At 28.7% G+C, this 52581-nt stretch carries 53 protein-coding genes, 1 pseudogene and 1 riboswitch; of the genes and pseudogenes, 36 read left to right on the plus strand and 18 right to left on the minus strand.

Annotated features, from left to right (window positions below; translation table 11 throughout):
• A pseudogene (locus Q0V08_RS00840) lies at nucleotides 1-804 on the minus strand (hypothetical protein); the annotation flags it as partial.
• A 178-nt stretch (nucleotides 805-982) separates the two neighbouring features.
• Here Q0V08_RS00840 and Q0V08_RS00845 point away from each other — a divergent pair.
• Genes Q0V08_RS00845 through Q0V08_RS00860 form a run of 4 tightly spaced genes read left to right on the plus strand, consistent with a single transcriptional unit; the run spans nucleotide 983 to nucleotide 3881 of the window.
• A complete protein-coding gene (locus Q0V08_RS00845; protein WP_297431232.1) occupies nucleotides 983-1168 on the plus strand; it encodes a DUF896 domain-containing protein in 186 nt (61 codons plus the stop codon).
• Nucleotides 1169-1175: 7 nt separating this feature from the next.
• Nucleotides 1176-2567, plus strand: coding sequence for an asparagine--tRNA ligase (gene asnS / locus Q0V08_RS00850; RefSeq protein WP_297431234.1), 1392 nt, complete (start codon nucleotides 1176-1178; stop codon nucleotides 2565-2567).
• Between the two features lie 16 nt (nucleotides 2568-2583).
• Entirely contained in the window at nucleotides 2584-3612 is a 1029-nt protein-coding gene (locus Q0V08_RS00855; RefSeq protein ID WP_297431236.1) for an alpha/beta hydrolase-fold protein, read from the plus strand.
• 5 nt (nucleotides 3613-3617) lie between these two features.
• Nucleotides 3618-3881, plus strand: a complete 264-nt coding sequence (locus tag Q0V08_RS00860) for a hypothetical protein (protein WP_297431238.1) — start codon at nucleotides 3618-3620, stop codon at nucleotides 3879-3881.
• A 25-nt stretch (nucleotides 3882-3906) separates the two neighbouring features.
• Here Q0V08_RS00860 and Q0V08_RS00865 read toward each other — a convergent pair whose 3' ends face one another.
• From Q0V08_RS00865 to Q0V08_RS00885, 5 genes are all read right to left on the minus strand, one after another.
• On the minus strand, nucleotides 3907-5106 hold the full coding sequence (locus tag Q0V08_RS00865) for a bifunctional 3,4-dihydroxy-2-butanone-4-phosphate synthase/GTP cyclohydrolase II (RefSeq protein WP_297431240.1): 1200 nt from the start codon (nucleotides 5104-5106) through the stop codon (nucleotides 3907-3909).
• 17 nt (nucleotides 5107-5123) lie between these two features.
• The gene (locus tag Q0V08_RS00870) at nucleotides 5124-5780 is read right to left on the minus strand and encodes a riboflavin synthase (protein ID WP_297431242.1); all 657 of its coding nucleotides are present in this window, start codon (nucleotides 5778-5780) and stop codon (nucleotides 5124-5126) included.
• Nucleotides 5765-6862, minus strand: coding sequence for a bifunctional diaminohydroxyphosphoribosylaminopyrimidine deaminase/5-amino-6-(5-phosphoribosylamino)uracil reductase RibD (ribD, locus tag Q0V08_RS00875; protein WP_297431244.1), 1098 nt, complete (start codon nucleotides 6860-6862; stop codon nucleotides 5765-5767). The genes Q0V08_RS00870 and ribD overlap by 16 nt, the downstream gene beginning before the upstream one ends.
• Before the next feature lie 2 nt (nucleotides 6863-6864).
• Entirely contained in the window at nucleotides 6865-7338 is a 474-nt protein-coding gene (gene ribE, locus Q0V08_RS00880) for a 6,7-dimethyl-8-ribityllumazine synthase (protein WP_023049816.1), read from the minus strand.
• Nucleotides 7339-7426: 88 nt separating this feature from the next.
• Nucleotides 7427-7556: riboswitch (FMN riboswitch) on the minus strand.
• A gap of 61 nt (nucleotides 7557-7617) precedes the next feature.
• The gene (locus Q0V08_RS00885; protein WP_366099763.1) at nucleotides 7618-8427 is read right to left on the minus strand and encodes an N-acetylmuramoyl-L-alanine amidase; all 810 of its coding nucleotides are present in this window, start codon (nucleotides 8425-8427) and stop codon (nucleotides 7618-7620) included.
• A 177-nt stretch (nucleotides 8428-8604) separates the two neighbouring features.
• Between Q0V08_RS00885 and Q0V08_RS00890 the strand changes: the two genes are divergently transcribed.
• Nucleotides 8605-8880 (plus strand): HU family DNA-binding protein, encoded by a 276-nt coding sequence (locus tag Q0V08_RS00890; protein WP_023049818.1) that lies wholly within the window; start codon nucleotides 8605-8607, stop codon nucleotides 8878-8880.
• Nucleotides 8881-9011: 131 nt separating this feature from the next.
• Nucleotides 9012-11075 carry an elongation factor G gene (gene fusA / locus Q0V08_RS00895; RefSeq protein WP_297431248.1) on the plus strand — a complete coding sequence of 688 codons (2064 nt, stop codon included), beginning with the start codon at nucleotides 9012-9014 and terminating at the stop codon, nucleotides 11073-11075.
• A gap of 33 nt (nucleotides 11076-11108) precedes the next feature.
• Here fusA and Q0V08_RS00900 read toward each other — a convergent pair whose 3' ends face one another.
• The 3 genes from Q0V08_RS00900 to Q0V08_RS00910 all read right to left on the minus strand — a co-directional run bounded on the left by Q0V08_RS00900 (nucleotide 11109) and on the right by Q0V08_RS00910 (nucleotide 14327).
• Nucleotides 11109-12074, minus strand: coding sequence for a magnesium transporter CorA family protein (locus tag Q0V08_RS00900; RefSeq protein ID WP_023049820.1), 966 nt, complete (start codon nucleotides 12072-12074; stop codon nucleotides 11109-11111).
• Between the two features lie 23 nt (nucleotides 12075-12097).
• Nucleotides 12098-13192, minus strand: coding sequence for a DNA polymerase III subunit beta (locus tag Q0V08_RS00905; protein WP_297431251.1), 1095 nt, complete (start codon nucleotides 13190-13192; stop codon nucleotides 12098-12100).
• A gap of 106 nt (nucleotides 13193-13298) precedes the next feature.
• Nucleotides 13299-14327 carry an extracellular solute-binding protein gene (locus Q0V08_RS00910; protein ID WP_297431253.1) on the minus strand — a complete coding sequence of 343 codons (1029 nt, stop codon included), beginning with the start codon at nucleotides 14325-14327 and terminating at the stop codon, nucleotides 13299-13301.
• A 162-nt stretch (nucleotides 14328-14489) separates the two neighbouring features.
• On the opposite strand from Q0V08_RS00910, the gene Q0V08_RS00915 reads away from it, so the two are divergent.
• From Q0V08_RS00915 to Q0V08_RS00960, 10 genes are all read left to right on the plus strand, one after another.
• On the plus strand, nucleotides 14490-15254 hold the full coding sequence (locus tag Q0V08_RS00915; RefSeq protein ID WP_297431255.1) for an RNA methyltransferase: 765 nt from the start codon (nucleotides 14490-14492) through the stop codon (nucleotides 15252-15254).
• Nucleotides 15255-15272: 18 nt separating this feature from the next.
• Nucleotides 15273-16052, plus strand: coding sequence for a Cof-type HAD-IIB family hydrolase (locus Q0V08_RS00920; protein ID WP_297431257.1), 780 nt, complete (start codon nucleotides 15273-15275; stop codon nucleotides 16050-16052).
• A gap of 29 nt (nucleotides 16053-16081) precedes the next feature.
• Entirely contained in the window at nucleotides 16082-17362 is a 1281-nt protein-coding gene (locus tag Q0V08_RS00925; RefSeq protein WP_297431259.1) for a serine/threonine protein kinase, read from the plus strand.
• Nucleotides 17352-18236 carry a VacJ family lipoprotein gene (locus Q0V08_RS00930; protein ID WP_297431261.1) on the plus strand — a complete coding sequence of 295 codons (885 nt, stop codon included), beginning with the start codon at nucleotides 17352-17354 and terminating at the stop codon, nucleotides 18234-18236. Before Q0V08_RS00925 ends, Q0V08_RS00930 begins: the two co-directional genes overlap by 11 nt.
• 2 nt (nucleotides 18237-18238) lie before the next feature.
• Nucleotides 18239-19630, plus strand: coding sequence for a dipeptidase PepV (gene pepV, locus Q0V08_RS00935; RefSeq protein WP_297431263.1), 1392 nt, complete (start codon nucleotides 18239-18241; stop codon nucleotides 19628-19630).
• 233 nt (nucleotides 19631-19863) lie between these two features.
• Nucleotides 19864-21042 (plus strand): DUF3798 domain-containing protein, encoded by a 1179-nt coding sequence (locus Q0V08_RS00940; protein ID WP_297431265.1) that lies wholly within the window; start codon nucleotides 19864-19866, stop codon nucleotides 21040-21042.
• Between the two features lie 76 nt (nucleotides 21043-21118).
• A complete protein-coding gene (locus tag Q0V08_RS00945) occupies nucleotides 21119-22711 on the plus strand; it encodes a sugar ABC transporter ATP-binding protein (RefSeq protein ID WP_297431266.1) in 1593 nt (530 codons plus the stop codon).
• Nucleotides 22704-23738, plus strand: coding sequence for an ABC transporter permease (locus Q0V08_RS00950; protein ID WP_297431268.1), 1035 nt, complete (start codon nucleotides 22704-22706; stop codon nucleotides 23736-23738). Before Q0V08_RS00945 ends, Q0V08_RS00950 begins: the two co-directional genes overlap by 8 nt.
• Nucleotides 23738-24835, plus strand: coding sequence for an ABC transporter permease (locus Q0V08_RS00955; protein ID WP_297431270.1), 1098 nt, complete (start codon nucleotides 23738-23740; stop codon nucleotides 24833-24835). Before Q0V08_RS00950 ends, Q0V08_RS00955 begins: the two co-directional genes overlap by 1 nt.
• Nucleotides 24832-25182, plus strand: coding sequence for a DUF6672 family protein (locus Q0V08_RS00960; RefSeq protein ID WP_297431272.1), 351 nt, complete (start codon nucleotides 24832-24834; stop codon nucleotides 25180-25182). Before Q0V08_RS00955 ends, Q0V08_RS00960 begins: the two co-directional genes overlap by 4 nt.
• Nucleotides 25183-25209: 27 nt before the next feature.
• On the opposite strand, the gene Q0V08_RS00965 is transcribed toward Q0V08_RS00960, so the two are convergent.
• The 6 genes from Q0V08_RS00965 to Q0V08_RS00990 all read right to left on the minus strand — a co-directional run bounded on the left by Q0V08_RS00965 (nucleotide 25210) and on the right by Q0V08_RS00990 (nucleotide 30560).
• Entirely contained in the window at nucleotides 25210-25842 is a 633-nt protein-coding gene (locus tag Q0V08_RS00965) for a murein L,D-transpeptidase catalytic domain family protein (RefSeq protein ID WP_297431274.1), read from the minus strand.
• A 117-nt stretch (nucleotides 25843-25959) separates the two neighbouring features.
• The gene (locus Q0V08_RS00970; RefSeq protein WP_297431275.1) at nucleotides 25960-27588 is read right to left on the minus strand and encodes an NFACT family protein; all 1629 of its coding nucleotides are present in this window, start codon (nucleotides 27586-27588) and stop codon (nucleotides 25960-25962) included.
• The gene (locus Q0V08_RS00975; RefSeq protein WP_297431328.1) at nucleotides 27588-28265 is read right to left on the minus strand and encodes a MarR family transcriptional regulator; all 678 of its coding nucleotides are present in this window, start codon (nucleotides 28263-28265) and stop codon (nucleotides 27588-27590) included. Before Q0V08_RS00975 ends, Q0V08_RS00970 begins: the two co-directional genes overlap by 1 nt.
• Nucleotides 28265-28906, minus strand: coding sequence for a ribulose-phosphate 3-epimerase (rpe, locus tag Q0V08_RS00980; RefSeq protein ID WP_297431330.1), 642 nt, complete (start codon nucleotides 28904-28906; stop codon nucleotides 28265-28267). Before rpe ends, Q0V08_RS00975 begins: the two co-directional genes overlap by 1 nt.
• Nucleotides 28907-28956: 50 nt before the next feature.
• Nucleotides 28957-29823 (minus strand): ribosome small subunit-dependent GTPase A, encoded by an 867-nt coding sequence (gene rsgA, locus Q0V08_RS00985; protein ID WP_297431332.1) that lies wholly within the window; start codon nucleotides 29821-29823, stop codon nucleotides 28957-28959.
• A 35-nt stretch (nucleotides 29824-29858) separates the two neighbouring features.
• Nucleotides 29859-30560: a PASTA domain-containing protein gene (locus Q0V08_RS00990; RefSeq protein ID WP_297431277.1), complete on the minus strand. Its 702-nt coding sequence runs from the start codon at nucleotides 30558-30560 to the stop codon at nucleotides 29859-29861.
• A 161-nt stretch (nucleotides 30561-30721) separates the two neighbouring features.
• Between Q0V08_RS00990 and hpt the strand changes: the two genes are divergently transcribed.
• The 11 genes from hpt to ilvA all read left to right on the plus strand — a co-directional run bounded on the left by hpt (nucleotide 30722) and on the right by ilvA (nucleotide 41553).
• Nucleotides 30722-31246 (plus strand): hypoxanthine phosphoribosyltransferase, encoded by a 525-nt coding sequence (gene hpt, locus Q0V08_RS00995; protein ID WP_023049840.1) that lies wholly within the window; start codon nucleotides 30722-30724, stop codon nucleotides 31244-31246.
• Between the two features lie 21 nt (nucleotides 31247-31267).
• Complete coding sequence (rsmA, locus tag Q0V08_RS01000; protein ID WP_297431279.1) at nucleotides 31268-32059, plus strand: 16S rRNA (adenine(1518)-N(6)/adenine(1519)-N(6))-dimethyltransferase RsmA; 792 nt, start codon at nucleotides 31268-31270, stop codon at nucleotides 32057-32059.
• A gap of 83 nt (nucleotides 32060-32142) precedes the next feature.
• Nucleotides 32143-32382, plus strand: coding sequence for a DUF4911 domain-containing protein (locus Q0V08_RS01005; RefSeq protein ID WP_023049842.1), 240 nt, complete (start codon nucleotides 32143-32145; stop codon nucleotides 32380-32382).
• Between the two features lie 25 nt (nucleotides 32383-32407).
• Nucleotides 32408-32647 (plus strand): KH domain-containing protein, encoded by a 240-nt coding sequence (locus Q0V08_RS01010; protein ID WP_023049843.1) that lies wholly within the window; start codon nucleotides 32408-32410, stop codon nucleotides 32645-32647.
• A gap of 28 nt (nucleotides 32648-32675) precedes the next feature.
• Nucleotides 32676-33191 carry a ribosome maturation factor RimM gene (gene rimM, locus Q0V08_RS01015; RefSeq protein WP_297431282.1) on the plus strand — a complete coding sequence of 172 codons (516 nt, stop codon included), beginning with the start codon at nucleotides 32676-32678 and terminating at the stop codon, nucleotides 33189-33191.
• Between the two features lie 10 nt (nucleotides 33192-33201).
• Nucleotides 33202-33921, plus strand: a complete 720-nt coding sequence (trmD, locus tag Q0V08_RS01020) for a tRNA (guanosine(37)-N1)-methyltransferase TrmD (RefSeq protein ID WP_297431284.1) — start codon at nucleotides 33202-33204, stop codon at nucleotides 33919-33921.
• Nucleotides 33918-34436 carry a gamma carbonic anhydrase family protein gene (locus Q0V08_RS01025; RefSeq protein ID WP_297431286.1) on the plus strand — a complete coding sequence of 173 codons (519 nt, stop codon included), beginning with the start codon at nucleotides 33918-33920 and terminating at the stop codon, nucleotides 34434-34436. The genes trmD and Q0V08_RS01025 overlap by 4 nt, the downstream gene beginning before the upstream one ends.
• Before the next feature lie 9 nt (nucleotides 34437-34445).
• Nucleotides 34446-35009 carry an RNA methyltransferase gene (locus Q0V08_RS01030; protein WP_297431288.1) on the plus strand — a complete coding sequence of 188 codons (564 nt, stop codon included), beginning with the start codon at nucleotides 34446-34448 and terminating at the stop codon, nucleotides 35007-35009.
• A 48-nt stretch (nucleotides 35010-35057) separates the two neighbouring features.
• A complete protein-coding gene (locus tag Q0V08_RS01035) occupies nucleotides 35058-39338 on the plus strand; it encodes a PolC-type DNA polymerase III (RefSeq protein WP_297431334.1) in 4281 nt (1426 codons plus the stop codon).
• Nucleotides 39339-39346: 8 nt separating this feature from the next.
• A complete protein-coding gene (locus Q0V08_RS01040) occupies nucleotides 39347-40261 on the plus strand; it encodes a DMT family transporter (protein ID WP_297431290.1) in 915 nt (304 codons plus the stop codon).
• 83 nt (nucleotides 40262-40344) lie between these two features.
• On the plus strand, nucleotides 40345-41553 hold the full coding sequence (gene ilvA / locus Q0V08_RS01045) for a threonine ammonia-lyase (RefSeq protein WP_297431292.1): 1209 nt from the start codon (nucleotides 40345-40347) through the stop codon (nucleotides 41551-41553).
• Nucleotides 41554-41586: 33 nt separating this feature from the next.
• Here the strand turns inward: ilvA and Q0V08_RS01050 are convergent, their stop codons facing one another.
• On the minus strand, nucleotides 41587-42165 hold the full coding sequence (locus Q0V08_RS01050; RefSeq protein WP_297431293.1) for a DsbA family protein: 579 nt from the start codon (nucleotides 42163-42165) through the stop codon (nucleotides 41587-41589).
• A gap of 315 nt (nucleotides 42166-42480) precedes the next feature.
• On the opposite strand from Q0V08_RS01050, the gene Q0V08_RS01055 reads away from it, so the two are divergent.
• The gene (locus tag Q0V08_RS01055) at nucleotides 42481-43566 is read left to right on the plus strand and encodes a succinylglutamate desuccinylase/aspartoacylase family protein (protein WP_297431295.1); all 1086 of its coding nucleotides are present in this window, start codon (nucleotides 42481-42483) and stop codon (nucleotides 43564-43566) included.
• A gap of 27 nt (nucleotides 43567-43593) precedes the next feature.
• On the opposite strand, the gene Q0V08_RS01060 is transcribed toward Q0V08_RS01055, so the two are convergent.
• Nucleotides 43594-44967 carry a sugar porter family MFS transporter gene (locus tag Q0V08_RS01060; protein ID WP_297431297.1) on the minus strand — a complete coding sequence of 458 codons (1374 nt, stop codon included), beginning with the start codon at nucleotides 44965-44967 and terminating at the stop codon, nucleotides 43594-43596.
• Between the two features lie 95 nt (nucleotides 44968-45062).
• Nucleotides 45063-45791 (minus strand): GntR family transcriptional regulator, encoded by a 729-nt coding sequence (locus tag Q0V08_RS01065; protein WP_297431298.1) that lies wholly within the window; start codon nucleotides 45789-45791, stop codon nucleotides 45063-45065.
• Nucleotides 45792-46020: 229 nt separating this feature from the next.
• On the opposite strand from Q0V08_RS01065, the gene agaV reads away from it, so the two are divergent.
• The 8 genes from agaV (at nucleotide 46021) to Q0V08_RS01105 (ending at nucleotide 52509) form a co-directional block, all read left to right on the plus strand.
• Nucleotides 46021-46503 (plus strand): PTS N-acetylgalactosamine transporter subunit IIB, encoded by a 483-nt coding sequence (gene agaV, locus Q0V08_RS01070; protein ID WP_297431299.1) that lies wholly within the window; start codon nucleotides 46021-46023, stop codon nucleotides 46501-46503.
• An 11-nt stretch (nucleotides 46504-46514) separates the two neighbouring features.
• Complete coding sequence (agaW, locus tag Q0V08_RS01075) at nucleotides 46515-47300, plus strand: PTS N-acetylgalactosamine transporter subunit IIC (RefSeq protein ID WP_023049856.1); 786 nt, start codon at nucleotides 46515-46517, stop codon at nucleotides 47298-47300.
• On the plus strand, nucleotides 47290-48111 hold the full coding sequence (locus Q0V08_RS01080; RefSeq protein WP_185891276.1) for a PTS system mannose/fructose/sorbose family transporter subunit IID: 822 nt from the start codon (nucleotides 47290-47292) through the stop codon (nucleotides 48109-48111). Before agaW ends, Q0V08_RS01080 begins: the two co-directional genes overlap by 11 nt.
• 20 nt (nucleotides 48112-48131) lie before the next feature.
• Nucleotides 48132-48557, plus strand: a complete 426-nt coding sequence (locus tag Q0V08_RS01085; RefSeq protein ID WP_297431320.1) for a hypothetical protein — start codon at nucleotides 48132-48134, stop codon at nucleotides 48555-48557.
• Nucleotides 48558-48680: 123 nt separating this feature from the next.
• Nucleotides 48681-49616: a BadF/BadG/BcrA/BcrD ATPase family protein gene (locus tag Q0V08_RS01090; RefSeq protein ID WP_297431322.1), complete on the plus strand. Its 936-nt coding sequence runs from the start codon at nucleotides 48681-48683 to the stop codon at nucleotides 49614-49616.
• On the plus strand, nucleotides 49617-50744 hold the full coding sequence (locus tag Q0V08_RS01095; protein ID WP_297431324.1) for an SIS domain-containing protein: 1128 nt from the start codon (nucleotides 49617-49619) through the stop codon (nucleotides 50742-50744). It begins immediately after the preceding gene.
• On the plus strand, nucleotides 50738-51589 hold the full coding sequence (locus Q0V08_RS01100) for a tagatose bisphosphate family class II aldolase (RefSeq protein WP_240218668.1): 852 nt from the start codon (nucleotides 50738-50740) through the stop codon (nucleotides 51587-51589). The genes Q0V08_RS01095 and Q0V08_RS01100 overlap by 7 nt, the downstream gene beginning before the upstream one ends.
• Nucleotides 51590-51591: 2 nt before the next feature.
• The gene (locus Q0V08_RS01105; RefSeq protein ID WP_297431326.1) at nucleotides 51592-52509 is read left to right on the plus strand and encodes a 1-phosphofructokinase family hexose kinase; all 918 of its coding nucleotides are present in this window, start codon (nucleotides 51592-51594) and stop codon (nucleotides 52507-52509) included.
• Nucleotides 52510-52581: the final 72 nt, after the last annotated feature.

Raw genomic sequence — 52581 nt, forward strand, 5'->3', positions numbered from 1 at the left:
ACCTTGTATACTGTTTTTAAAAAAATTATTTAATGTAATAGTGGAATTACCAATTAAAGCCATTGCTAAAAAGTAAGAAGCTGAAGACATATCCCCCTCAATTAAATATTCATCTATATTATATTCCTGTGGAGATATACTTATTGAGTTATTATGGTAATTAAAGTTAACTCCAAAATCATTCATCATAGCTAAAGTCATATTTATATATGGTTTTGATACAACTTTTCCACTTAACTCAATTTCAATAGAATTCTTGAAGTTAGGGGCAGCCATAAGAATTGAAGATATATATTGACTACTTTTACTTCCATCAATTTTGACATAATTTGCAAAAACTCCTTTAGAAGTTATACGAATTGGGGGATAACCATGATTGTTTAAATATTCGACATTAATTCCCAATTGAATTAAAGAATCAACTAAATCTTTAATTGGCCTTTGGTTCATACGATCATTACCGTATAAAGTAGCAGTTCCTTCTCCTGTAGCTAAATAGGAACTTAAAAATCTCATAGCAGTTCCGGCATTTCCAATATATAAACTTAAATTCTCATATTTTGGATTTTTATTTCCTGTAATTTTAAGTGTTTTATTTATTTCATCGATTTCAATAGTATTATTTAAAGCTCTTAAAGCATCAATCATATATTTTGTATCGTCACTTAAGAGAATATTTTTCAAAATTATTGTCTTTCCTGAAAGAGCTGAAAGAATAAGAGCTCTATTTGTTATTGATTTCGAACCTGGGATATCAATTGTAGCTTTGAAATTTGTTATTGGGTTTGGTTGGAAATAATTCATTAAAAATTTCAACTCCTTTAATAAAATGTATTTAGATTATAACAATTTTTATATAAAATTAATACAAGAAAAATATTCTTTTTACCAATACAAGCAAATTGACAAAATATTAAATAAGCGGTATAATTACTCTAAAAGTTTAATAAGACTATATAGTTATGTAGTTTGGAGGAACAATATGGAAATGAAAGATATTATAGAGATGGTTAATTATTTTTCTAGTCAAGCGAAAAAAAGAGAGCTAACAGCTGAAGAGAAGCTTGAAAGAGAAAAATATAGAAAGTTATATTTAGAGCAATTTAAAGCGCAAGTAAAACAAAAATTAGATAGCATCGAAATTGTCGATGAATCAAAGATGATATAGGGGGCAAATGATGAAACAATTAGTTAAAACTCTTTATAGAGAAACAGAAAAATATTTAGACCAAGAAGTTGAGTTATCAGGTTGGGTAAGAAAGATAAGATCACAAAAAAACTTTGGATTTATAGAATTAAATGATGGAAGCTTTTTCAAAGGTGTACAAATAGTATTTGATACAAATTTACCAAATTTTGACGAAATTTCAAGACTTTCAATATCATCGTCAATAATTGTAAAAGGTATAGTAGTTAGATCTCAAGGTGCAGGACAAAATTTTGAAATTCAAGCTAAAGAGATTGAGATTTTTCAAAAAGCTGATTTAGATTATCCACTACAAAATAAAAGACACTCTTTTGAATTCTTAAGAACAATTGCACATTTAAGACCTAGAACAAATACATTCTCTGCAGTATTCAGAGTAAGATCAGTTTTAGCTTATGCAATTCATAAGTTTTTCCAAGAGAATGGATTTGTATATACACATACACCAATTATTACAGGATCAGATTGTGAGGGTGCAGGAGAGATGTTTAGAGTAACAACTCTTGATTTAAATGATGTACCTAAAACTGAAGAAGGTAAGGTTGATGTAACAAAAGACTTCTTTGGAAAAGAAACAAACTTAACAGTAAGTGGTCAATTAAACGGAGAGACTTATTGTTCTGCATTTAGAAATATATATACATTTGGACCAACATTTAGAGCAGAACAATCAAATACTTCAAGACATGCTGCTGAATTTTGGATGATAGAACCAGAAATAGCTTTTGCAGACTTAGAGGGTAACATGGAACTAGCAGAAGCAATGGTAAAATATATAATTAAGTATGTAATGGATGAATGTCCTGAAGAGATGGAATTTTTCAATCAGTTTATTGAAAAAGGATTATTTGATAAATTAAATAATGTATTAAATAATGATTTTGGAAGAGTAACATATACAGAAGCGATAGATATTTTAGTAAACTCAGGAAAGAAGTTTGATTACCCTGTTAAGTGGGGAATTGATTTACAAAGTGAGCACGAAAGATTTTTATCAGAAGAACATTTTAAAAGACCAGTGTTTGTAACAGATTATCCAAAAGAAATTAAGGCATTTTACATGAAATTAAATAAAGATGGAAAAACAGTTAGAGCAATGGATCTTTTAGCTCCAGGAATTGGAGAAATAATAGGTGGATCACAAAGAGAAGATAATATAGAAGTGTTAGAAGAGAGAATGGCAGAAGCTGGATTAAGTACCGATGATTATGGATTCTATTTAGACTTAAGAAGATTTGGAAGTTTCCCTCACTCAGGATATGGATTAGGATTTGAAAGAATGATTATGTATGTAACAGGAATAACGAATATAAGAGACGTAATACCATTCCCTAGAACTCCAAATAATGCTGAGTTTTAATTATTGAGGAAGAAGAATGATATTAGAAATACTAGTTTTTCTAGTTTTTATTTCACTACTTTTTTATACTGTAACATATCCATATAATTTTAAATTAAATAGAAAATTAAAAAGAGTTCTTAATTTTCCTCAAGTTGAAAAAATAATAGATACAAAGTCTAGATGTTTAGAATTTTCGCATAAAGAACTATCAGATGAGTTCACTATAGAAGAAAAATATTTAGAAACTAGGTACACAACTGAAAAGATGAGGGTATTAATAGTAAAACCAAAGGGAGTATCAGAGACTCCCTTGTGTCTAGTTCTTCTTCATGGAATAAGAGATAAAGCTGAAGATTGGATATACAAAGCAAAATTACGTGAAAATTATCTAAGTTTAAAGAAAAGAGGAAAAGTAAAGGATATTATTTTTATTCTTCCTGACTCAGGATATAATGGTGAAAGTTGGTATACTAATTTTTATAATGATAAATCTCATCAATATGAAGAGTTTTTTTCAAAAGATTTGACAAGTTTTATCGAAAAAGAATATCCTAATTCTAAAAAAGGTATTGGTGGATTTTCTATGGGTGGTTATGGTGCATTAAAAATTGGACTTAAAAATTTAGAATCATATGATGTTATAGCTAGTTTTTCAGGGGCTATAAGTTTGATTAGAATGAGTATAAATCGTAGAGTTATGAGAATTTTTAGATATTTATATGTGCCAAAATTTTTATTTAATGATGTAAATAAGGCTCATTTCATGAAAGTATTTAGTCCTTGGGGATATAAAATTTTAAAAAATGATCCATATAGTATAATAAAAAAAACTAATCCTGAGAGATATAAGGGAAAAAAGTTTTATTTAAGTGTTGGTTCAGAAGATAAAAAACCTTATTTAATGTTTCAACAATGGCTTGATGTTGTAGGTAGAGCTAAAAAATATGGATTAGATTTTAAAGGGAAAATTTATGAAAATGAATATCATACATGGGAATATATATCAAAAGATATATATAATTTTTTAGTGTTTTTTACAGAAGAAACAAAAAGAAGGAAGTAGATATAATGAAATACTTATTAATATTGAGTATGTTATTATTTACAGGATGTTTTTCATTGGGGATAAAAGGCGAGTATAAAAGTTATCAAAATGAATTTTATGATATGGTAGCAAAACCTTTTAAGGAAAAAGAGAGAGATGAGTTAGAAAGTCAATTTAAAGACTTAAAGACAAAAGTTTCAGCTAGTGATTACTCAAAAAAGGATAAAGAAAAACTAGAAAGTGGTATAGAATATTATTTGATGGTTTTAGAAGATTTAAAAGATTAAGGCTTGAGTTTACTCAAGCCTTTTTTTAATTTATTTTAAACAGATGATTCATTTTTTCTCTTTTTGTTTTTAAATATTTAGAGTTACAACTATTTGAAGGAAATTCAATATGTGTTCTGTGATTAATTTTAATACCATACTTTTCTAAATCATTTATTTTTTTAGGATTATTAGTCATTAGATTAATGCTTTTTATATTTAAAAGTTTTATCATTTGAGCAGCTACAGCAAAATCTCTTAAGTCAGGATCAAATCCTAATAGAGTATTAGCTTCAACAGTATCTTTACCTTGAGCTTGAAGATTGTAAGCTTTTATTTTATTAAGAAGACCAATACCTCTTCCTTCTTGTCTCATATATAAAAGAACTCCAGAACCATGATTAACAATATTTTCAAGAGACTTATCTAATTGGCTACCACAATCACATTTTAATGAACCAAAAGCATCACCTGTTAAGCATTCTGAATGTACACGTAAAAGTACATCCTCTTGATTATCAATATCGCCATAAACTAATGCAACATGCTCTTTATAATCAATAGTGTTTGAAAAACCGATTAGTCTGAATGTGCCGTGTTTTGTAGGTAAAGGTGCTTCGCAAACTAATTCAGTTTGGAATTCTGTTTTTTTTCTATACTCAATTAAATCTTCAATTGTAATCATCTTTAAATCATGAAATTTACAAAACTCAATTAAATCAGGAACACGTGCCATTTCGCCATCTTCCTTTATAATTTCACAAATAACACCACAACCGCTAAAACCTGCTAATTTAGCAAGATCAACAGAAGCTTCAGTATGTCCAGGACGTTCAATTACTCCTCCATTTTTAGCTATTAGAGGGAAAATATGACCTGGTTTTTTAAACTCAACGCCAGATTTAGAATTAAAAGCTAAATCTCTTATGGTATTATATCTATCTTCAACAGAGATTCCAGTAGTAGTTCCAGCTAAAGAGTCTACAGAAACCGTAAAAGCAGTTTGATGAGAATCACTATTGTTAAAAACCATGGGAGTTAAGTCAAGCTCTTTAGCTCTTTTTTCTTCAAGAGGAACACAAACTAGACCTCTTCCATATTTTATCATAAAATTAATATTTTCTTTAGAAATAATATCTCCGACACCAACAAGGTCTCCCTCATTTTCTCTATTTTCATTATCAACAACAACTATTAACTTTCCATTTTTTAAATCATTAATAGCATCTTCTATTTTATTAAACATATTAAACCTCCTTAATATTAGAAAAATCCATTTTCAGCTAAAAAACTTTTAGAAAGATTTGAACTAGATTTTTCATTTGTTTTTTCTCTACTTAGGAGTAGTTTTTCAAGATGTTTTGCAATTAAATCAGTTTCAATATTTATAATATCTCCAACATTTTTAAAACCTAAAGTTATAGATTTTTGTGTATGAGGGATTAATGAAACTGTTAAAGTTGAATCATTTAATGAAGCAACAGTCAAGCTAGCTCCATCAAGAGTAATACGTCCCTTATAAACAACATATTTCATAAACTCTAAAGGAATTTCAATTGTATATTTTTGTGCAAACCCATCATTGGAGATTGAGATTATTTTTCCGCAACAATCAACATCTCCTGTAACAAGATGTCCACCTAAATAAGATTGTAAAGTTAAAGATTTTTCTAAATTAACTAAATCTCCAATCTTTAAATTTTTTAAAGATGAAACTTTTAAAGATTCATTCATTATATTAGCTGTAAAAGTTGTATTAGATAGTTTAACAACAGTTAAACATACACCATTTGTAGCAATACTATCTCCAATAGCTGCCTTTTGTAAAACTTTATTACATGAGATAGTTATATTTGCACCTTGTGGAGTTTTATCAATAGAAATAACTTTTCCAAGCTCTTCAATTAAACCGGTAAACATCCGTCCTCCTTATAAAACTCAAATCCAACATTATCATCGTAAATATTTATTTTAATATTTTTTAAAGTAATTCCCTCATCAATCATAGTAGGAGAAAAGCCAGTTAGAAACGGTATGGCAAGATTATCTCCTAGTATTTTAGGAGCAATAATAAACTCGCCACCATCGTAAAGATTTTCTTTAAAAAAAGATGAAATCACTCCTGAACCGCCTTCGACTAATATAGAATCGATATTATAAGAACCTATTTTTTTTAAAATATCTTCTAAATTTTCATTTTCTGAAAAAGTTATAAATTTTATTGAAAATTTTTCTGAAAATAATTGAAATTTTTCTAAATTAATATTTTTTTCAGATGTAATAATAAAAGTTTTTTGATCATCATTATTATTTATTATACTATATTTTTCTGAGATTATTAAATCTTTATCTAAAATTAATCTAGAAGGATTACGATTACCTAGAACTTTACATCTAAGAGAAGGATTGTCTTGAATAACAGTATTTGCTCCAACTAAAATTCCAGAGAAAAAATTTCGATATTTTTCTACTTTATCTCGTGCTAAAGAGTTTGTAATCCATTGTGAAGAAAAAGCTTGAGTAGCTATTTTACCATCAAGTGTTATCCCTGTTTTTATAAAAATATATGGAATTTTATTTTTTATATACTTAAAGAAAACTTTATTTAAATTTTTAGCTTCATTTTCTAAGACGCCTACGATAACTTCAACACCAGCTTCTTCTAATTGTTTTACACCTCGACCGCTAACTAATGGATTAGGGTCTAAAGTTGCAATAACGCATTTTTTTATTTTAGACTTGATAATAAGATCAGTACATGGTGGTGTTTTTCCATAGTGAGAACAAGGCTCTAAAGTAACATAAAGAGTACATCCTTCAGTATCATTAGATTTATTTAAAGTATTAACTTCAGCATGTGGGCCACCATAAAATTCATGGTATCCCATTGCTAGAATTTTATTATCTTTAACTAGAACAGCTCCAACAAGCGGATTAGGATTAACAGCACCTATGCCTTTTTTAGCTTCGTTAATAGCTATTTCCATAAAGTAATTATGCATAATTATTCCTCTGAAATACTTCTAATAAGATTAACAGTTTCAATGGCAGAAAGTCCAGCTTCAAACCCTTTATTTCCAGCTTTTGTACCAGCTCTTTCAATAGCTTCTTCAATTGAATTAACAGTTAATACACCAAAGATTACTGGAATTCCAGAATCCAAAGATATCGATGCTACGCCTTTAGAAACTTCTGAACAAACATAATCAAAATGTGGAGTAGCTCCTCTAATTACAGCTCCAAGAGCAATAACAACATCAAACTTTTTAGTTTCAACCATTTTTTTTGCAATAAGAGGAATTTCAAAAGCTCCTGGAACCCAAGAAACATGTATATTCTCCTCATTAACTGAATGTCTTTTTAAAGCATCAATTGAACCAGATAAAAGCTTAGATACAATAAATTCATTGAATCTAGCACAAACGATACCTACCTTTAAATTTTCACCTATAAAATTTCCCTCATAAATTTTTACCATTTTTAGTCCTCCTCAAATTTTTTATAAAAAAAAACCGAAGATAGACTTCGGGCTTAAAAATAAATAAATTAGAAAATTGTGCATAAAAAAAACACTTCTTCCATCCAGACTATACTGTCGGTTTTGGAGTTTCACCAAATCAAACCCGAAGGTTTCGCGGACTATCACCGCCGGTCGGGAATTGCTAGTTAAAAGCTCACCCTGCCCTGAAGTTTATCTATCATATTTTATTATTGTTGACTTGATTATAAAACATCAATAGTTATTTTGTCAATAAAATTATTTGTATTTTTTATTTAATGCCTTTATAATAGCAAAAGTTTCAAGGTCAAAAACACCATCAACTTTTCTAGGTCTAAAGTGCATTTGGAATGCAGAAACCACTTTTTTACTTTGTAAATCCCAATTATCAGTTGAATTAATATCATATCCATATTTACGTAATTCATCTTTTAAATCTTTAATTGAATATGAATTAAAAAGATCTTGTGAATAAAAAGTATTAAAATCTTTTTTCTCAAACCAAGCACCAACACCATAATGATCATAAAGGTGTTTCCATGGGAATTTTGGACCAGGATCAAACTTTCTAGTAGGAGCAATATCAGAATGTCCTAAAATATATTTAGGATTAATCTTATATTTAGTAGTAAGTTCTCTTAATAACATTCCAATTTTAAAAACTTGGGCATCGTTATAGGGATAAAACATAGCTGTGTCAACAATTCCCTCTTTTAAATTTGCTGTTTTTTGTTTGCTAGCACTTGAATAACCTAAATTAGAGATTTCAATTCCAATTGAATTATCGTTTAGATTTTTGTAGCCATCAAAGGAACTAGTTCCAGCATGCCAAGCCCTTTGAGTATCGGGTACTAAAGAGTAAACAGAATCATACCTTTCTTGGGTAACTAAATAATGAGAACTAACATTATTTTTTGTTAAGGCAGTGATTGAACGTTCATCATTTAAAGCAGTGTAGTGTAAAATAACAAACCGAACTCTTTCGTTATAAGATTTTGATTTGTATTTAGACGAATTAACACTGTATTTTAGCGATGTGCACGAAGATAAAACAAGGGTTAAAAGCAAAAAAACTATTTTTTTAATCATATTAAGAACATCCTTTCCTTTGGTATGATTTGATTATATACCAAAATGTCAAAAAAATCCAAAAAAACCTAAAAAACATTTGAAATTAATTGGTTTATATGATATAAATGACTGTACTTAATTACAATAATAGAAGCATTTTAGGAGGAAAATATAATGACAAAAAAAGAATTCGCAAAAGTATTATTTGAAAAAGGTGTATTCTCTTCAAAAGCTGAAGCAGAAAGAAAGTTAGATTCAGTTCTAGTTACAATAGAGGAGACTTTACAAGCTGGAGAGGAAATCAACTTCATCGGATGGGGAAAATTTGAGGTAGTTGAAAGACCTGAAAGAACTGGAAGAAACCCTAAAACTGGAGAAGAAATTAAAATAGAAGCTAAGAAAACTGTAAAGTTTAAAGCTGGAAAGTCTTTAGTAGACAAAATGAACTAATATTTAATTATTTAAGCCGAGATTATTTCTCGGCTTTTTTTATATGTTTTAGAAATTGCTATTGACTTATTAAGAAATATTAGCTATATAAGTACTAACGTAAAAAATCTCTTAAAATAGGAGGAACAATTATGATTAGTTATGAAATGAGTGAGATAAGAAATATAACTCTTTTGGGGCATCGTGGAAGTGGAAAAAGTAGCTTAGTAGAGGCCATGCTATACATATCTAATACAACCCCTAAAATGGGGAGTGTTGACTCTCAAACAAGTATATCAGATTTTGATAAAGAGGAAATGAAACAGGGATTTTCAATTAATACGTCAGTTATACCTCTTGAATATTTAGGTCATAAATATAATATATTAGATACACCAGGATATTCAGATTTTTCAGGAGAAGTTTCGTCAGCTTTGGCAGTTTCAGGAGGAGCAGTTTTAGTTATTAATGGTGCAGCTGGAGTGGAAGTAGGAACAGAGAGAGCATGGAGATTACTTGAAGAAGCAGGTATTCCAAGAGTTATCTTCATCAATAAAATGAATAAAGGAGTTCATAACTATGAAAAACTTCTTTATGATATGAAAGAGAAATTTGGTAAGAAAGTAGCACCATTTTGTATACCAATAGGATTTGAAGAGGAGTTTAAAGGTTTTGTAAATGTTGTGGATTTAAAAGGAAGAATTTTTAATGGTGAATCATGTGAAGATGCCCCAATTCCAGAAGATATAGATGTAGCAGAAGTAAGAAATCTTTTGTTAGAGGCAATTGCTGAAACTGACGAAAATCTTTTAAATAAGTATTTTTCAGGAGAGGATTTTACTGAGGAAGAGATTAAACAAGGATTACATAATGGTGTTGTTAATGGTGAAATTGTTCCTGTTATTATTGGGTCTGCAAGTAATGGAATAGGTGTTCGAACTCTTTTTGAAATGCTATATAACTATTTACCTACACCTTTAGAGGTAAATGGAGGTATAAAAATAGGTTATACAACAAATAAAAGTGAGATGTTAACAAGAAAAGTTGCAGTAGATGAACCATTCTCCGCAGTTATATTTAAAACAATAGTAGATCCATATATGGGGAAAATATCTTTGTTTAAAGTTAATTCAGGAGTTATTAAAAAAGATGATGAAGTATTAATTTCAAATAAAGGGATAAAAGTTAAAATAGGAAATATTTCATTCTTTAGAGGTGGAAAACAATTACCAGCAGAAGAGGTTAGAGCAGGAGATATAGGTGCTATGACGAAGATTCAAGAGGCTCAGACGGGAGATACTCTATGTGATAAAGATAATGTTATTTTATATCAAGTAATAGAGTTTCCAAAGCCATGTTTATATATGTCCATCGTTCCAAAAGAAAAAAGTGATGATGATAAGTTAAGTGGAGCACTTCAAAGATTAATGGATGAAGATCCATCTTTTTCAATAGGAAGAAATTATGAAACAAAAGAGTTAATAATTGGTGGACAAGGAGAAAAGCACCTTAATATACTTCTTAATAAACTTGAAAATAAATTTGGTGTAAATGCTTTATTGAAAGAGCCAGAAGTTTCTTATAGAGAAACAATTAAAAATAGCGTTGAAGCTCAAGGTAGACATAAAAAGCAATCGGGAGGAGCAGGACAATTTGGAGAAGTATTTATAAAATTTGAACCAAATAGTGATGAGTTTGGATTTTATGATAATATTCATGGTGGAGTAGTTCCTAAAACTTATATTCCAGCAGTAGAAAAAGGATTGTTGGAAGCAAAAAATAAAGGTAAATTAGCGGGGTATCCAGTAATAAATATAAAGGCAACATTGTATGATGGATCGTATCATCCTGTAGATTCAAATGAAATATCATTTAAGCAAGCAGCCATATTAGCGTTTAGAAAAGGGATGGAGACAGCTAAGTGTGTTATATTAGAGCCAATTGTAAAAATGGAGATAGTAGCTCCTGATGAATATATAGGAGATATTATGGGAGATATGAATAAAAGAAGAGGAAGAATTTTAGGAATGGAACCAAAAGCTTACTCTGAGCAACTTTTAACTGTAGAAGTTCCTGAAAGCGAGATATTAAAATATGCAATAGATTTAAAATCTTTAACTCAGGGCAGAGGAAGATTTGAATATAGTTTCTTAAAATATGAGGAACTTCAAGAAAATTTAGCACAAAAAATAATAGAAATAAGAAAAAATAAGTAATAAAAGAGGCTCTGATAAACAGAGCCTTTTCAATTAAAATAGTTCTTTTTTAAATAAAATCCATGTTATTATAATTCCGCAAGCAAATGCTACAAGTAGAACCCAAAGAAAACCATAGGTATCTGAAGCAAAAGGAACACCACCTACGTTCATTCCCCAAAGTCCAGAAACAACAGTAGGAATGGCAAATACAATTGTAATAGAAGTAAGTTTTTTCATTACTATATTAAGGTTGTTTGACATAACTGTAGAAAAAGCATCTCGAGTACTACCTAAAATACTTGAATAAATATTTGCCATTTCAATAGCCTGTTTAGTTTCTATTATAACATCTTCAAGAAGCTCTAAATCATCTGGGTATCTTTTTACAATTTCAGTTCTCATCATTCTTTCAAGAACGGCTTCATTTGATTTTAAAGATGTAGTAAAATAAACCAAACTTTTTTCCAATTCAAGAAGAAGCATAAGTTCTTGGTTTCTAAGGTTATTTTTTAGCTGCCTTTCAATATTATCACTTATTCTTCCAATTTGTTTTAGATAAAGTAAGAAATATGTAGAGTTTCTAAAAAGCATTTGTAAAATAAACCTTGTTTTTTTAAATGTAAAAAAACTTTTAATCCTTCCTTGAACAAACTCCTCAATAAGAGAGAGTTTAACAGTAGATACAGTTAAAATATGATCTTTCAATAAAATTATTCCAAGTGGAACAGTAGTGAAAGAACAACGATTATTTTCATCATGAATGGGAACATCAATAATAACTAAGATTATATCATCATCAATTTCTAAACGAGCTTTCTCCTCTTCGTCAAGAGCAGCTCGAATATGTTCTTCAGGAATATCAAAGCTATTAGTAACAACTCTAATTTCCTCTTCTGTAGGATTTGAAAGATGAATCCATGTATTCTTTTCAGTTAATTTTTCAACTTCAAGTGTTTCAGAAATTGAGAAAAGTTTTTTTTCTAAAATATCATTATGACTTTTGTAAATTTTTATCATAAAAAACCGCCTAAAATTGAGTGTTAGTCTCTTAGTGCAAGAGGCATTAAAATATATTTATAAGAACTGTTATCTCCTTCAGTGATTTCAAACATAGCTGAAGAGGTATTTCCTTTAATAAAAACATTATTATTTAAATTTTCAACAAATTCAAAAAGGAATTTTATATTAAGAGAGCATTTAAAATCATCTCCATTTTTAATCATATCAACTTTTTGATTAATTTTTGCTTTACCAGAAGAAGCTGAAATAGAAAGTTTTTTACTTTTGAACTCTAAAATAGCACCATTTTTTGATTCATTACTAGTTCTTGCCACTGTTAAAACTTTTTTTAAAGCACTTTTGAAATCATTATAATTAAATTCCATCTCTTTACTAAAGCTATTTCCACAAAGAATAGCATCAAAGTTAGGAAACGGAAGAGTAGTTACTTTTGTAAGGAAGTAAGTATTTTTCCATAAGAAAATAAGGTTCTCACCATTTGAACCAATAGTTATATCTTCATTTAAATCTTTGATTAATTTACATAGAATATTAACAGATTCAAGAGGAATTGAAAAATCCTTTTCCAAAAGAGACTTGTTATCCGTTTTTAAATAAGTTAATCTATACGAATCTGTTGATACAAAAGAGATTCTATCTTCTCTAAAAAGAGTTCTAATACAGTTGATTGCTAAATTTTCTGTTGAAGGAGCAACTGAAAATTTTGTTCTTTCAAAACTTTTATAAAGTTCTTGAGGTGAAATTTTTGCAATTTCATCAACAAGTGGAAGTTTTAAATTTTCAGGGAAATTATCGTTATATAATAAAGTAAACTCAGCTAAGTGAATAGAAAGAATATCATTTTTAGATGATAAATTAATAGTTTCATCATCTAAAAGCTTAATATATTCTAAAGCTAAATTTGGTTTAAAAATAACTACGCCATCTTCAATTGTTTCGCAATAGACAGTTTTTATATAGTTAATGTCAAGGTTAGTACCTGTAAACGTTACTTTACCACTATTTGATTCTATTTTTAAACCAGAAATAATCGGTTTAATTGGATTATCTTTTAAAATATTAATAAATTCAGAGAAAATTTCAACTAGTTCATTTCTTCTAATATTAAAATTCATAGGGGGTCCTCCTAATTGTATTCTTTTCTAAAATTATACACTATAAATAAGAGTGTTACAAGAAATAAAAAAGTCTAACTTAAATTTTTAAGTTAGACTTTTAGGATTAATCAATAAGAATTTCTTGCCAATATTTACTTTGAAGATCTAGTGTATTTTTAATATCTCGTAAAATTTCAGTGTGTCTTAAATCATCTATTGAATATAGAGGCTCAACAGTGATAAGTTCTCTAGCAGGAACATTTATAGATGGAACTCTTAAATGTTCAGCAATTAATTTATAATTTTCAGGTCTTTGTACAAAATCTAAAAATTTATATGCAGCTTCTTTATTTGGTGCAGTTTTAGGTATAACAAATGAATCGATATAAGCTGTTCCACCTTTTTCAGGAATTACAAATTCAGTTGTTTCTAATTGCTCAGGAGTTAATTCATTTAAAACATTATCAGGATAGCAATGTACAACCCAGAAATCACCATTAGCAAAACCTTTACCAAAAGATTCTGAATCAAATTTGGCAATGTTTTTTTTCCATTCCTTTACAAGATTAGCCGCTTTAGATATAGCTGCTTCATCTTCAGTTGTCTGAGGATATCCTAAAGTTCCTAGAGCGGAAGTCATAACCTCTCTCATATCATCTAATAAAGTCATTTTTCCTTTATATTCAGCATTATTATAGATTGTAAAATCTCTTGGAAAATTTTTAACGTATTTAGTATTCACGGCTATAGTTGTAGCTCCCATTGCAAATGGAAAAGCATAATCGTTATTAGAATCAAAATATTGTAACTTTTCAAATACCATAGGATCTATATTATTTAATGATGGTAATTTAGATTTATCAAGTTTTTCAAGCATTCCATCATTCATTAAAATTTCAGCATAATCAGTTGAAGGTGTTAAGATATCATATCCAGATCCTCCAGCTTTAATTTTAGCAAACATCTCTTCATTTGATGAGTAAATATCTTCAATTACTTTAATACCTGTTTCTTTTTCAAAATCTTCATAAATTTTTGTGGGAATATAATCAGCCCATCCATAAAGATAAAGAACATTTTCATTTTTTTGTTTTTCGTTACCACATGAAAGCAGTAGAAAAACTAAAGATAATAAAGTTATTATTTTTTTCACTTAAACCTCCCTAAAATATAAATTATATAACCGTTAAAAATTGTATTATATTTTTTAAAGATAGTCAAGAATAATTACAGCTAAAGATTATTTAACTAGAAAATAGAACAAAATTAATGTATAATCTTATATAAAATATAATTAGTTTTAGGAGATATAATATTGGATATAATAACAAGTAAAGATAATGAACTTTTTAAGAGTTTAAAAAAATTAAAAGCAAAAAAATATAGAGAGTTAGATAAATTATTTTTGGCAGAAGGAAGAAAATTTTTAGAATTTCAAGAGATTCCTAAAGTAATAATATTTAAAGAGGGAGTTTCTGAAGAAAGTATAAAGTTATCTGAAAAATTTCAATGTAAAAAAATAATTTTAAGTGAAAAATTATTTAAAGAGTTAAGTTCTCAAGAAAATTCTCAAGGAGTTATCATTTGCTATAATTCTAAAGAACAAAATTTGGATTATTTAGATAAAAATATTATTATTTTAAATAGAGTAGCAGATCCAGGAAATTTAGGGACAATTATAAGAGTAGCGGATGCAGCTGGATTTAAGGATATAATTTTAACTAAGGGAAGCGTAGATTGCTATAATGAAAAAACTGTAAGGAGCAGTATGGGATCAATTTTAAGTATGAATATTTACTATTTAGAAGAGACAGATACTATACACTTATTGAAAGAAAAAGGTTATAAAATAATAGCTACAGCCTTAGAAAAAGATTCTATTCCATATACAAAAATGAAATTAGAAGAGAAGAATGCATTTATATTTGGAAATGAAGGCGATGGAATTTCTCAAAATATATTGCTAAAAAGTGATGAGAAAGTAATAATTCCAATTTATGGAAGTGCAGAATCATTAAATGTAGCTATGGCTACAGGAATTATTTTATATGATGTAAGAAATAGAATAGATAATAAATAAGTATTAGGGGAGATTTTGATGATAAAACTAGTTGTTACAGATATGGATGGAACATTTTTAAATGATAAAAAAGAGTTTTCAAATGAATTTTGGGAGATTCATTCAGAAATGGAAAAAAAGGGTATTAAATTTGTTGTAGCTAGTGGAAGGCAATATCAAAATTTAAGAAAAAATTTTGATAAGATAAAAAATAAAATAGTTTTCATTGCTGAAAATGGAAGTTATGTTGTAGAAAAAGAAAAAGAAATATATTCTAGAATATTATCAAAAGATATAATAAAAAAATATGTTGAAATAGGAAGAAAGATACCTACAACAAATGTGGTATTATGTGGTAAGAAATCTGCGTATATTGAATCGACTGAAATAGAATTTATTGCAGAAGTAGAAAAATATTATGAGGAAAGAAAAGTTGTTTCAAATCTTTTAGATTTTATAGATGATGAAATAATAAAAATTACTTATTGTGACTTAAGTGGAACAGAAAGAAATGTTTATCCCCATATAGAAAATGAGAAAGATTGTCAAATTGTTGTTTCAGGTGAAATTTGGTTAGATATAAGTCATTTAGAATCCAATAAAGGAATAGCGTTAGAAGCTCTTCAAAAAGAGCTGGGAGTAGATTATGAGGAAACTATGATTTTTGGAGATTATTTAAATGATTTAGAAATGTTAAAAAAAGGTAAATATAGTTTTGCAATGGAAAACGCACATGAGGAAATAAAGAAAATATCAAATTTTATAGCAAAAAGTAACAATGAAAATGGAGTTTTAGAGGAGCTGAAAAAAATTATTTAATCTTATTTTAAGGAGGGGAATTTTTTATAATGAGAAAATGTATGAGAGTAATATTTATGTTAATTCTGACGGTAAATATTTTTGCTGAGTATAAATTTCCAATGAAAAATCCATATGTGGCTACAATAGTTGGAAGTTCTAAAATTATGACAAAAGGGATACCTAATGAGGTGCCTACTAAAGAGTTTAAAATTATGTTAGAAAGAAGTAATAAAGTGCCTGCAAATATGTGGTTTGATAAAGGATTTAATTTTTCTTTAAGCAAACAAAAAGGAAAAGCTCCTTTAATTTTTGTTTTATCAGGAACAGGTTCAGCATATAACTCTACAAGAACAAAAAACTTTCAAAAAATATTTTATAATGCAGGATATCACGTATTAACTGTAACATCAGTGTTTAACTCTAATTTTATATTAAATGTATCAAATAGTCAGGTGCCTGGAGTTTTGATTCAGGACGGTTTAGATTTGTATAATATTATGGGAGATATGTTAGAAAAAGTAAAAAAAGAAGAGAAAGTTGAAATAACAGATACATATTTAATGGGATATAGTATGGGAGCAACACACTCAGCAGTTTTATCTTATTTAGATTCTCAAGGAAAAGATTTTAACTTTAAAAGAGTTTACATGGTTAATCCATCTATTAATCTGTATTATTCGGCAACTACTTTAGATAATATGTTGTCAAAAAATATAGAAAATAAAGGACAAATAGTGGAAATTATTGATGAAGTAATGGAAGTAGTAAAAAAGAATATTTCACCTAGTGACTTACAAATAACAGAAGAGGGAATATATTCAATTTTTGAAAAACAAGAATTATCTAATAAAGAGATGGAAAGATTAATAGGGCTTGCTTTTAATTTAACATCAATTGATTTAAATTATATTGTAGATCAAATAAATGGTACCCATGTATATTCAAATACAACTCCAGGAAAATTTTCAAAAATGTATCCTTATTTTGAAAGTATTAACTTTGCAAACTTTAGTGATTATTTAAATAAATTAGCTTATCCATATTATTTAAAAATATTAGGTGGAGATTTAACTTTTAACGATGTTTTAAAATATGGCGATTTAAGAATAATTAAAAGTTATTTAGAGAAAGAAGATAAAATAGTAGCAGTAACTAATGAAGATGATTTTATTTTATCTGATAAGGATAGAGGTTTTATAAAAAATGTATTTAAAGAAAGAAGTTTGATATATCCTTATGGTGGGCACTGTGGAAATATGTTTTATCAAACTAATGTGGATAAAATGTTAGAGTTTTTAGAGAAGGGGGTGTTCAACAATGAATTATAAAAAGTTATGCTTAATGATAAGTTGTATATTTTTTATTAGCTGTTCTCCCTTAAAAACTAAAAATGATACTTCTGAAAAAAAACTTGAAAAAAAAGAAAGTTTAAATCAACACACTCATTTAAAGAGTAATGAGTACTTAAAATTAGGAAATGGAAAAGAGATTATATATGAACCAGAAGGAATAAGAAGTGAAGTTGTAGAAAAAAAGGAGATAAATGGAACTAAATTTATAGAAGTTTATGATCCGTTAGAACCTTTAAATAGGAGAATATACTATTTTAATTACTATTTAGATAAGTATGTTTTAATTCCAGCTGTTAATACTTATGAATTTATAGCACCAAAATTTGTTCAAAAAGGTGTGTCTAATTTCTTTTCAAATTTACAAGAGATAAATACGTTCATAAACTCAATATTACAATTTGAAGGAAGAAAAGCTACAATAACTTTTGTTAGATTTGGAATAAATTCAACAATTGGTATTTTAGGATTATTTGATGTAGCATCTGCTTTGGAATTACCAAAAACATATGAAGATTTTGGATTAACTTTAGCAAAATATGGAGTTGGAAATGGACCGTATTTAGTATTACCTGGTTTTGGACCATCTAATCTTAGAGATACAGCAGGTAAAGCAGTTGGAATAGCAAGTGTGTCAGAAATAAATCCATACGAACAACCTGTTGGTTTTGATGTTAATAACCCTGGAGTTACTGCAATGGGAGGAATTAATGCAAGAAAAGAAAATCAGAACTTTAGATACTATGGGACTGGAAGTCCTTTTGAATATGAGTATGTAAGATATTTCTATACTAAATATAGAGATACATTAATAGATGTAAATGATGTAAAAGTAAAGGGGAGAGGTGAATAGTTTTGAATTTACAAGAGTTTGTACTAAATTACAAAGATGATGTTGTTAAATCAATTCAGGAGTCAGTTAGAATTAAAAGTGTGCAAGAGGCGCCATTAGAAGGAATGCCTTTTGGAGAAGGACCTGCAAAAGCTCTAGAGCACATGTTAGATTTAGGAAAAAAATTAGGTTTTGAAGTTGAAAATTTTGATAATTATGCAGGTCATATTGATTTTGGTGTAGGTTCAGATGACGAGATGATAGGTATTCTTGGACATGTGGATGTTGTACCTGAGGGAAAAGGATGGGATCATCCACCATATGAAGCAAAAATAGTAGATGGTAAAATGTATGGAAGAGGAGTTTTAGATGATAAAGGTCCTACAATTGCGGCTTTATATGCATTGAAAGCTATTAAAGATTCAGGAGTTAAATTAAGTAGAAAAGTTAGAGTAATAGTAGGAGCTAATGAAGAAACTGGATGGGGATGTATGAACCATTATTTTGGAAAATTAAATATGCCACAGCCAGCAATGGCATTTACTCCAGACTCGTCATTTCCTGTAACTTATGCTGAAAAAGGAATATTACATTTAATGCTAAGTCAAGAGTACCAGGAAGAGTTAAATTTTTCAATAAAAGGTGGAGTAGCATTTAATTCAGTTCCAGATTCTGCTATAGGCTTATTTCCATTATCAATGAAAGATGAAATATTTTCAAATTTAGAAAAATATAATGAAGGAAAAGAGTTTAAGATAGTAGCAACTGAAAAAGATGGAAAAATAGAAATAATTTCTTTAGGAAAAGCTTCTCATGGAGCTAGACCAGCAAATGGATATAATGCAATATCAGCTTTATTTACTTTCTTATCAACTTTAAAAATTGAAGATGAAAAATTAAAAAATTTAGTAGAGTTCTTTAATGAGTATATAAAGATGGAGTATTCAGGAGAGAGATTAGGAATTAATTTTGAAGATGAACCATCTGGAGTATTAACATTAACTATTGGTAAAATTGAGTGTGAAGGTAAAAATGTAATGTTTGGATTTGATATTAGATATCCAGTTACATTTACAAAAGAACAAGTAATTGATCAAGTAGAAAAAAGAGCAAAAACTAAAAATTTAAATGTTTCAATAAGATCAGCTAAGAATCCGCTATATGTTCCTAAAGATAGTTTCTTGGTAACAACATTAATGGATATATATAAAGATATAACTGGTGATATAGATGCAGAGCCAGTTTCTATTGGTGGAGGAACTTATGCTAGAGCTGTAACAAATGGAGTTGCATTTGGAGCTTTATTAAAAGATCAAGAGGATAATATGCATCAAAAAAATGAATATTTAGAATTAGATAAATTAGACACTTGGTTAAAAATATATGTTCAAGCAATATATGATTTAGCAAAATAAAAGTGTAAGAAAAAACTGCAGTATTGCAGTTTTTTTATTTTTTGCAAAAATAAAAAATAGACAAAAATACTAAAAAAATAGTACATGAGAAAAATTAGAATCTATATTAATAATAATTATATATTTTATTAATATAGATATAATAAAAATATATTTTTAAAAAACTATAATATAAAATATATTAATTCAAATAATAAAAATTAAAATAAAGTTGTAGGGAGGGATAAGGATTTATGAAAAAATTTTTTTTAATTTTAATGAGTTTTTTATTATCAATAGTTAGTATGGGACAAGCACCATATCACATTGGAGTAATAACAGGAACAGTTTCTCAATCAGAAGATGGACTGAGAGGAGCTGAAGAAGCCATAAAATTATATGGAGCAGCAGATAAGGGTGGAGAGATAGTTCATGTAACTTATCCAGATAATTTTATGCAAGAGATGGAGACAACAATCTCTCAAATGGTAAGTTTAGCAGATGATCCTAAAATGAAAGCTATTGTTGTAGGAGAAGCAATTCCAGGAACAGTAGAAGCATTTAGAAGAATTAGAGAAAAAAGACCTGATATTTTACTTTTAGCAAATTCTCCACATGAAGATCCAGAAATGATTGGAGAGGTTTCAGATTTAGTTGTTAATCCAGATAGTATAGCAAGAGGTTACTTAATAGTAAAAGCAGCAAAAGAGATGGGAGCAGACAAGTTTATGCATATATCATTTCCGAGACATATGAGTTATGAGCTTCTATCAAAAAGAAGAAATGTAATGAAAGTTGCTGCAAATGATTTAGGAATGGAGTTTATTGAAATGACAGCCCCGGATCCCGTAAGTGATGTAGGAGTCGCAGGAGCACAACAATTTATTTTAGAGCAAGTTCCAAATTGGATAACTAAATATGGAGATAAAACAGCTTTTTTTGCAACAAATGATGCTCATACAGAGCCGTTATTAAAAAGAGTTGCAGAGAAAGGTGGATACTTTGTTGAAGCAGATTTACCATCGCCTACAATGGGATATCCAGGAGCTTTAGGAATACAATTTACAGAAGATGAAAAAGGAAATTGGCCAAAGATTTTAGAAAAAGTTGAAAAAACTGTAGAAGAAAAAGGTGGAGCAAAAAGAATGGGAACATGGGCTTATTCGTATAATTTCTCTGTTACAGTTTCTTTAGTTGATTTAGCAAAAGAAGTACTAGATGGTAAAGCTCAAATAGATGATTTTGATGCTTTAAAAGAAGTTCTGGCAAAAAATACTCCAGGAGCTCAATGGAATGGAAGTAATTATGTAGATGTTAGAGGAGTAGAAAAAGAGAATTTCTATTTATTATATCAAGATACATATGTTTTAGGAAAAGGTTATTTAAAAATGACAGAACTAGAAGTGCCAGAAAAATATTTTTCAATAAAATAATTGAAATTATTGACCACTAGACTTTACCTGACTAGTGGTCAAAATTTTTGATAGAGGTATAGGAGGAAGTGATATAATGCAAAAAGAACTTTTAAGGATGTCAGGAGTATCTAAGAGTTTTGGAGAAAACACAGTATTAAAAGATATAAATTTTACGATAAAAGAGGGAGAGATAGTAGGTCTTGTTGGAGAAAATGGTGCAGGGAAATCTACTTTAATGAAGATAATATTTGGAATGTCTCTAATAGAAGAAACTGGTGGATATAATGGAGAAATGATTTTTCAAGGTAAAAAAGTACATTTTAAAAGTTCTTTTGATGCTTTAAATGCGGGAATAGGAATGGTTCATCAAGAATTTTCTTTAATTCCAGGATTTAAGGCTTCAGAGAATATAGTTTTAAATAGAGAGAGTTTAAAAAGGTCTTTTGTGAAAGAAATATTTGGAGAAAGAATAAGTAAAATAGATTTTGAAAAAGATAGAGAACGAGCAAAGATTGCGATGTCACATTTAGGAGTTGATTTGAATGTAGATACCAAAGTTGATGAGATGCCTGTAGCGCATATGCAATTTACAGAGATTGCAAGAGAAATAGAGAGAGAAAATGTAAAGTTATTAGTTTTAGATGAGCCAACTGCAGTTTTAACAGAAAAAGAAGCTGAAATTTTATTAAAAACAATGAAAAGATTAGCTAGTGAAGGAATAGCAATTATATTTATAACTCATAGATTAAATGAAATTATGGATGTCTCAGATAGGATTATAGTTTTAAGAGATGGTATTATGATGAGTGAATTAGAAACATCAGAAACTAATGTAGATGAAATTACAAAATTAATGATAGGTAGAGAGATAGGAGGGAAAGCTAAAAAAGAAGAGAAAAAAGAGAATAACCCAGAAATTATTTTAGAAATGAAAAAGTTATGGGTAGATATGCCAGGAGAAAAAGCTAAGAATATAAATTTAAAAGTTCGAAAAGGTGAAATAATAGGATTAGGAGGAATGGCTGGTCAAGGGAAAGTAGGAATAGCTAATGGAGTAATGGGACTTTATCCAGCAGGGGGAGAGGTTATATATAAAAATGAAAAAATAAATTTAAACAATCCTAAAATTCCTTTAGAGAAAGGTATGTATTTTGTATCTGAAGATAGAAAAGAAGTTGGACTCATACTTGATGAAAAGATAAGTATGAATATAGCTTATCCATCAATATATATAAAAAGTAAATTTTTAAAAGAAAAATATTTTGGACTATTAAAAAGTATAGATGAAAAAGAAATAGACAAAAATAGTGAACATTACATTGAGAAATTAGAGATTAAATGTATGGGTGGGAACCAAAGGGTAGGAGAACTAAGTGGTGGAAACCAACAAAAAGTATGCTTAGCAAAAGCATTTACAATAAACCCAGATATACTTTTTATATCAGAACCTACAAGAGGAATCGATATTGGAGCAAAAAAAATTGTTCTTGAAACATTGAAAGAATATAATAAAAATAGTGGGATGACAATAATTTTAACTTCGTCAGAATTAGAAGAGTTAAGATCAGTTTGCGATAGAATCGCAATTGTAACGGAGGGTGAAATTGCAGGTATTTTATCTCCAGAGGATGACCTGTTAGAGTTTGGAAAATTAATGACAGGAGTTAAGGGGGATAAAAATGAATGAGAATATAGTAAAAAAAATAAAAGAGATAGGATTACCAAGAATAATAATAGCCTTGTTTTTACTTTCGCTATATATACTAGCACCTTTTGTAGGAGTTAATTTAAAAGTAGCTTTTCAGGATACTTTAATTAGAGTAGGAATGAATATAATATTAGTATTATCTCTTATTCCAATGATTCAAGGAGGAACAGGATTAAACTTTGGTATGCCTTTAGGTGTAGAGGCAGGATTACTTGGAGCAGTTTTAAGTATAGAACTAGGATTAACTGGATTACTTGGATTTTTAGGTGCAATATTAATATCATTACCAATATCAATATTATTTGGTTATGGATATGGCTCTATATTAAATAGAGTTAAAGGTGGAGAGATGATGATAGCAACGTATGTTGGGTTTTCATCAGTTGCATTTATGTGTATTATGTGGCTCGTATTACCTTTTAAAAAGCCGGATATGATTTGGGCATATGGTGGAGAGGGATTAAGAACAACAATAAGTGTTGAAGGGTATTGGAATAAAATTTTAGGTGCAATATTTTCTTCCTCAGGAAATTTTAGTTATATTGGAGAGATAGTATTCTTTTTATTATTGGCATTTTTAATAAAAGAATATTTTAAAAGTAGGAATGGATTAGCTATGAAAGCTGTTGGAGCTAATGAAAAATTTGCTAGATCAATAGGTGTTGATATTAACAAAGCGAGAATAAATTCAGTTATAATGTCAACTATGATAGCAGGTATCGGAATAATTGTTTACCAACAAAGTTTTGGATTTATACAGTTATATTTAGCGCCTTTTTATATGGCATTTCCTGCTATAGCAGCAATTTTAATTGGAGGAGCTTCAGTGAGAAAAGCTTCTATATTTAATGTTATCATTGGAACTGTTTTGTTTCAAGGAGTTATAACAATGACTCCAATAGTAATAAGCGGATTGATAAAAACAGATATGTCAGAAACTATAAGAGTTATAATATCAAATGGAATGATAATTTATGCATTAACTAGAAAAGGAGGAGAAAGATAATGGAGAAAATAAAAAGTTTTTTACAAAAGAATATAGTTCCAATTTTTATTTTAATCTTTATTTCTTCAATAATTCCAATATCTAAATTAACTCCTCAATACTTAATTCAAGAGATGATATTAAGATTAGATAGAAATTTATTTTTAGTTTTATCACTATTAATCCCAATAATAGCTGGAATGGGATTAAACTTTGGTATCGTTTTAGGAGCAATGGCTGGACAAATAGCCCTTATTTTTATAACAGAATATAGAATAATAGGATGGCAGGGTGTATTTTTAGCTATGATTTTATCAACTCCCATAGCAATGGCTTTGGGGTACTTTAGTGGAAATATATTAAATAAATCTAAAGGAAAAGAGATGATAACTTCTATGATCTTAGGGTTATTTATGAATGGAATTTATCAATTAGTTGTTCTGTATGGAATGGGAAGTATAATAAAGATATCAAACCCAAAATTGATACTTTCAAGAGGGAGTGGAATAAGAAATGCAATAGATTTGCAAGGTGTTAGAAGAGGATTAGATAACCTATTAGAGATAGATGTTTTGGGACAAAAAATACCAGCAGCAACATTTTTGTTAGTAGGGCTTTTATGCATATTTATAGTTTGGTTTAGAAAAACTAAATTAGGACAAGATATGAGAGCCGTAGGACAAAATATTGAAATAGCTAGAGCTGCAGGAATAAATGTAGATAGAACAAGAGTTTTAGCTATTGTAATATCAACGGTACTTGCAGGGTTTGGGCAGATTATATATTTACAAAATATAGGAACTATGAATACTTATAATAGTCATGAACAAATAGGGATGTTTTCTATTGCTGCTTTATTAATAGGAGGAGCATCAGCTGTTAAAGCAAGTATTCCAAACGCAATAACAGGAATTATTTTATTTCATATGATGTTTATTATTTCCCCAGTGGCAGGAAAAGAACTGATGGGGTCAGCTCAAATAGGAGAGTATTTTAGAGTGTTTGTATCATATGGAATAATAGCTTTAGTTTTAGTGATGCATGAATGGAGAAGAGAACGAGAGAAACGGGCAGAAAGAGCAAATGAGATCTCTAATAGTAAGGGGGAAACTATATGAGAAAAAAGTTAAGCATATTGATATTTTTGTTGATTGTATGTTTAATTGGTTGGGTTTTATATTCAACAGGTCAAGAACATACTCTAATTGTAAATAACAGTTATAAAAATAAAGATATGAGTACAAATATAGTGATAAAAATTTCTGGAGAAAAAGATAAAAAAATAGGAAAGAATAAAAAAGCTGTATTTGATTTGAAAGGAATAACTCATAAATTTTCTATTGTGGTAAATGAAAAAGAAATTGATGGAGTTATAAATTTTAAGATGAATAAAAGTGGAGAACTAGAAGTGGAGAAGTTTTTAAATAATGAAGAAAATTGGTTAAAAACAATTAATCAATATTAAAAGGAGAGAATATAGTATTCTCTCCTTTTAATTTATAAATGTACTCTCTTTTAAATATTTAGTATCGTCACCAGCTATAAAAATTATTGAGTTGTTAGATAAAAGATCAATGACCTCTTTAGAAAGTTCAGTTGGAATAGCAGGGCATCCAAGAGTTCTTCCTAAAAATCCCATTTGATCGATATATTTTTTAGATGCGTAATCAGCACCATGTATAACAATTGCTCTGTCGTAAGCATTAGAGTTAAAACGATTTTCTAGACCTTTTAATCTTAAAGAATAACCATAGTTTCCAAAATATGGCTTTGTATCAGTAATAAAAAATCCAAGAGAACTTTGGAAAGAGTTAGGTGCGTTAGAGAATTTTGTAGCAAGAACTTTTCCACTGTTTTTTCCATGAGAAACATAAGTATAATAAAGTAACTTTTTTTTCTTTAAATCAATAACTGAGAATCTTGGTTCAGTAGATGGTTTAGTAAAATCAATAACTGTTAAAAATTGAAAAGTTTTTCCTTTAATTTTAGAAGCTCCTTTTACGGCATTTTTAAATACACTATAATTCATTTTATCTTTTAGTTCCAATGATTTATAGAGAGATGAAGTAGAGCTAAAAACAGTCATATAAAGAATCAAGAATAAAAATAATAATTTTTGTTTCATAAACCACTCCTGAAAAATAAAATTTTGTTTTTTTTATTATAACAAAAAATAGGTCAAAAAGTAGAGAAAAAAATAAAAAAATGAGAAAATTCTTATTAAGAATTTTCCCATTATATTTTATAAAGTAACAACAATTGATTTAAAAATTTTATAAGTAACAAATCCAGGTTTAGCTCCCTTAGGTTTATTTAAATATTTAATTTGTGTGTAATCAACAGTAAGTTTAGTTCCTTTAGGTAACTTTGATTGTTGACCACAAAACACAGCGATATCATAAATAGATTTCTCGGATAATGATTCATTGGCGTTTACGACAGCATGAGTTCCAGGCATATCTTTACAGTGAAACCACATGTCTTCTCTATGAGAATATTTAGTTGTTAAAGCATCATTTTCTAAATTATTTCGACCATATCGAACTAAAATACCATCAATAGTAATTTCTCCAAAATTAAAAGTTTTAATAGCTTGTTTTTTAATACTTTTTTTATGTTTTGTTTTAGAAGGAACTTTTAAATAACCTTGACTAGAAAGCTCTTCTTCAATTAACTTTAGATTTTCTTTAGAATCACTATTATTAATAAAAGATTCAACACCTAAAAAATATTTTAAATTATCAGATATTTCAATTAATCTTTTTTGATTATATTCCATACCTTTTTTTAACTTATTATATTTTTTATATATTTTTTCTAAATTTATTTGAGGTGTAACCAATGGATCTAAAGGAATTGTACACATGCAATCATTATAGAAATCATAAAGTTCTACTTCATTCATGCCTTTTTTTAAAGAATATAAAGAGGCAGCTAATATATCTCCGAGCTCTCTATATCTATCAAAGTTTTTTTTCTCTTCAAGATCTTTTTTTATAGAAATAATTACTTTTTCAGATTTTTTAATCTCTTTTTTTATACAAGACATAAGTTTATCTTTTAAAATTTTAAAAGTATTAGATAAATTTTGATTATTTAAATAAAAATTTATCAACTCTTGGAATGAAGAGTATGTAATTACCGTGGCATACTCTTTGGGCTCTATATTTAAAACAGTAGCTAAGATAATTTCATTATGTTCATTAAAAAATATTTTAGGAGCTATTTCATCTTTTAAAATATCTTTTAAGTTTTCAAATGATGTAAGTGAATTAGCAAGAGTTTTTCCAAGTCCTTCTATGTTTTTAAGAAGTGATTTTTCATTTTTCTCTTTAAGAAACTCCTCTTCGTTTAAGTTTAAGGGAGAAAGTTTTTTTTCAAGAGACGGTGTTGAATAATCAATTCCAGGGAATAATACTCTACTTGGATTCTCCTCAATAGAAAAACGTTTTATAGAATCTAGGACTTTATTTTCTTTTGTAGTAAGAATAAGATTAGAGTGCTTTCCCATCATCTCAAAATATAAGTTATAAATTTTTACTTCTCCAAGTTCATTCAGTTTAGAAAAAGTAAAAATAAGAATTCTGTCATATCCTAATTGATTAATAGATATTAAAGTTGAGCCGACAATATATTTTTTTAAGTTTAAGGCAAAAGAACTATTTTCTTCTAATAAATTATCCTCTTTTGTATCTGATAGGTAGCATAATGAAAGAGAAGGGAAACAAGAGAGTATAAATCTCTGTTTCCCAAAATTAATACTTACAGCAAGCGAACTAGTTTGAACTACTTTATTGACACCTTTTCCTTTTAAAGAAGTTTCTAGCTCGGTTTTAATTTTATTTAAAGATATACCATCAAGGTACAGCATTATTCTTCAACCTTTATAGCAATAAGATTTTTTGCATCTAAAAGATTAACTTTTAAAATAGAACCGTCCTCTTTTTCAAGTGCTACCTTATCTTTTTCTTCAGATTCTATGATTTTAACTGTTGAGTAATGTTCTATTCCGTTATTAGCAAAATAATCCTGTATAATAGGAGTTCCTTTAACTTCGTTAATAGATACTACAGCTCCTACAGGAAACTCTGTAACAGAGTGAGGTTTAAAAAATTCTGTTTTGTCTTTTAAATTTTTTAAAATTAATTCAAAAGTTTCAGTAAAATGATTTAAATCCTTTTCTGGAATATTTTCTGTAATAGTTGAAATTATATTTTTATGATAAGTGTTATGATAGTTTAATGCTTCAATTCCTTTTTTAGATAGAGAAACATAAACTTTTCTTCTATCAGCATCAGAACGAACTCTATCGATAAACCCTTTTTCTCTTAGTTTTGTAATTGCAACTGTAGCAGTTCCCATAGTAATTCCAAGTCTATCAGATAACTCATTCATACTAAGTGACTCTTTTCCAATAGCTTCAATTATGTGTAGCTCAGTATGAGTTATACATTTTATTCCTCTTTTTAATGCTAAATCTTCTGTTTCATAGAAAAGCTTGTAAAAGTTTTCTAAGACATCATTTACTTTATTTATATTATTCATAATTATCTCTCCTTTAAAGATTTAATTCTCTCCTCATAATTACCAGAGAAAACATAAGAACCAGCAACAAAAATATTAGCTCCGGCATCAATACATTTTCCGATTGTTTCATTTGTTATTCCACCATCAACCTGGATATCAATAGTATTATTTAAATTACGAACTTCTTGAATTTTTTGGATTGAGTTTTCAATAAACTTTTGTCCTCCAAATCCAGGATTAACAGACATAATTAAAACCATGTCTAAATCATCAATAACATATTTTATCGCTTCAACAGGAGTAGCAGGATTTAAAGACACACCAGCTTTAACTCCAAAAGATTTAATCAATTGAATAGTTCTGTGAAGATGTTTTGTAGCTTCAGCATGAACAACAATTATGTCAGCACCGGCCTTAACAAAATCTTCAATATATCTTTCAGGTGCTTCAATCATAAGATGAACATCAAAAACTAAACTAGTTTTATTTCTAATGGCTTTTATAACAGGTGCTCCAAAAGTTATGTTAGGTACAAACATTCCATCCATAACATCAATATGTATATAATCGGCTCCAGCGTGGTCAATTGCTATAACTTCATTACCTAATTGACTAAAATCTGCTGAAAGAATTGATGGTGCTATCTTGATATCTTTTTTTATCATTTAAAATTTCACTCCTTTGTGTAATAGTTTAAGTAATAATATTTGTTCTAATATTTATTCCAAATTTCATTTTTAGATTTATCATAACAACGTTTGTAAAATTCATATCTTTCTTTTGTAATTTTTCCTGAATCAACAGCAGATTTTATACCACATTGAGGTTCATTTACGTGAACGCAGTTATTAAATTTACACCCATCTCCGAATTGATGAAATTCAGGAAAAAGTGATATTAGATCTTGAGCATCACTAGTAGGAGGTAGATCAACTGATGAAAATCCAGGAGTGTCAATAACAAAACCTCCACTCGGAAGAGTAAGCAGTTTACTATCTCTAGTTGTGTGTTTTCCAGCTCTTAATCTTTTACTTGTTTCACCTGTTTTTAATTCTTTGGAATCTTGTAACAGATTTAAAATACTTGACTTACCAACTCCAGAAGGTCCACCAAAAGCAGTAACTTTATCTTTTAAAAATGTTTTTAATTCATCCATACCAAGGTTTTTATAAGTTGATATATAAAAAACTGGAATATCTATCTTAGATAGGTATTCTAAATTAGATTTAATTTCCTCTAATTCCTCTTGTGATAAAAGATCTATTTTATTGATTATTAATACAGGACTGATTTTATTATATAAGCTATTTAATATTAAAATGTTTATTTTTTCATAGTCAATAGCAGGATCTTTAGCAGCAAATTGAATAACACCATAATCAATATTTGCAACTAAAGGTCTTCTCAAAAGATTTTTTCTGGGTTTAACTTCAGTTATAAAGCCATCTGCATCAAAAACAACGTAATCACCCACTGTACAATTTTCTCTTTTGTCTGATCTTTTTAAAATTCCTCTTAATTTACAAAGATATTCTTTTCCTTCACTTTCAATATTATAAAATCCTTGAATTTTATTGATAACAATTCCTTCGATAATAATTCACTCTCCTTAAATTAATAACTAACAACAATATCAATGATAGTTCCAGCAGGAACAGTTTCACCAATATGAGTAGTTTCAACAACAATTCCTTTTTCTAAATTAGGAATTACTTTTTCTTTAACAACACCAACAATAAGACCTTTTGAAATTAATTCATTAGTAGCCTCTTCGTATGTAAATCCTATTGTATCAGGAACTTCAACAGAAGCAACTGAGTTAGAATTACTTAATAAAAGTGATACTCCTTTATTCTTTTGAGTGTTTTGGCCTAAAGATGGAGTTGTGGCTAAAACAGTATTGTATGGCAAGTTTGAAGATGTATAAGAAACTTTTTTTATTTTAACTCCCTCTTCTTGGAGTTTAGCTGAAACTTCGATAAGGTTTTTATTTGTAAAATCAGGCATAGTGTAGTCATCTTTACCTTTGCTTAACCAAACTCTAACAGTTCTTCCCTCTTTTACAACTTTTTCAGGAGCTGGATTTTGTTTAAAGATAGTTCCAATGGGTAAATCAGAAAAATCATTTCCTGCAATAATTACATTTACTTTATCAATAGATGGTATTTTTTCTATCTGTTTTAGATTCATTCCAACAAGATTTGGTAGTGAATAAAAACTTTTGTTAAAATATGTTTTTAAGAATATATTAAAACTAAAAAAACAGATAAAAACAATAAGTATACATGATAGCAAATATGCTAAATATTTTTTCATTTTTCCTCCTAAAGTGGTGCTATGAAATTAAATAATAAAATACTCTAAATACTTATAAAATAATATCATAGTGGCACTAAAATATCAATAATTACTTGATAAATAGTAGCTTAAATGATAGAATATTTTGTAAACTATTATTTGAAAATTAGGAGGGTAAAATGGATTACACAATAGAGAAAATGATTTCTGAAGGTGATTTACAAGCTAGAATAAGAGAGGTTGCAAAAGAGATTGAAAAGGATTATGAAGGAAAAGATCTTATTTGTGTAGGTCTACTTAAGGGATCAATCATGTTCATGGCAGATTTACTAAAGAATGTAGAATTAGATTTAGCTATGGATTTCATGAAAGTCTCTAGTTACCATGGAGGAACTGATAGTACAGGTGTAGTAAAGATTTTAAAAGATGTTGATGAAGATTTAACAGGAAAAGATGTTTTAATTATAGAGGATATAATCGATACAGGTTTAACTTTAGAATCAGTTAAAAAATTCTTAATGTCAAAACAGCCAAAATCTTTAAAAGTTTGTTCTTTATTAGATAAGCCAAGTAGAAGAAAAGTAGAGATGGTTGGAGAGTATATTGGATTTGAAATTCCAGATGAGTTTGTAGTTGGATATGGTTTAGACTATGATGAACTATATAGAAACCTTCCTTATATTGGAAAAGTAGTTAGAAAGTAAAAAAAAGTAAAAGGAGGAAAGATGTCCTTTAAACATAAGAAAAAATTTGGACAAAACTTCTTAACAGATCAAAATGATGTTTTGAACAAAATTATGGAAGTTTCAAACGTTAAAGACGATGAACATATAGTTGAAATTGGTCCAGGAGAAGGTGCATTAACGGCTTTATTATTAGAAAGAGCTAAAAATGTAACGTGCATTGAAATTGATACTGATTTAGAAAAGATACTTACAAAAAAATATTCATCAAACCCTAAATTTAATTTAATAATGCAGGATGTTTTAACAGTAGATTTAAAAAGTGTATTAAGTAAAGGAAGAGTAGTTGCTAACATTCCTTACTATATAACATCACCAATTATAAATAAAATCATTGAAAATAGAGATATAATAAGTGAAATGTTTATAATGGTTCAAAAAGAAGTTGCAGAAAGAGTGTGCTCAAAATCTGGAAAAGAGAGAAGCGTATTGACACTAGCTGTAGAGTATTATGGAGAAGCAGAGTATTTATTTACAATACCAAAAGCATTTTTTACGCCACCACCAAAGGTAGATTCAGCTTTTATGTCAATAAAGTTTTACAATGATAGAAGATATGAGGATCGAATTTCAGAGAGCCTATTTTTTAAATATGTAAAAGCAGCTTTTTCAAACAAAAGAAAAAATATCATAAATAATCTAACAACTTTAGGGTATTCTAAAGATTTTATAAGAGAAAAATTAGAAAAATTAGGAATATCAGAAACAGAAAGAGCTGAAAATTTAACAATTGAACAGTTTATAGATTTAGCTGAGATATTTGAAGAAGAATAAAACTTTTAATAAGTGAGGCATGGATAAAAGAGGGGATTTCCTAATTTTTGAAAGCCTCCTTTTAGCTTAAATAAGGAGTAAAAATGGACAGTTATGAATTTAAAATAAAAACAAAACGTGAGGATATAGATTTTATTAATAAAATAATGGAAGCATATGAGGGCGTTGGAATTGTAAGAACAAAAAATGCAGATGAGGGAGATTTAACAATAGTTTCTACAACTGATTTTAAAGAGGATGTTAGAATGATTGTTGAAGATTTAAATAGAAAGTGGGTAAAAGCTGAAATAGTTTGGGAAGGACCTTGGTCTGGAGAGTTATAAAATAAAAATTTAGGAGGATAAATTTATGGAAAAATTAGAGTTATTAATTAATTATATTATAGGTGAATTAGTAGAAACAAAAGAGGGAATCAGAATAAGTTATGACTTAATAGATGATACTGTAACTTTCAAAGTAAGTGTTGCTCAAGGTGAAATGGGAAGAGTTATTGGAAAAAATGGTTTAACAGCAAATGCAATAAGAGGAGTTATGCAAGCAGCAGGGGTTAAAGATAGATTAAATGTAAATGTTGAATTTGTAGACTAAAATTTAAAAGAATTAAAGGAGAATATTAATGGAGTTATTAGCAGTTGGAAGAGTTTCAGGAACTCATCACTTAAAGGGAGCAATAAAAGTTACTTCAAATATAGATAATTTAGAGATTTTAAGTGGAAATAAAGTTATGATTGAGCTACCATCAGGAGAGGTAAAAATTTTAACTATAAAAAAAGTATCAAGCATGATAGATAAAAAATGGATTGTAGAATTTGAAGAGTTAACAAATAAAACAGATGCTGGTTTAATTCAAAATGGAGTTATAAAAGTAAGAAGAGATCTTTTAGGAATTGAAGAAGATGAGTTTTTAGCTAATGATGTAATGGGAATGAAAGTTATAACAGAGGATGGCGAAAATATAGGTGAAGTTGTAGATATATATGAAACTGCAGCACATGATATCTATGTTATAGAAGATGAAGAGTTTGAAACAATGATTCCAGATGTAGAAGTTTTTATAAAAAATATAGATTTTAATAAAAGAGAGATATTAGTTTCTTTAATTGAAGGAATGAGAGAAAGAAAGAAAGATTAAGGAGAACGTTGTGAAAATAAATATATTAACACTATTTCCAGAGTTTTTTAATTCTTTTAAAGAGCATAGTATTATAAAAAGAGCTGTGGAAAGAGAGCAGGTAGAAATTAACATAGTTAATATAAGGGATTTCGCTGAAGGGAAACATAAGCAGTGTGATGATATACCTTTTGGAGGAGGAGCTGGAATGGTTATGAAACCAGAACCATTATTAAGAGCTCTAGAGGGGAATAAAGGAAAAGTTATTTATACATCTCCCCAAGGTGTAAAATTAAATCAAGTATTAGCATGTGAGTTATCTACTGAAAAAGAGATAACTATAATAGCAGGTCATTATGAAGGAATAGATGAGAGAGTAATTGATAGCAAAGTAGATTTAGAGATATCTTTAGGTGACTTTGTTTTAACAGGTGGAGAGTTACCAGCTATGGTAATATCAGATGCGATAGTTCGTCTTATTCCTGGAGTTATAAAAAAAGAATCTTATGAAAATGATTCTTTTTATAATGGATTATTAGATTACCCTCATTATACTAGACCAGCTGAATTTGAGGGATTAAAAGTTCCAGAAGTTTTGATGTCCGGTCATCATAAAAATATAGATGAATGGAGATTAAAACAGAGTTTAGAAAGAACTTTAAAAAGACGACCAGAGCTTTTAAAAGATAGAGAGTTTAGTAAACTAGAAAAAAAACTTTTAAAAGAGATAAAAGAGGAGCAAGAGATATGATATATAAATTAGGAGAGCTAGTTCCAAAAATTGGAAAGAATAATCTTATTATTGATAATGCGACTATAATTGGAGATGTAGAGACTGGAGAAAATGTAAGTATCTGGTTTTCAGCAGTTTTAAGAGCTGATATGAGTAAAATTAAAGTTGGAAATAATTCAAATATTCAAGATAATACAACAGTTCATGGAGATACACCATATCCTGTAACAATAGGTGAAAATGTAACAATAGGACATAATTGTATTATACATGGATGTGAAATAGGAGATAATGTCATAATAGGAATGGGATCAATTTTATTAAATGGAGCTAAAATTCCTAAAAACTGTATCGTAGGAGCGGGAAGTTTAGTTACTGATAAGTTAGAAGCTCAAGAAGGAGATTTGATAATAGGTTCTCCTGCAAAGGTAGTAAAAAAACTTTCTGATAAAAATATAGATTATTTAAAATATGCTAATAAAGTGTATTTAGAAAAAATAGAAATGTACAAAAAATTAGAGAGAATAGGGTAGGTAAGATTAATGAGAAAAGCAATATATTTAGGACTAGTTCACTCACCAGTTTACAATAAAAGAGGAGATGTGGTTTGTACATCAGTAACAAACTTTGATATTCATGATATTTCAAGAACATGTAGAACATATGATGTAAATCAATACCATATTATAGTATCTGTAGATGCACAAAAAAAACTTACAGAAAGAATTATTGGATATTGGCAAGAAGGATTTGGAACAGGATATAATAGGGATAGAGAGGAAGCTTTTGGTAGAACAAGAGTTTATGAATCAATAGAAAAAAGTATTTCTGAAATAGAAGAAAGAGAGGGAAAAAGACCTCTAATAATAACAACATCAGCAAAAATATTTCCAAACTCAATAAGTTATAAAAATTTATCTGAAAAAATGATTAATGATGATCAGCCATATTTAATATTATTTGGAACAGGTTGGGGATTAATAGATGAAGTAATGAATATGTCAGATTATATATTAGAACCAATTAGAGGAAATGCAGAATATAATCATTTATCTGTTAGATCAGCAGTTTCAATAATTTTAGATAGATTATTAGGAGAAAATTAATTGAGAAGAGAAATTAGAATAAGACCTCAAAGAAATATTTTTAAAGATATGGGGATTGAAAATATAGAAATAACAGAGATTGTTTTTAGTGAAAGAAATAAAAAAATGGATCTTATCTGTGTGGTTTCTACTCCTCAGGATTTAAAAGGATTAGATAAGGCTTATGAAAATTTAAAAAAGAAGTTTGGAAATGAATTAGATATTAATTTCAAAATAGATTATTTAACGAAAGAGATTACAAAAGAAAATTTTTTAGAAATTATTGAAAGAGTTATTGAAAAATTAAAAAGAACTAATGCCATTTCAAAATCATTTTTATATCTATATAGAATATCTATAAAAAATGAAGTAATTGATATTGAATTGAAAAATGAGATGGCAGTAGAAACACTGTATAGTTCAAATTTAGATATAAAAATACAAACTCTTTTAGAAAACTATGGAATTAGAGGGTTTAAAGTAAATTTCATATCAGGAGATTTTAATAGTGAGATAAAATCTATAGAAACTGAAATAGAAAATAAAATAATAACTTTAAATTCTAAAGTTGCTGAGAAAGTACCAACAGAAAAAGCACTAGCTCCACCAGTAGAAATAAAGTCAGCAGTACCTATGGGAAGAGGTGGATTTAGTAAAAAGAAAGATATAAAAAGTCCAAGTATGCCAATATCAGAGTTTAAAGAGTTAATAGAGAATGAGATAGCAGTTGTAGAAGGGGAATTATTTGCTACAGAAGGAAGAGAGTTAAGAACTGGAAAAATTCTTCAGGTTTTAAGAATAACTGATGGAGAGGACTCAATAACTGCTAAAATATTTTTAAATAGTCCAGAAGATTTTGATGTTAAAGTTGGAGATTTTGTAAAAATTAGTGGAAAGAAACAAATTGATAGCTTTGAAAATAACGAAGAGATAATTTTAGTAAATATATTAAATAAGTTGGATAAAGTAAAGTCTAAAAAAATAGATTCAGCTGATGAAAAAATGATTGAACTTCATACTCATACAAAAATGAGTGAAATGTGTGGGGTAGAAGATGTAAAAGGGATAGTTGGAAGAGCTTTAGAATATGGGCACAAAGCTGTCGCAATAACAGATTATGGTGTTGTTCATGCTTTTCCTTTTGCATATAAAGCAGCTAAAGGAAAAGATATAAAGATAATCTTTGGATGTGAAATGTATATGGTAGATGATACACAGCCAATGGTTCAGAATGCTAAAGATGTTTTAATAGATGAAGAAACGTATGTTGTATTTGACTTAGAAACTTTAGGTTTAAATTCTCATAAAAATGAGATTATAGAGATTGGAGCTGTAAAGTTACAAGGAAGAAGAATAGTAGATAGATATTCACAACTTATTAATCCAGGGAAAAAAATACCAAAGAAAATTCAAGATATAACAGGAATTGATGATTCTTTAGTTGAGAATATGCCAACTATAGATAAAATATTACCAGAATTTATGGCGTTTATAGGAGATGCTACTTTAGTAGCTCATAATGCACCATTTGATATGGGATTTTTAAAAAGAGATATAAAAAAATATTTAGAAATAGATTATAATCCAGCTGTTATAGATACATTACAAATGGCTAGAGATTTATATCCTAATCAAAAAGGATATGGATTAAAGCCGATGACAAAATTTTTAAAAGTAGCTTTAGAAAATCACCATAGAGCTGTTGATGACTCTCAAGCTACAGCAGCTATGTTTGCTATATTCTTAGAAAAATATTTAGAAAATGGAGTTACAAATCAGTTAGATATGACTGGAGCATTTCCATTGAATTATAGAAAGCAGGATATAAGAAACGTAATGGTTTTGGTTAAGGATTTGGTAGGACTAAAAAATCTATATAAATTAGTTTCACAAGCACATATTGATTACTTTGGAAGTAAAAAACCAAGAATTTTGAAAACTGTTTTAAATGAAAATAGAGAAGGGTTGATTATTGGAGCTCCAACTTCAATTCATTTTTCAAATAGTGGAGAGTTATCAGAAGCATACTTTAGGAATGATTTATCAAAAGTTGAAAGATTAATTGATTTTTATGATTATATTGAACTTCAACCTAGGATTGGATTTTCAGAATTTTTAGATAGTGATGAAACTGGAGCTATAGCTTCTTTCAAAGATGTTGAAAAAATGAATAGATATCTTTATAATTTAGGAAAAGAAAGAGGAAAGTTAATTACGGGGTCATCAAATGTACATTATTTAGAAAAAGAGGATCATAAAATAAGATCGATACTTCTTTATGGAAGTGGAAGTGTATTTAGAGAAAATCAATATAGAGTAGATAATGGTTTTTATTTTAGAACTACTGATGAATTGTTAGAAGAGTTTAACTATTTAGGAGAAGATGTATCTAAAGAGATTGTTGTTGAAGCAACAAATCAATTAAATGAGATGATTGAAAAAGTTCAACCTATTCCAAGTGGATTTTATCCGCCAAAAATAGATAATGCAGAAAATATAGTTAGGGAGATGACTTACACAAAAGCTTATGAGTTGTATGGAAATCCTTTGCCTGAAAATGTTGAGGCAAGAATAGAAAGAGAGTTAAAAGCAATTATAGGAAATGGTTTCTCCGTATTATATTTATCAGCTCAAAAACTAGTTAAAAAATCTTTAGATAATGGATATTTAGTTGGATCAAGAGGATCAGTTGGTTCATCAATTGTAGCTTATATGATGGGAATAACAGAAGTTAATGCTCTTTATCCACATTATTTATGCACTAATTCAGAGTGTAAACATTCAGAGTTTATTGAAAGAGAAGGAGCTGGAGTTGACTTACCAGATAAAATTTGTCCAAAATGTGGTATACAAATGAAAAAAGATGGACATTCAATTCCGTTTGAAGTATTTATGGGATTCAATGGAGACAAGGTTCCGGATATAGATTTAAACTTTTCAGGAGAGTATCAATCAGAAATCCATAGATATTGTGAAGATTTATTTGGAAAATCAAATGTATTTAAAGCTGGAACAATTTCTACTCTAGCAGAAAAAAATGCTGAAGGTTATGTAAGAAAATTCTTTGAAGATCATAGTATATTCTCAGGAAGAGCTGAAGTTATGAGAATGGCTCAAAAATGTGAAGGAGCTAAAAAAACAACAGGACAGCACCCAGGGGGAATGATTGTTGTTCCTCAAGGTAATTCAATATATGAGTTTTGTCCAGTTCAAAGACCTGCAAATGATCAAAATAGTGATTCAACAACAACTCACTATGATTATCACGTAATGGATGAACAATTAGTAAAATTAGATATATTAGGACATGATGATCCAACTACAATAAAGATGTTACAAGAGTATACAGGAGTAGACGTTTATGATATACCTTTAGGAGATCCAGAAACATTGAAAATCTTTTCAGGAACAGAGGCATTAGGTGTCACTCAAGAAGAGATAGGGTCAGTTGTAGGAACGTATGGAGTTCCAGAATTCGGAACAGGATTTGTTAGACAAATGCTAGTTGATACAATGCCCACAACTTTTGCGGAGTTAGTTAGAATATCAGGACTATCACACGGAACAGATGTATGGCTAAATAATGCGCAGGAGTTTGTAAGAGAAGGAAAAGCGACTCTATCTCAAGTAATATCTGTTAGAGATGACATTATGAACTTCTTGATAGATCAAGGTATTGAAAAAGGAACAGCTTTTAAAATTATGGAGTTTGTAAGAAAAGGACAACCAAGTAAAAATGTTGCTCAATGGAAAGAATACTCTGATTTGATGAAAAACCATGGAGTTCCAGAGTGGTATATAGAATCATGTAGAAGAATAAAGTATATGTTCCCTAAAGGACATGCAGTAGCATATGTTATGATGGCAATGAGAATAGCTTATTTTAAAGTTCACTATCCATTGGCTTTCTATGCAGCATACTTAAGTAGAAAAGTTGAAGATTTTGATTTTGAATTAATGAATGATTTGGTAAAAGTTAAAGAAAAAATTCAAGAATTAAATAGAGAACCAAAACTTGATGTTAAGAAAAAAGCTCAATTAGCAGTATGCGAAATAATAGTAGAGATGCATGCAAGAGGATTCGAATTTCTAAATTTAGATGTTTATAAATCTCACGGTTCTAAATTTACAATAGAAGATGGAAAGATAAGAGTTCCATTAATGGCATTAAATGGTTTAGGAGCATCAGTAATGGAAAATATAGTTAGAGAAAGAGATTTAGGAAGATTTATATCCTATGAAGATTTTAAAAGAAGAACAAAAACATCTCAAACAACTGTGGACAAGTTAAAGGAATTTAATTGTATAGAGTCTTTAAGTGAAACAAATCAGACGACTTTATTTTTCTAGGAGGAAAAGTGTTTAATATAAAAAAGCAATATTTAGGAGCAGGATTAGTTTGTTTAGCTGCAACAATGTGGGGATTTGACGGTATAGTGTTAACTCCTAGATTATATCAATTAAATGTAGCATATGTGGTATTTGTATTGCATCTTCTACCTTTAGTAGGTATGAGTATTTTATTTGGAAAATCGGAAATTACAAATATAAAAAAATTAAGTAAAGAAGATTTATTTTTCTATTTTTTAATAGCTTTATTTGGAGGAACTTTAGGAACACTATCTATTGTAAAAGCTTTATTTTTAGTAAACTTTAATCATCTGACAGTAGTTACTCTTTTACAAAAGTTACAACCAGTTTTTGCAATATTTCTTGCTAGAATTTTATTAGGAGAAAGAGTAGGAAAAAACTTTGTATTTTGGACGATAGCTGCATTAATGAGTGGATATTTATTAACATTCCAATTCTCTTTACCTCATTTTGAAGTTGGAGATAATATAGGTTTAGCAAGTATTTACGCTATTTTAGCTGCATTTTCTTTTGGTAGTTCAACAGTATTTGGTAAAAAAATACTGGCCCATTCTACTTTCAGAACAGCCCTATACACAAGATATTTATTCACATCAATTATAACTGGTTTAATAGTTATAGCTAATGGGAACTTAGGATGGTTTTTAAAAACAACTCCCCATCAGTGGATGATTTTTGTTATTATAGGTTTAACAACAGGAAGTGGAGCGGTATTACTTTATTATATAGGACTTAGATATATAAAAGCAAATATTGCAACTATGTGTGAATTGTGTTTTCCAGTTTCTTCAATAGTATTTGATTATATTTTCAATGGAAGATTATTATCTCCAGTTCAATTTATGAGTGCTGGTGTATTATTATTTACAATATATAAAATTACAAGAAATCAAAAAAATTAAAAAAATCTTGAAAAAAATGTTCTAAAAATATATAATAAAGTTGTAAAAAGTTATATAATAATGAAATTTGGAGGGGTTAAACCGTGGATTGTAATTTTACCTTAGAAGATATATTAAAAGCTAATGAAACTATAAAGGATTCATTAAAGAGAACACCTGTAGTAGAGTGTCCAACTCTTAGAGAGATGACTGGAAATGCAGTGTATTTTAAGTTAGAAAATCTTCAGAAAACAGGTTCGTTTAAATTAAGAGGAGCTTTAAATAAAATAGCAAGTCTTTCATCAGAGGAAAGAGCAGCGGGTGTTATTGCTTCTTCAGCAGGAAATCATGCTCAAGGAGTAGCGTTAGGAGCGGCAGCTCAAGGAATAAAAGCTACAATAGTTATGCCTGCAACAGCTCCATTAGCAAAAATTGCAGCTACAAAATCGTATGGTGCAGAGGTAATTTTAGAAGGTGAAGTTTACGATGATGCTTACAGAAAAGCTTGTGAAATTCAAAAAGAAACTGGAGCCACTTTTTTACACCCTTTTGATGATAAATTTGTAATGGCAGGACAAGGAACAATAGGATTAGAGATATTAGAAGACATACCGGATGTAGATGTTGTTTTAGTTCCTATTGGAGGAGGAGGAATTATTGGTGGTATAGCAAAAGCTATAAAATCATTAAGACCGGAAGCTAAAGTAATAGGGATTGAAGCCGCTCATGCAGCTTCAATGGCAGAAGCTGTTGCTATGAAAGAAATCTGTGAAATCTCAACAAAACCAACAATTGCAGATGGAATAGCTGTAAGAAAAGCAGGATGTGAGCCATTTAAAATAGTTCAGGAATGTGTTGATGAAATTGTAACTGTAACAGAAGATGAAATAGCAAAAGCAATACTATTTCTTATGGAAAAAAGTAAAGTTGTAGCTGAAGGAGCAGGAGCAACTACAGTTGCAGCAATTTTAGCTGGAAAAATAAAAGCTGAAAATAAAAAAGTTTGTGCTGTGATATCAGGTGGTAATATTGATATAAATCTTGTTGAAAGAGTTTTGAATAAGGCTCTTATACTTGAGGGAAGAAGGTTTGCATTTTCAATAGAACTTTCAGATAAAGTTGGAGAGATGGCAAAAGTAGTAGCTACTATTTGTGAAATGAATGCAAATATTTTAAGTATAAATCAAACTATGTATAGTCAAAATTTAGGAATAACTTCTCAAGAAGCAACTTTTGTATTAGAATGTTTTGATAAACAGCATCAAGAAAAAGTAAGAGAAAAATTAACAAATATGGGTTATAGAATGTATTAAAAAAATGGCTATCTAAAAAGATAGCCATTTTTACTATTTTAACAATTCTAACCATTTTTCAGTTGTTCTAGGAAAAGTATCAAGCTGAGTATCATCAATATAGAAAGTAGGAACAACATCAAAATCAAATTCAGAAACTTCAGAATTTAATTTTCGGTGAGCTTCTCTGAATTTACCAGATAATAAAGCATCAGCAAATTCAAATTTTGGTATTAATAAATTATCAGCAATTTCAATTAATATTTCAACATTTCCGATATCTTTATTATGTAGCCAATATGCTTCAAGAATGGCTCTAACATATTCGATTCCTTTGTCATATTTTTCAGCGATATATATTCCTTCAAAAGCTAGTGCTGTTCTAGGTTTTGGACTAATTGTTGGAAAATTAATTTCAATATTTTCCTCTTTTGCCCAATTAACTATATTTTTTGTAAAATACTCTTTACTGGCTTCATTAACTATTGGTTGAGGCATTGGTTCAGGTGAAAGCTCATAAGGAAAAAATCTAAATTCTGGTTTTAAATTTTTTTCTTTTAAAGCTTTTTCTAAAATTTTTTCTCCAACATAACAATAAGGGCATACAAAATCTAAAATTATTGATATTTTCATAAGTTCCTCCTTAAGTAATTACAATTATATTATTACTATTACAAGATATCAATATAAATCCTTTTAAAAAATAAAAAATAGTTGCATAAATTTTTTATTTATAGTATACTCCTTCTAACAATAGAAGAGAGGTTAGTTCACTTCCATAAAAGGAGCCTAAGGCCGACGGCGATGATCTTTATGACCCTGTGAATTAAGTATTGTGACGCTGCCATAACAATACGCTTATTAGTTTATAATTAAGTTCTCGAAGGCATACCAATTTAGGTATGTCTTTTTCTTTTGGGGTAGACATTAAAATTTGGGAGGATATAAATGTCAAAAACTTTTTTATTAACTTTTTTATCATTGAGTGCATTAGTATTTGCTAAAACTGAGTACAATGGAGAAAAATATCTAGGGAAAGGTGTAATAACAAATCTAGATGTAGAGGATTTGGAGAATGGAAAAATATATGAATTTTTCTTTGAAGGAACAGAGAATAGCTTAGGAAATCCATGGTATATTCCTGTTACAGTAATTAAAGGAGAAAAACCTGGTAAGAAATTTTTAATTAATTCAGGTGTTCATGGAAATGAATTGAATCCTATTTTAACTACTTATAAGATAAAAGAGAAATTAAAACCACAAGATTTAAAGGGAACAATAACAATAGTTCATGGAATGAATATACCTGGATTGTTAAATAATAATAGAGGCTATACATTTGGAGGAGGATCTGAAAGTACGTCAGATTTAAATAGACAAATGGACTCAGGAAAAACAGCAACTTCAGATCAAAAATATTCAACATTACTTTGGAATAATTTACTATCAAAAAATGCAGATAAAGTAATTGATTTACATACAAGTGGAAAAGGAAGCAAATTTCCATTATTTGTTTATGCTGATTTTAGAAATTCTGATATTAAAAAGATGGCAGAATTAACAAGAGCAGATATTGTAAAAATGGACAATGGAGAAAAGGGTTCTGTAGAAACATCATTTGTGGAATTGGGAATTCCGAGCATTACTTTTGAATTAGGATCTTCAGAAACACAAGAAGCTTTGATAGTAGAAAGAGCAACAAATGGAGTTATAAATAATCTTATTTATTGGGATAATTTAAGTGGAAAAAAAATAACACCAGAGATAGAGACATTTTATGGAAATTCATGGAGTCGTATTCGAGCGGAAAAAGGTGGTTTTGTAGAGACGAAAGTTAATGTGATGGATAAGGTAAAAAAAGGGGATATTTTATTTATTCAATACGATGCTTTTGGAAAAGTTTTAAAAAATTATGAAGCACCAAATGATGGAGTAGTAGCAAGTATAAAAGATTATCCTTTTAGTGAACCAGGAGATTCTTTAGGAAGAGTTATAGAATATGATTCAAAAGATAAAGATCAAATTTTAAAATAAATAAAAATGGGCTGATTAGCCCATTTTTTATTCCCAATCACCTTTTGTTTTCCAATAATCTGCAATTTCTTCTAATGTTTTATCTTTTGTTTCAGGAAGAAATAATATCATAATAAAAAATACCAACATAGAGCCAGAAAAAATCATAAATGAAATTGAACCATGAAATTTCTCTGTTAAATATATATTAGCATTTAATAGAGGAAAAGAGTAAATTATAGCCGCATCAGCAATCCAATTTATCATACCAGTAAGAGAGCTTCCTTTTGATCTTATAACAGTTGGAAGAACTTCAGATATGTAAACAGTAAGCATAGCACCAGCAGATATGGTAAAGAAAAAGTTATAGATATATATGAAATAAGATAAATCTAATCCAACTTGTTTTTCATATAAAGAGTATGCAATAAAAGCTTCTGAAAAAAACATCCCAGCAGCACCAATAAGTAAAAGAACTTTTCTTCCCATTTTATCGGCAAATGTAACTACAAAAATAGCACCTAATAATTCTGAAACACCGATAAATATGCTTTGAAAATAAGCTAAGCTAGGAGTATCACTAGAAATAGTTGCAAATATTTTTTGAGCATAATATGTGATAGCGTTTACTCCAGAAAGTTGCCTAAATATAGGGAAGATAATACAAAGAATTAAAGCATAAACAAGACCACCACGAATTTTTATTTTTTTTCCAGATATTTCTGGAGAGTTATTGGTAAGCATTTCTGAAAAAACTATATTTACCCGTTCTTTTGAATCAATAAAAGCTTCTAAACTTTTTTTAGCTTCTTCAACTCGCCCTTTAATTATAAGCCAACGAGGACTTTCAACAAGAGTAAGCATACTAAATAACATAATAATTAATAATGCAATTTCAACAAAAATTAAAACTCTCCATCCAAATTGAATATTCCATTTTAAAGAAAAGTAATAGTTAAATATAAATCCAATTGTATATCCCAAAATTAATCCAAAAGCTAAAAGTAGTTGTCGAATGGATCCAGCTCGCCCCCTTTTAGAAGCAGGAGCAACTTCCGTAATATACATCGGAGCTGCAACAAAAATTAACCCAATAGAAAAACCAAAAATAATTCGTCCAATATAAAAGATACTAATAAATGGAGCGAGTGAAGCAAATAGAAGACCAACTATTCCAACGATAACTCCGTAAATCATTGTTAACTTTCGTCCAATTTTATCACTAAAATATCCTGCAAGTAAACTTCCAAAAAAGTTTCCAATAAGAGATATAGCAACAAGAATTCCAACTTGACTAGGACCTAACTTAAAATAAGGTTGTATATATTTAACAGATCCTCCTAAATTGGCAGAATCATATACAAATATAAAACCAGCCATACCAACAATAGAGGCTACGGTATATATATTTTTACTCTTCATTTAATTTCCTCCTTAAAAAACTATAGAATTAAGATTAAAATATAAAGATTTTACAAGTAAAAACATATAAATCCTTGAAGAACTAAAAATATATTTTAAATAAAATTATTTAAACGAACTTTATATTTAAAACTATTTCCTTTGACTATTGATTTTGTATATTCAATAATACTATTTTTTTCAAATGTATATCTTTCAAGAATCATACCGCAATCACCAGGAACTGCATTTAAAAATAAACTATCATTTTCACTTAAAATACATGGAGAAAAAGATTCTTCAGCATATGAAATTGAAACATTGTATTTATTTTTCATGAGATTATACAGTCCATTTAATTCAATATCACTTTCTGAAATTTCTTCAAATCTCCACTGAGGTAAATATGTAGTCTCATACATAAGAGCCTCGTTGTCAGCTAAACGAACTCTATTTAAAATAAAAATTTTATCGTTAGGATGTATATTTAGTTTTGGAGCTATAACATTTCCAGCTTCTTTTAAAATCAAATTTAGAATTTTATTTCCAGGAATTTTACCTAATTTAATCATTTCATCACTGAATGAATAGAAACCATTCAAATCTTGATTTATTTTATGAGTTGATACAAAATTTCCTTTTCCATGTATTTTATAAATGTCTTTTTGTTTTTCAAGTTCAGATAAAGCTTGTCGAACAGTAGCTCTACTAATATTAAAAGTTTCTGATAACTCTCTTTCAGATGGGATTTTTTCACCTTCATTGTACGTACCAGATTTTATTTGTTCTAAAATGATTTCAATCAATTGTAAATATAGTGGTGTTGTAGAAGATTTATCAATCACTATAGTACCTCCCTAATAAAGTTTAATTTTTTCAAATTATATCAAAGTTATGAGAATTTGTCTTGAAAAAAATATTTTTGAAACTATTTTGTATAAAATGTTGGTTAGAGAGGGAGATGAAAAAGTAAAGAAATAAAAATAAAATACATTATTGACAATGAAAAAAAATGAGGTATACTCGTATCAATAAAAGTGGTACGTACAAAAAATAAAAAGAGGGGTGTTTTTTATGCCGGAACCAAATATTGTTTTAGTAAGAATTGATAACAGATTGATTCATGGTCAAGTTGCGACAGCGTGGGCACAACATTCAGGAGCTAATCTATTATTAGTTCCAAATGATGATGTAGCTCAAAATCCTACAAGACAAGGTTTAATGAATTTAGCTGCGCCGAAGGGGGCTCAAACAAGGTATTTTTCTATTCAAAAAACTATAGATGTTATTCATAAAGCTGCACCAAGACAGCTTATAGCAATAATAGCTGAAACGCCTCAAGATGTATTAAAGTTAGTTGAAGGGGGAGTGCCAATAAAAAAAGTAAATATTGGAAATATGCATATGGCAGAAGGAAAGAAACAAATATCTAAAGCTGTTTGTGTAGATGAAAATGATATATCAACATTCAAAAAATTATCAGAATTAGGTATTGAATTGGAAATCCAAAGAGTTCCAACAGAGGGGAAAGAGAATATTCTAGAATTGATAAAATAGGAGGGGTGTAGATGTTGTTAAAAGCTTTTTTAGTTGCTATTTATGCGGGATTAGCAGGAATAGACTTATTTGATGGATTATCACATATTCATAGACCATTAGTAAGTGGATTAATAGTGGGATTAATTTTAGGTGACATGAAAATGGGATTAATTGCAGGAGCAACACTAGAGTTAGTTTGGATGGGAGCTGTTCCTGTTGGTGGAGCTCAGCCCCCAAATGTAGTTGTAGGAGGAATAATTGGATCAGCATTTGCAATTATGGCAAAACAAGATCCAACAGTAGCTGTAGGAATTGCCATTCCTTTTGCAGTAGCAGTTCAAGCATGTATAACACTATTATTTACATTTTTTTCTCCAGTTATGCATAAGGCAGATAAGTATGCAGAAAGTTGTGATACAAAAGGAATTGAGAGAATAAACTATTTGGGGATGGGAATTTTATTTATTTTTTACTTTACAGTAGTATTTTTACCAATATCAATAGGTGCAGAGGCAGCTCAAGGGATAGTTTCTCTATTACCACCATGGTTAATTAAAGGATTTGGAGTAGCTGGTGGGATGATGCCAGCAATAGGATTTGCGCTTTTATTAAATATAATGTTTAAAAAAGAATATATAATATTCTTTGTATTAGGATTTATACTAGCAACATATTTAAATCTGCCAGTAATAGCCATTGCAGCAATAGGATTCATAATAGCTATATATGATTATCAGAAGAGTAAAAGTGTAGATAAAATTAAGGGATTATCTTTAACATCTTCTACAGAGGAGGACTATAGCGATGGAATATAATAATAACGGATATGTAGATAGTAGTCAGGAAAAAGTTATAACAAAAAAAGATTTAAATCATATGGTTTGGAGATCATTTTTATTACAAGCATCATTTAACTATGAAAGAATGCAGGCTTGTGGATGGTTATACAGTATGATACCAGCATTGAAAAAAATTCATAAAAATAAAGAGGATCTATCTAGATCAATGAAATTACATATGGAATTTTTCAACGTTCATCCATTTTTAGTAACTTTCGTACAGGGAATTGTAACAGCAATGGAAGAAAATAAAGAGAGCCAAGAGGCTATACGGGGAATTAAAATTGCATTAATGGGACCTTTAGGTGGAATAGGAGATGCTTTATTTTGGTTTACATTATTACCGATAGCTGCAAGTATAGGAGTTTCATTGTCTTTAGAAGGAAGTATAGCAGGACCGATTATTTTTTTATTAATATTTAACTCAGTTCATATTTTCTTAAGATTTTTCTTAATGCATTATTCTTATAAAATGGGAGTAGAAGCTATAGAAAAATTACAAGGAGATACAGAATATGTAACAAAAGGTTCGTTAATATTGGGTTTAACAGTTGTAGGTGGATTAATAGCTTCTTTTGTTAGACTGAACATACCATATGTTATAGAAATGGGTAGTACAACAGTAAATATTCAAACAGATGTAATTGATAAGATAATGCCGAATATGTTGCCTTTATTATATACTCTTCTTATGTTTTATTTACTAAAGAAAAAGAAAACACCAATAACATTAATTATGTTAACATTAGCTATTGGGATAATAGGAAGTTTAATAGGAATACTTTAAAAAATTACAAGGAGATGAGAATGTTTAAAATCATTGTAAGTGGTCATGGAGAGTTTGCTTCAGCTATTGAAAAAACTTTAGAATATATTATTGGTAAACAAGAAAATATAGAGTATATAAATTTTAATAATGGAATGGGAACTAGAGAGTTAGAGGAAAAATATACTGAATCTATTTTAAAGAGTGAAGATAGAGAAACTCTTTTTTTAACAGACTTAGCAGGTGGAACTCCATTTTCAACAGCGGTAACTTTGTCTCAAAATTTAAAGAATATATATGTATTAGGTGGCATAAATATTCCTACAATTTTAGCAGCAATAGAATATAGAGATGAGGGAAATCTAGAAAAGGTAGTAGTTGACATAATAAATCATGGAAAAGAATCTTTAGTTACATTTCAAAAAAGAGAGCTAAATGATAATTTTCAAAGTGATGATGGAATATAGTATTAAAAAGTCTTAGAAATTTTCTAAGACTTTTTTCATAAAAATAATTGACAAAATAAAAAAAATTAACTATAATCATCTTAACTGGTATGTACCAGTAAAAAAATATTGGGGTGGTACATAATGAAATTTTTTATAGGAATAGATAGCGGTGGAACAAAAACAGCTATTTCAGTTATAGATGAAAATAAAAATGAAGTTTTGAGTTTTCAAAAAGGAACTGGTCATTATTTACAAATTGGTTTCAATGGATTAGAAGAGTTACTGATATCTATATTAGAAGAAGTTTTAGAAAAATTAAATACAAGTAGAAAAGATATTGGTTATATATTTGCAGGTATTCCAGGGTATGGAGAAATAAAAGAAGATCAAAAAATAATTGAAGATGTTGCTAAAAAAGCTTGGAGAGAGATAAAGTTTCAATTAGGTAACGATATGAAGGCTGGATGGGCTGGGTCGTTAGGTTGTAATCCTGGGATTAATATCATAGCTGGAACAGGAGCTATTGGATATGGAATAAATGAACTAGGAGAGGAAGCAAGAACAAGTGGTTGGGGACATGCGTGTGGTGATGAAGGATCAGCTTACTGGATTGCTAAAAAAGGAATTGAAATATTTACGAAACAAGCAGATGGAAGATATCCGAAAACAGTTTTATATAGTACTATGAGAGAAGAATTAAATTTAAAAGAAGATTTTGATTTAATAGATTTAATCTATAATCAATATTCTCTTGATAGAGGAAAAATAGCTCAACTCTCAATGGTGGTTTATAAAGCAGCAGAAAAAAATGATCCATGTAGTGTAGAAATATTTAAAGAGGCATCAATAGAGATTGGACTTATGATAAAAGCTATATCTGAAAAAATAGATTTTATTGAGAAACCTATAAAGGTTTCCTATGTAGGTGGTGTGTTTAAAGCATCAAAATATATTTTTGATAATTTAAAAAAATATTTGAAAGACAATAAAGTTGATACAGTAATACTTGAGCCAAAGTATACACCAGTTTATGGGTCAGCACTTTACGCATTGAAATTATGGGAGGAGAATAAATAAATGAAAGATTTTTATACGTTAAAAGAGATTGAACAGCAAAAAAGATTATGGATAGAAACAATAAATTTAGTAAAAGAGAAAAAAGAAGAGATTAAGTCATTTTTAGATAAAAATGATTTTAAAAATAGAAAAATTATTTTTACAGGTGCAGGAACTTCAGAATTCGTAGGAAATAGTATAACTCCAGCTTTAGGAGGAAATGTTCTATCAATAGCTACAACAGATATAGTTTCTAATCCAGAAAACTATTTAAAAAAAGATGAAAAAGTAATATTAATTTCATGTGCACGTTCAGGAAATAGTCCAGAAAGTGTAGCAACAGTTAAGTTAGCAGATGAGATAATAGATGATGTTTGTCATATTTTGATAACTTGTAATAAAGATGGAAAGTTAGCAATAAATAAAAAGGATGATAAAAAAGCACTTGTACTTTTAATGCCAGAAGAATCTAATGATAAAGGATTTGCAATGACAAGTAGTTTCACGTGTATGTCTTTAACAGGACTTTTAATATTTAATTTAGAATCTCTAGAAAAAATAGAAGATATAATGAAAAAACAAATAGAAAAGATAAATGATGAAGGTATGAAATCATTAATTGATTCATTAATAACTTTAGATATATCAAGAATTGTATATTTAGGAAGCTCATGTTTAAAAGGTGTGGCAGAAGAGGCTGCATTAAAATGTTTAGAGTTAACGGCAGGACATATGAGTTTACATTATAACTCTCCATTAGGATTTAGGCATGGACCTAAGTCAATTATAAATGATACAACTATGATTATTACACTTCTTTCAAATAACGATTATACAAGAAAATACGAGTTAGATTTATTAAAGGAGATGTATAATGAAAACAAAAAGAAGGTTTTAGTAACTTTAGATATGAAAAATTCAGATGAAGCTAGAGAAAATTCGCATTATTATTATACATTTAACAGTGAAGATAGCGGTGTAGAAGATGTATTTAATATGTTTAGTTATATATATTTTGCTCAATTATTTGCATTTTATAAATCAAAAAGTTTTGGAATAAATCCAGATAATCCGTGTCCAACAGGAGAAGTAAATAGAGTTGTACAAGGTGTTATAATATACGATTATAAGGGGGAATCACAATGTTAGTTTCAACAAACCAAATGTTATTAGATGCACAAAAAGGAGGGTATGCAGTACCAGCTTTTAATATTCATAATTTAGAGACAATTCAGGTGGTAGTAGATACAGCAAACGAGTTAAAATCACCAGTTATATTAGCAGCAACACCAAGTACAGTTAAATATGCAGGTATTGAATACCTGATAAAAATGATAGAGACAGCAAGTGAAAAGTATGATATACCAATAGCTTTTCATTTAGATCATCACGAAGATGTAAATAGTATAAAAGAAGCTATTTTATTAGGATGCAAATCAGTTATGATTGATGCATCACATCATCCTTTTGAAGAGAATGTAAAAATAGTAAAAGAAGTTGTAGATTTTGCACATAGATATGATGTAAGTGTAGAAGCAGAATTAGGAAAGTTAGTAGGACAAGAGGATGATTTAATAGTTGATGAATCACAGTCTTCATATACAGATCCTAAATTAGCTAAAGAGTTTGTTGAAAGAACAGGAGTAAATTCACTAGCAGTAGCTATAGGAACAGCTCATGGATTATACAAAAATGAACCAAAATTAGATTATGATAGATTAAAAGAAATAAAAAAATTAGTGGATATACCATTAGTTTTACATGGAGCATCAGGAGTACCTTTTGACTCAGTTAGAACAACAATAGAAGATGGAATTTGTAAAGTTAATATTGCAACAGAATTAAAAATACCATTCGCAGAGAGTTTAAAAGAGTTTTTCTTAAAAAATCCAAATGAAAGCGATCCAAGAAAATATTTAATTCCAGCAAAAGAAGCTATGAAAAAGGTTGTTGTAGATAAGATAATTATGTGTAAAAGTGATAACAGAGGATAATTATGATATTAACAATAACTTTAAATCCTGCAATTGACATAAGATATGAAATAGATAATTTTGAAATAAATAGTATTTTTAGAGGAAAAGGATCTAAAACAGCTGGTGGAAAAGGACTAAATGTTTCAAGAGTTTTAAGATTACTTGGAGAAAATGTTGAAGCAAGTGGTTTTTTAGGTGGGAGCAGTGGTGATTGGATAAGTAGTAAAATAGAAAGTATAGGAATTAAAGATAATTTTATAAAAACAGATACAGAAACAAGAAGTTGTATTGCTATATTAGGAAAAGGAACACAGACTGAAATATTAGAACCAGGGGAAAAAGTTTCATCAAACTCTATTGATAAATTTTTAGAATTTTTTAAAAATAATTTTGAGAGATTTGAAATAATATGCATTAGTGGAAGTGCACCTCAAGGGGTACAAAACGATATCTATAAAGTTTTATGTGAGATAGCTAGTAGTAAAAAAGTGATACTTGATACAAGTGGTAAATTTTTATTAAAGGGTATCGAAGGTAATCCATATCTTATAAAACCAAATAAAGAAGAGTTAGAAGGGATGTTAGGAAGAGAACTATTAACTTTTTCAGATCTTTTAGAGGGTGCTAAAGAAATAAAAAATAAAGGATGTAAAAATCTATTAGTTTCTTTGGGAAAGGATGGAGCTATTTTTATTAATGAGAAAAATGATATCTATAGAGTAAATATACCAAAGGTAGAGATAAAAAATCCTGTGGGAAGTGGTGATTCAACAATTGCTGGATTTGCGTATGGTTTAAATAAAAAGAAACCTATAGAAGAAACTTTAAAATTAGCAATGGCATGTGGAATATCAAATGCAATGATGGATGAAACAGGAAAAATTGATTTAGAAATTGTTAAAGAATTATTTGATAAAGTAAAGATAGAAAAAGTATAAAAAATATCCCTTAGATTGGGTCTAATTAAATATTTGTGTAAACCTTCAAGTTGGGGTAATATTAAATTATCT

The sequence above is a fragment of the uncultured Cetobacterium sp. genome (assembly GCF_947038635.1).
In the GTDB taxonomy this organism is placed as follows: Bacteria; Fusobacteriota; Fusobacteriia; order Fusobacteriales; family Fusobacteriaceae; genus Cetobacterium_A.

Coding starts and splice junctions, on each gene's coding strand:
- Q0V08_RS00845 (WP_297431232.1), top strand. CDS start 983: ATGGAAATGAAAGATATTATAGAGATGGTTAATTATTTTTCTAGTCAA.
- asnS (WP_297431234.1), top strand. CDS start 1,176: ATGATGAAACAATTAGTTAAAACTCTTTATAGAGAAACAGAAAAATAT.
- Q0V08_RS00855 (WP_297431236.1), top strand. CDS start 2,584: ATGATATTAGAAATACTAGTTTTTCTAGTTTTTATTTCACTACTTTTT.
- Q0V08_RS00860 (WP_297431238.1), top strand. CDS start 3,618: ATGAAATACTTATTAATATTGAGTATGTTATTATTTACAGGATGTTTT.
- Q0V08_RS00865 (WP_297431240.1), bottom strand. CDS start 5,106: ATGTTTAATAAAATAGAAGATGCTATTAATGATTTAAAAAATGGAAAG.
- Q0V08_RS00870 (WP_297431242.1), bottom strand. CDS start 5,780: ATGTTTACCGGTTTAATTGAAGAGCTTGGAAAAGTTATTTCTATTGAT.
- ribD (WP_297431244.1), bottom strand. CDS start 6,862: ATGCATAATTACTTTATGGAAATAGCTATTAACGAAGCTAAAAAAGGC.
- ribE (WP_023049816.1), bottom strand. CDS start 7,338: ATGGTAAAAATTTATGAGGGAAATTTTATAGGTGAAAATTTAAAGGTA.
- Q0V08_RS00890 (WP_023049818.1), top strand. CDS start 8,605: ATGACAAAAAAAGAATTCGCAAAAGTATTATTTGAAAAAGGTGTATTC.
- fusA (WP_297431248.1), top strand. CDS start 9,012: ATGATTAGTTATGAAATGAGTGAGATAAGAAATATAACTCTTTTGGGG.
- Q0V08_RS00900 (WP_023049820.1), bottom strand. CDS start 12,074: ATGATAAAAATTTACAAAAGTCATAATGATATTTTAGAAAAAAAACTT.
- Q0V08_RS00905 (WP_297431251.1), bottom strand. CDS start 13,192: ATGAATTTTAATATTAGAAGAAATGAACTAGTTGAAATTTTCTCTGAA.
- Q0V08_RS00920 (WP_297431257.1), top strand. CDS start 15,273: ATGATAAAACTAGTTGTTACAGATATGGATGGAACATTTTTAAATGAT.
- Q0V08_RS00925 (WP_297431259.1), top strand. CDS start 16,082: ATGAGAAAATGTATGAGAGTAATATTTATGTTAATTCTGACGGTAAAT.
- Q0V08_RS00930 (WP_297431261.1), top strand. CDS start 17,352: ATGAATTATAAAAAGTTATGCTTAATGATAAGTTGTATATTTTTTATT.
- Q0V08_RS00940 (WP_297431265.1), top strand. CDS start 19,864: ATGAAAAAATTTTTTTTAATTTTAATGAGTTTTTTATTATCAATAGTT.
- Q0V08_RS00945 (WP_297431266.1), top strand. CDS start 21,119: ATGCAAAAAGAACTTTTAAGGATGTCAGGAGTATCTAAGAGTTTTGGA.
- Q0V08_RS00950 (WP_297431268.1), top strand. CDS start 22,704: ATGAATGAGAATATAGTAAAAAAAATAAAAGAGATAGGATTACCAAGA.
- Q0V08_RS00955 (WP_297431270.1), top strand. CDS start 23,738: ATGGAGAAAATAAAAAGTTTTTTACAAAAGAATATAGTTCCAATTTTT.
- Q0V08_RS00960 (WP_297431272.1), top strand. CDS start 24,832: ATGAGAAAAAAGTTAAGCATATTGATATTTTTGTTGATTGTATGTTTA.
- Q0V08_RS00965 (WP_297431274.1), bottom strand. CDS start 25,842: ATGAAACAAAAATTATTATTTTTATTCTTGATTCTTTATATGACTGTT.
- Q0V08_RS00970 (WP_297431275.1), bottom strand. CDS start 27,588: ATGCTGTACCTTGATGGTATATCTTTAAATAAAATTAAAACCGAGCTA.
- Q0V08_RS00990 (WP_297431277.1), bottom strand. CDS start 30,560: ATGAAAAAATATTTAGCATATTTGCTATCATGTATACTTATTGTTTTT.
- hpt (WP_023049840.1), top strand. CDS start 30,722: ATGGATTACACAATAGAGAAAATGATTTCTGAAGGTGATTTACAAGCT.
- rsmA (WP_297431279.1), top strand. CDS start 31,268: ATGTCCTTTAAACATAAGAAAAAATTTGGACAAAACTTCTTAACAGAT.
- Q0V08_RS01005 (WP_023049842.1), top strand. CDS start 32,143: ATGGACAGTTATGAATTTAAAATAAAAACAAAACGTGAGGATATAGAT.
- Q0V08_RS01010 (WP_023049843.1), top strand. CDS start 32,408: ATGGAAAAATTAGAGTTATTAATTAATTATATTATAGGTGAATTAGTA.
- rimM (WP_297431282.1), top strand. CDS start 32,676: ATGGAGTTATTAGCAGTTGGAAGAGTTTCAGGAACTCATCACTTAAAG.
- Q0V08_RS01025 (WP_297431286.1), top strand. CDS start 33,918: ATGATATATAAATTAGGAGAGCTAGTTCCAAAAATTGGAAAGAATAAT.
- Q0V08_RS01030 (WP_297431288.1), top strand. CDS start 34,446: ATGAGAAAAGCAATATATTTAGGACTAGTTCACTCACCAGTTTACAAT.
- Q0V08_RS01035 (WP_297431334.1), top strand. CDS start 35,058: ATGGGGATTGAAAATATAGAAATAACAGAGATTGTTTTTAGTGAAAGA.
- Q0V08_RS01050 (WP_297431293.1), bottom strand. CDS start 42,165: ATGAAAATATCAATAATTTTAGATTTTGTATGCCCTTATTGTTATGTT.
- Q0V08_RS01055 (WP_297431295.1), top strand. CDS start 42,481: ATGTCAAAAACTTTTTTATTAACTTTTTTATCATTGAGTGCATTAGTA.
- Q0V08_RS01060 (WP_297431297.1), bottom strand. CDS start 44,967: ATGAAGAGTAAAAATATATATACCGTAGCCTCTATTGTTGGTATGGCT.
- agaV (WP_297431299.1), top strand. CDS start 46,021: ATGCCGGAACCAAATATTGTTTTAGTAAGAATTGATAACAGATTGATT.
- agaW (WP_023049856.1), top strand. CDS start 46,515: ATGTTGTTAAAAGCTTTTTTAGTTGCTATTTATGCGGGATTAGCAGGA.
- Q0V08_RS01080 (WP_185891276.1), top strand. CDS start 47,290: ATGGAATATAATAATAACGGATATGTAGATAGTAGTCAGGAAAAAGTT.
- Q0V08_RS01085 (WP_297431320.1), top strand. CDS start 48,132: ATGTTTAAAATCATTGTAAGTGGTCATGGAGAGTTTGCTTCAGCTATT.
- Q0V08_RS01090 (WP_297431322.1), top strand. CDS start 48,681: ATGAAATTTTTTATAGGAATAGATAGCGGTGGAACAAAAACAGCTATT.
- Q0V08_RS01095 (WP_297431324.1), top strand. CDS start 49,617: ATGAAAGATTTTTATACGTTAAAAGAGATTGAACAGCAAAAAAGATTA.
- Q0V08_RS01100 (WP_240218668.1), top strand. CDS start 50,738: ATGTTAGTTTCAACAAACCAAATGTTATTAGATGCACAAAAAGGAGGG.
- Q0V08_RS01105 (WP_297431326.1), top strand. CDS start 51,592: ATGATATTAACAATAACTTTAAATCCTGCAATTGACATAAGATATGAA.